General features: G+C 70.1%; 50 protein-coding genes and 9 pseudogenes. 27 read left to right on the top strand and 32 right to left on the bottom strand.

The features are described 5' to 3' along the window. Positions 1-609 precede the first annotated feature (609 nt). Together QQM39_RS06965 and QQM39_RS06960 are read left to right on the top strand one after the other, a co-directional pair. Positions 610-888, top strand: a complete 279-nt coding sequence (locus QQM39_RS06965) for a hypothetical protein (protein ID WP_301995744.1) — start codon at positions 610-612, stop codon at positions 886-888. Between the two features lie 3 nt (positions 889-891). Continuing rightward, the gene (locus QQM39_RS06960; protein ID WP_301995743.1) at positions 892-2,406 is read left to right on the top strand and encodes an FGGY-family carbohydrate kinase; all 1,515 of its coding nucleotides are present in this window, start codon (positions 892-894) and stop codon (positions 2,404-2,406) included. Positions 2,407-2,464: 58 nt separating this feature from the next. Here QQM39_RS06960 and QQM39_RS06955 read toward each other — a convergent pair whose 3' ends face one another. Continuing rightward, a complete protein-coding gene (locus QQM39_RS06955; RefSeq protein WP_301995742.1) occupies positions 2,465-3,133 on the bottom strand; it encodes a PfkB family carbohydrate kinase in 669 nt (222 codons plus the stop codon). On the opposite strand from QQM39_RS06955, the pseudogene QQM39_RS06950 reads away from it, so the two are divergent. From QQM39_RS06950 to QQM39_RS06930, 5 genes and pseudogenes are all read left to right on the top strand, one after another. Beyond that, positions 3,102-3,602: pseudogene (locus QQM39_RS06950) on the top strand (carbohydrate ABC transporter permease); the annotation flags it as partial. The gene QQM39_RS06955 and the pseudogene QQM39_RS06950 overlap by 32 nt on opposite strands. Continuing rightward, positions 3,599-4,606, top strand: coding sequence for a zinc-dependent alcohol dehydrogenase family protein (locus tag QQM39_RS06945; RefSeq protein ID WP_301995741.1), 1,008 nt, complete (start codon positions 3,599-3,601; stop codon positions 4,604-4,606). The pseudogene QQM39_RS06950 and the gene QQM39_RS06945, both read left to right, overlap by 4 nt. Before the next feature lie 147 nt (positions 4,607-4,753). Continuing rightward, entirely contained in the window at positions 4,754-5,668 is a 915-nt protein-coding gene (locus tag QQM39_RS06940; RefSeq protein WP_301995740.1) for a zinc-binding dehydrogenase, read from the top strand. Between the two features lie 80 nt (positions 5,669-5,748). Further along, a complete protein-coding gene (locus tag QQM39_RS06935; RefSeq protein WP_301995739.1) occupies positions 5,749-6,555 on the top strand; it encodes a DeoR/GlpR family DNA-binding transcription regulator in 807 nt (268 codons plus the stop codon). After that, complete coding sequence (locus QQM39_RS06930; RefSeq protein WP_301995738.1) at positions 6,552-7,289, top strand: HAD family hydrolase; 738 nt, start codon at positions 6,552-6,554, stop codon at positions 7,287-7,289. The genes QQM39_RS06935 and QQM39_RS06930 overlap by 4 nt, the downstream gene beginning before the upstream one ends. 303 nt (positions 7,290-7,592) lie before the next feature. Here QQM39_RS06930 and QQM39_RS06925 read toward each other — a convergent pair whose 3' ends face one another. Continuing rightward, positions 7,593-8,714, bottom strand: coding sequence for a magnesium and cobalt transport protein CorA (locus QQM39_RS06925; protein ID WP_302003504.1), 1,122 nt, complete (start codon positions 8,712-8,714; stop codon positions 7,593-7,595). Between the two features lie 190 nt (positions 8,715-8,904). On the opposite strand from QQM39_RS06925, the gene QQM39_RS06920 reads away from it, so the two are divergent. Beyond that, positions 8,905-10,059, top strand: a complete 1,155-nt coding sequence (locus QQM39_RS06920) for a winged helix DNA-binding domain-containing protein (RefSeq protein WP_301995737.1) — start codon at positions 8,905-8,907, stop codon at positions 10,057-10,059. Between the two features lie 16 nt (positions 10,060-10,075). Here the strand turns inward: QQM39_RS06920 and QQM39_RS06915 are convergent, their stop codons facing one another. The 4 genes from QQM39_RS06915 to QQM39_RS06900 all read right to left on the bottom strand — a co-directional run bounded on the left by QQM39_RS06915 (position 10,076) and on the right by QQM39_RS06900 (position 15,862). Beyond that, positions 10,076-10,723 (bottom strand): LysE family translocator, encoded by a 648-nt coding sequence (locus QQM39_RS06915; protein WP_301995736.1) that lies wholly within the window; start codon positions 10,721-10,723, stop codon positions 10,076-10,078. A 171-nt stretch (positions 10,724-10,894) separates the two neighbouring features. Further along, the gene (locus QQM39_RS06910; RefSeq protein WP_301995735.1) at positions 10,895-11,683 is read right to left on the bottom strand and encodes a trypsin-like serine protease; all 789 of its coding nucleotides are present in this window, start codon (positions 11,681-11,683) and stop codon (positions 10,895-10,897) included. Between the two features lie 269 nt (positions 11,684-11,952). Further along, the gene (locus QQM39_RS06905; RefSeq protein ID WP_301995734.1) at positions 11,953-14,772 is read right to left on the bottom strand and encodes a helix-turn-helix transcriptional regulator; all 2,820 of its coding nucleotides are present in this window, start codon (positions 14,770-14,772) and stop codon (positions 11,953-11,955) included. 244 nt (positions 14,773-15,016) lie between these two features. Beyond that, positions 15,017-15,862, bottom strand: a complete 846-nt coding sequence (locus tag QQM39_RS06900; RefSeq protein ID WP_301995733.1) for a helix-turn-helix transcriptional regulator — start codon at positions 15,860-15,862, stop codon at positions 15,017-15,019. Positions 15,863-15,985: 123 nt separating this feature from the next. On the opposite strand from QQM39_RS06900, the gene QQM39_RS06895 reads away from it, so the two are divergent. Both QQM39_RS06895 and QQM39_RS06890 read left to right on the top strand, forming a co-directional pair. Then, positions 15,986-17,656, top strand: a complete 1,671-nt coding sequence (locus tag QQM39_RS06895) for an AMP-binding protein (RefSeq protein ID WP_301995732.1) — start codon at positions 15,986-15,988, stop codon at positions 17,654-17,656. Next, positions 17,653-19,251: an AMP-binding protein gene (locus QQM39_RS06890; RefSeq protein ID WP_301995731.1), complete on the top strand. Its 1,599-nt coding sequence runs from the start codon at positions 17,653-17,655 to the stop codon at positions 19,249-19,251. Before QQM39_RS06895 ends, QQM39_RS06890 begins: the two co-directional genes overlap by 4 nt. 4 nt (positions 19,252-19,255) lie before the next feature. Here QQM39_RS06890 and QQM39_RS06885 read toward each other — a convergent pair whose 3' ends face one another. The 3 genes and pseudogenes from QQM39_RS06885 to QQM39_RS06875 form a co-directional block, all read right to left on the bottom strand. After that, positions 19,256-19,729, bottom strand: coding sequence for a hypothetical protein (locus tag QQM39_RS06885; protein ID WP_301995730.1), 474 nt, complete (start codon positions 19,727-19,729; stop codon positions 19,256-19,258). Positions 19,730-19,738: 9 nt separating this feature from the next. Continuing rightward, positions 19,739-19,984, bottom strand: a pseudogene (locus QQM39_RS06880) (GNAT family N-acetyltransferase); the annotation flags it as partial. Between the two features lie 191 nt (positions 19,985-20,175). Continuing rightward, entirely contained in the window at positions 20,176-20,919 is a 744-nt protein-coding gene (locus tag QQM39_RS06875) for a hypothetical protein (RefSeq protein ID WP_301995729.1), read from the bottom strand. Between the two features lie 231 nt (positions 20,920-21,150). Here QQM39_RS06875 and gcl point away from each other — a divergent pair, with 231 nt between their 5' ends. Beyond that, complete coding sequence (gene gcl, locus QQM39_RS06870; RefSeq protein ID WP_301995728.1) at positions 21,151-22,935, top strand: glyoxylate carboligase; 1,785 nt, start codon at positions 21,151-21,153, stop codon at positions 22,933-22,935. Between the two features lie 251 nt (positions 22,936-23,186). On the opposite strand, the gene QQM39_RS06865 is transcribed toward gcl, so the two are convergent. The 4 genes from QQM39_RS06865 to QQM39_RS06850 form a co-directional block, all read right to left on the bottom strand. Further along, positions 23,187-23,537, bottom strand: a complete 351-nt coding sequence (locus QQM39_RS06865; protein WP_301995727.1) for a hypothetical protein — start codon at positions 23,535-23,537, stop codon at positions 23,187-23,189. A 405-nt stretch (positions 23,538-23,942) separates the two neighbouring features. Beyond that, complete coding sequence (locus tag QQM39_RS06860; protein WP_301995726.1) at positions 23,943-25,400, bottom strand: catalase; 1,458 nt, start codon at positions 25,398-25,400, stop codon at positions 23,943-23,945. Between the two features lie 200 nt (positions 25,401-25,600). Further along, positions 25,601-26,491: a 2-hydroxy-3-oxopropionate reductase gene (locus QQM39_RS06855; RefSeq protein ID WP_301995725.1), complete on the bottom strand. Its 891-nt coding sequence runs from the start codon at positions 26,489-26,491 to the stop codon at positions 25,601-25,603. Positions 26,492-26,636: 145 nt separating this feature from the next. Next, the gene (locus QQM39_RS06850) at positions 26,637-27,494 is read right to left on the bottom strand and encodes a TIM barrel protein (protein ID WP_301995724.1); all 858 of its coding nucleotides are present in this window, start codon (positions 27,492-27,494) and stop codon (positions 26,637-26,639) included. Positions 27,495-27,630: 136 nt separating this feature from the next. Between QQM39_RS06850 and QQM39_RS06845 the strand changes: the two genes are divergently transcribed. The 7 genes from QQM39_RS06845 to QQM39_RS06815 all read left to right on the top strand — a co-directional run bounded on the left by QQM39_RS06845 (position 27,631) and on the right by QQM39_RS06815 (position 33,389). After that, positions 27,631-27,882: a hypothetical protein gene (locus QQM39_RS06845; RefSeq protein ID WP_301995723.1), complete on the top strand. Its 252-nt coding sequence runs from the start codon at positions 27,631-27,633 to the stop codon at positions 27,880-27,882. Next, positions 27,879-28,247, top strand: coding sequence for a helix-turn-helix domain-containing protein (locus QQM39_RS06840; RefSeq protein ID WP_301995722.1), 369 nt, complete (start codon positions 27,879-27,881; stop codon positions 28,245-28,247). The genes QQM39_RS06845 and QQM39_RS06840 overlap by 4 nt, the downstream gene beginning before the upstream one ends. 123 nt (positions 28,248-28,370) lie before the next feature. After that, entirely contained in the window at positions 28,371-28,910 is a 540-nt protein-coding gene (gene uraD, locus QQM39_RS06835) for a 2-oxo-4-hydroxy-4-carboxy-5-ureidoimidazoline decarboxylase (RefSeq protein ID WP_301995721.1), read from the top strand. 2 nt (positions 28,911-28,912) lie between these two features. Further along, positions 28,913-29,305, top strand: coding sequence for a hydroxyisourate hydrolase (gene uraH, locus QQM39_RS06830; RefSeq protein ID WP_301995720.1), 393 nt, complete (start codon positions 28,913-28,915; stop codon positions 29,303-29,305). 5 nt (positions 29,306-29,310) lie between these two features. Then, entirely contained in the window at positions 29,311-30,234 is a 924-nt protein-coding gene (gene pucL / locus QQM39_RS06825) for a factor-independent urate hydroxylase (protein ID WP_301995719.1), read from the top strand. Between the two features lie 133 nt (positions 30,235-30,367). Beyond that, positions 30,368-31,747 carry an 8-oxoguanine deaminase gene (locus QQM39_RS06820; protein ID WP_301995718.1) on the top strand — a complete coding sequence of 460 codons (1,380 nt, stop codon included), beginning with the start codon at positions 30,368-30,370 and terminating at the stop codon, positions 31,745-31,747. Between the two features lie 292 nt (positions 31,748-32,039). After that, the gene (locus tag QQM39_RS06815; RefSeq protein WP_302003503.1) at positions 32,040-33,389 is read left to right on the top strand and encodes a nucleobase:cation symporter-2 family protein; all 1,350 of its coding nucleotides are present in this window, start codon (positions 32,040-32,042) and stop codon (positions 33,387-33,389) included. On the opposite strand, the gene QQM39_RS06810 is transcribed toward QQM39_RS06815, so the two are convergent. Next, complete coding sequence (locus QQM39_RS06810) at positions 33,352-33,957, bottom strand: 3'-5' exoribonuclease (protein ID WP_301995717.1); 606 nt, start codon at positions 33,955-33,957, stop codon at positions 33,352-33,354. The two genes, QQM39_RS06815 and QQM39_RS06810, sit on opposite strands and share 38 nt — an antisense overlap. A gap of 114 nt (positions 33,958-34,071) precedes the next feature. Here QQM39_RS06810 and QQM39_RS06805 point away from each other — a divergent pair, with 114 nt between their 5' ends. Further along, complete coding sequence (locus tag QQM39_RS06805) at positions 34,072-35,703, top strand: serine/threonine-protein kinase (RefSeq protein WP_301995716.1); 1,632 nt, start codon at positions 34,072-34,074, stop codon at positions 35,701-35,703. Between the two features lie 51 nt (positions 35,704-35,754). On the opposite strand, the pseudogene QQM39_RS06800 reads toward QQM39_RS06805, so the two are convergent. Then, positions 35,755-36,153: pseudogene (locus tag QQM39_RS06800) on the bottom strand (MFS transporter); the annotation flags it as partial. Positions 36,154-36,161: 8 nt separating this feature from the next. Here QQM39_RS06800 and QQM39_RS06795 point away from each other — a divergent pair. Then, positions 36,162-36,390: pseudogene (locus QQM39_RS06795) on the top strand (winged helix-turn-helix transcriptional regulator); the annotation flags it as partial. 1 nt (position 36,391) lies between these two features. Here the strand turns inward: QQM39_RS06795 and QQM39_RS06790 are convergent. The 4 genes from QQM39_RS06790 to QQM39_RS06775 are packed head-to-tail and all read right to left on the bottom strand — an operon-like array spanning position 36,392 to position 38,484. Further along, positions 36,392-36,814: a thioesterase family protein gene (locus tag QQM39_RS06790; RefSeq protein WP_301995715.1), complete on the bottom strand. Its 423-nt coding sequence runs from the start codon at positions 36,812-36,814 to the stop codon at positions 36,392-36,394. Between the two features lie 54 nt (positions 36,815-36,868). Next, positions 36,869-37,504 (bottom strand): hypothetical protein, encoded by a 636-nt coding sequence (locus tag QQM39_RS06785; protein WP_301995714.1) that lies wholly within the window; start codon positions 37,502-37,504, stop codon positions 36,869-36,871. Between the two features lie 41 nt (positions 37,505-37,545). After that, a complete protein-coding gene (locus QQM39_RS06780; RefSeq protein WP_367668910.1) occupies positions 37,546-37,977 on the bottom strand; it encodes a histidine phosphatase family protein in 432 nt (143 codons plus the stop codon). Between the two features lie 3 nt (positions 37,978-37,980). Beyond that, positions 37,981-38,484, bottom strand: coding sequence for a hypothetical protein (locus QQM39_RS06775; protein WP_301995713.1), 504 nt, complete (start codon positions 38,482-38,484; stop codon positions 37,981-37,983). A 489-nt stretch (positions 38,485-38,973) separates the two neighbouring features. Here QQM39_RS06775 and QQM39_RS06770 point away from each other — a divergent pair, with 489 nt between their 5' ends. Further along, entirely contained in the window at positions 38,974-39,603 is a 630-nt protein-coding gene (locus QQM39_RS06770; RefSeq protein WP_301995712.1) for a class I SAM-dependent methyltransferase, read from the top strand. Between the two features lie 33 nt (positions 39,604-39,636). On the opposite strand, the gene QQM39_RS06765 is transcribed toward QQM39_RS06770, so the two are convergent. From QQM39_RS06765 to QQM39_RS06755, 3 genes are read right to left on the bottom strand one after another with little or no spacing between them, the layout of a single operon-like run. Beyond that, positions 39,637-41,175 carry a hypothetical protein gene (locus QQM39_RS06765; protein ID WP_301995711.1) on the bottom strand — a complete coding sequence of 513 codons (1,539 nt, stop codon included), beginning with the start codon at positions 41,173-41,175 and terminating at the stop codon, positions 39,637-39,639. After that, positions 41,172-41,510: a helix-turn-helix transcriptional regulator gene (locus QQM39_RS06760; RefSeq protein WP_301995710.1), complete on the bottom strand. Its 339-nt coding sequence runs from the start codon at positions 41,508-41,510 to the stop codon at positions 41,172-41,174. Before QQM39_RS06760 ends, QQM39_RS06765 begins: the two co-directional genes overlap by 4 nt. Continuing rightward, the gene (locus QQM39_RS06755) at positions 41,507-42,631 is read right to left on the bottom strand and encodes a site-specific integrase (RefSeq protein ID WP_301995709.1); all 1,125 of its coding nucleotides are present in this window, start codon (positions 42,629-42,631) and stop codon (positions 41,507-41,509) included. Before QQM39_RS06755 ends, QQM39_RS06760 begins: the two co-directional genes overlap by 4 nt. A gap of 423 nt (positions 42,632-43,054) precedes the next feature. Between QQM39_RS06755 and QQM39_RS46095 the strand changes: the two are divergent. Further along, positions 43,055-43,685, top strand: a pseudogene (locus QQM39_RS46095) (Tn3 family transposase); the annotation flags it as partial. A gap of 122 nt (positions 43,686-43,807) precedes the next feature. On the opposite strand, the pseudogene QQM39_RS46090 reads toward QQM39_RS46095, so the two are convergent. After that, positions 43,808-44,345 (bottom strand): annotated as a pseudogene (locus tag QQM39_RS46090) (DUF2087 domain-containing protein). Between the two features lie 212 nt (positions 44,346-44,557). Continuing rightward, positions 44,558-45,988: an amidase gene (locus QQM39_RS06735; protein ID WP_301995706.1), complete on the bottom strand. Its 1,431-nt coding sequence runs from the start codon at positions 45,986-45,988 to the stop codon at positions 44,558-44,560. A gap of 126 nt (positions 45,989-46,114) precedes the next feature. Between QQM39_RS06735 and QQM39_RS06730 the strand changes: the two genes are divergently transcribed. Continuing rightward, complete coding sequence (locus tag QQM39_RS06730) at positions 46,115-46,720, top strand: TetR/AcrR family transcriptional regulator (protein ID WP_301995705.1); 606 nt, start codon at positions 46,115-46,117, stop codon at positions 46,718-46,720. Between the two features lie 93 nt (positions 46,721-46,813). On the opposite strand, the gene QQM39_RS06725 is transcribed toward QQM39_RS06730, so the two are convergent. After that, positions 46,814-46,942, bottom strand: a complete 129-nt coding sequence (locus QQM39_RS06725) for a hypothetical protein (protein ID WP_301995704.1) — start codon at positions 46,940-46,942, stop codon at positions 46,814-46,816. 5 nt (positions 46,943-46,947) lie between these two features. Here QQM39_RS06725 and QQM39_RS06720 point away from each other — a divergent pair, with 5 nt between their 5' ends. The 3 genes and pseudogenes from QQM39_RS06720 (at position 46,948) to QQM39_RS06710 (ending at position 49,192) form a co-directional block, all read left to right on the top strand. Then, complete coding sequence (locus QQM39_RS06720) at positions 46,948-47,532, top strand: DinB family protein (protein ID WP_301995703.1); 585 nt, start codon at positions 46,948-46,950, stop codon at positions 47,530-47,532. A 45-nt stretch (positions 47,533-47,577) separates the two neighbouring features. Further along, positions 47,578-48,393, top strand: a pseudogene (locus QQM39_RS06715) (IS5 family transposase). 262 nt (positions 48,394-48,655) lie between these two features. Beyond that, on the top strand, positions 48,656-49,192 hold the full coding sequence (locus QQM39_RS06710) for a GNAT family N-acetyltransferase (RefSeq protein WP_301995702.1): 537 nt from the start codon (positions 48,656-48,658) through the stop codon (positions 49,190-49,192). A gap of 22 nt (positions 49,193-49,214) precedes the next feature. Here QQM39_RS06710 and QQM39_RS06705 read toward each other — a convergent pair whose 3' ends face one another. The 3 genes and pseudogenes from QQM39_RS06705 to QQM39_RS06695 all read right to left on the bottom strand — a co-directional run. After that, positions 49,215-49,358, bottom strand: a complete 144-nt coding sequence (locus QQM39_RS06705; protein ID WP_301995701.1) for a hypothetical protein — start codon at positions 49,356-49,358, stop codon at positions 49,215-49,217. Between the two features lie 399 nt (positions 49,359-49,757). Beyond that, entirely contained in the window at positions 49,758-50,768 is a 1,011-nt protein-coding gene (locus QQM39_RS06700) for a DUF6192 family protein (protein ID WP_301995700.1), read from the bottom strand. A gap of 561 nt (positions 50,769-51,329) precedes the next feature. Continuing rightward, positions 51,330-52,211: pseudogene (locus QQM39_RS06695) on the bottom strand (site-specific integrase); the annotation flags it as partial. Positions 52,212-52,322: 111 nt separating this feature from the next. Between QQM39_RS06695 and QQM39_RS06690 the strand changes: the two are divergent. After that, positions 52,323-52,580, top strand: a pseudogene (locus QQM39_RS06690) (hypothetical protein); the annotation flags it as partial. A 45-nt stretch (positions 52,581-52,625) separates the two neighbouring features. On the opposite strand, the gene QQM39_RS06685 reads toward QQM39_RS06690, so the two are convergent. From QQM39_RS06685 to QQM39_RS06670, 4 genes are all read right to left on the bottom strand, one after another. Then, positions 52,626-53,036, bottom strand: a complete 411-nt coding sequence (locus QQM39_RS06685) for a hypothetical protein (protein ID WP_301995699.1) — start codon at positions 53,034-53,036, stop codon at positions 52,626-52,628. Positions 53,037-53,085: 49 nt separating this feature from the next. Next, positions 53,086-53,541, bottom strand: a complete 456-nt coding sequence (locus QQM39_RS06680; RefSeq protein ID WP_301995698.1) for a hypothetical protein — start codon at positions 53,539-53,541, stop codon at positions 53,086-53,088. Next, positions 53,528-54,178: a tyrosine-type recombinase/integrase gene (locus QQM39_RS06675; RefSeq protein ID WP_301995697.1), complete on the bottom strand. Its 651-nt coding sequence runs from the start codon at positions 54,176-54,178 to the stop codon at positions 53,528-53,530. Before QQM39_RS06675 ends, QQM39_RS06680 begins: the two co-directional genes overlap by 14 nt. 773 nt (positions 54,179-54,951) lie before the next feature. Beyond that, on the bottom strand, positions 54,952-56,163 hold the full coding sequence (locus QQM39_RS06670) for a pyridoxal phosphate-dependent aminotransferase (RefSeq protein WP_301995696.1): 1,212 nt from the start codon (positions 56,161-56,163) through the stop codon (positions 54,952-54,954). Between the last annotated feature and the right edge of the window lie 4 nt (positions 56,164-56,167).

Genomic DNA, 56,167 nt, shown 5'->3' with positions numbered 1-56,167 from the left:
CTGTTCCTTCCCTCGGGAGGCCCCCGCCCCCCGCGCATGCCATCCCGGCAATTTCGGCGCTACTTGAACAACCCACGCCGGCCGTAGCCGCTTCGCATGTCCTGCCGGACTCTCAAGGTGCCTGAAGCACGGTCAATCTAGACCATCGGGGCCCAGTGTGTAGAGGGGATGTGTGTAATTCGTGTTCAAGCTTTGAGGCTGCCTCCACCGATCGGTGACCACCTACGGTCCCTTGACGCCACCGCACGCTCCAGCAGCCCGCCCGGCCCCCGGTACGTGGTGCCGTTCGTGTCCGTGTGGTAACCCCAGCCCCCGGTGACCGCCAGGTCCCAGCCGCGCTGTTCTCGCATCTGAGCGGCGAAGGTGCGGCGGTCCTTGACGGAACAACCACAGGCGAGGCGCATGGCCGCCGCGTCACGCCCCTGCGGCGGGTCGCGGCCGGTGCCGGCCCAGGCAGTGCAACGTTCTGTGTGTTCGGGACGTTCGCATGTCCTGCCGGACTTACACCGCCGGACCGCCCCTGCCGGTGGGCCCACGTCTTCGGGGTATCTGTCGCTGAACGGCCGACGGTCCGGGCCCGCCGTCCTGTTACGTGGGACGATCGGCTTCGTGAGCGGTGTGGCGTCGGCACGCGAGGAGACCGCATGGCGGGTTCTCCTCGTCGGTGATCGTTTCATCCCTGCCGGGTACTGCGTCGATGCCCTGGCGCAGGTGAGCGGCCCGCGCTTCTGGCCGGTCCGCAGCCTCGACCGGTCGGGAAACAAGGCGGAACAGCACGCGGCGTGGCCGTACGGGAGTCCGGCCGTAACGCCACGGTCGTCGCCGAACCCGCCGCGACCGGCCGGTGCGACCACGGTGGTCAACGCCCGGGACCTGGCGTGGGTGTGAGCGGTGGCGCGTGACCTGGTGCTCGGTGTCGACGCCGGACACACCGTGACCAAGGCCGTTCTGTTCGACGCCGCCGGCCGGCCGGTGGCGCAGGGCAGCGGCACGCTGCCGCTGTCCACCCCTCGCCCGTACTGGGTCGAGCGGGGCATGGACGACGTGTGGCGGATGGCGCACCAGGCCATCGCCGCCTGTCTTGCCGCGGCCGGTCCGGACGCGGGGCGGGCTGTCGCCGCGGTGGGGGTGGCCGGACACGGCGACGGCCTGTATGCCGTCGACGAGCGCGGCCGGCCGGTGCGCGCCGCGATCGTGGCGATGGACACGCGCGCCGAACCCGTGCCGGAGGAGTGGCGGGGCACTGCGGTCTGGTCCCGTGCCCTGGATTTGTCGGGCACGGTGCCCTTCGCGGGCTCCCCGGCCGCCCTGCTGGCCTGGCTCGCCCGCCATGAACCAGGGGTGCTTCAGCGGGCGCGTTGGCTGTTGTCCTGCAAGGACTGGCTGCGCCTGCGGCTGACGGGCGTGGCGGCCACCGATCCCACGGACGCCAGTGCCTCGTTCACCGACATGCGGCGGGGCGGCTACGCGCCGGAACTGCTCGACCTGTACGGCCTCGGCGCCTTCGTCGGCCTGCTGCCGCCCGTCCTGGCGTGCGACGCGGTGAGCGGAACCGTCACCCGCGAGGCCGCCGCGCTCACCGGGCTCACCGCGGGCACCCCCGTCGTGACGGGCGCCCATGACGTCGACGCCGCCGCGCTCGGGATCGGCGGCACGACACCGGGTGAACTGTGCCTGATCGCCGGGTCGTTCAGCATCAACCAGGTGGTCGGCAAGCGCCCCGTCGTCGATCCGCGCTGGCAGGTCCGGCACTTCGTCCGCCCGGGACAGTGGATGACCATGTCCACCTCACCCGCCTCGGTGGCGAACCTGGAGTGGTTCCTGCGGGTGACAGGTGCGCCGTCCGACCAGCGGGACGGCGTCCACGAGGTGATCGGCCGCGAGGTCGAGGCACACCTCGACGGTCCCTCGGAGGTGCTCTTCCACCCGTTCGTCTACGGCTCCCCGCACCCGCATCCCACGTCCGCACGTTCCTCGGACTGCGCGGCTGGCACGGCCGCGGCCATCTGCTGCCGGGCCCTGATGGAGGGCGTCGTCCTCAATCACCGCTGGCACGTCGACGCGCTCTGCTCGAAGCTGCCGATCACCGGGTCGGCCCGGCTCACCGGCGGCGCCGCGCGCAGCGAGGTGTGGAGCCAGATGTCCGCCGACGCCCTGCGGCGGCCGGTCGTGGTGACCGACGTGCAGGAGAGTGCTGCCCGGGGAGCGGCCCTGCTCGCCGCCACCGCCGGCGGACTGCTCGACGACGTGACGGACCCGCGCGCCGGCGCCGCCGTGCTCAGACGCCATGAACCCGACCCCGAGCGGGTCGCCGTACTCGACGAGGCGTACGCGGTGTACCAGGAGGCGGTAGACGCTCTCGGACCGGTCTGGGCCCGCCTGGACGCGCCCGAGGTTCCGGAGTGAGTGCCGGGCGAGCCCGCGACATGAGGGATCGACGGGCATCCAGGCACGGCCACTGCCGCTACACGGGGGTCGGCACGCCGTCGCGGCGGTACGGCGGCTGGGCGCCGGCGCGGGTGCAGGTGTCGGCCGCGATCTGCACGGCGTACGACAGCAGCCGGGCGAGTTCGCCGGCGCCGATGGTGTCGATGCCCTCGCGGTCGAGTCGGCCGGTGTGGTGCAGATGGGCGAGCGCCCCGGCGGTGAAGGCGTCGCCCGCTCCCACCGTGTCGACGCCCCTGACCGCCGGGGCCGGCACATGGACGCGGGCGTCGCGGCCGACGGCCCAGGCGCCCTGGGAGCCGAACGTGATCAGGACGAGCCCCGCCCCGGACGCGAGCCAGTGGTCGGCCACCGCTTCGTACGGCTCGCCCGGCTGGAGCCAGGCCAGGTCCTCGTCGCTCGCCTTCACCACGTCGGCGAGCGCCACCCACTCGGCGAACCGCCGGAGATAGGCGGCGCGGTCGGTGACCAGGCCAGGCCGCACGTTCGGGTCGAGGGACACCAGCCGCCGGCCCGCCTCCCGGCGAATCAGTCCGTCGAGGGTGGAGGCCAGGGGTTCGAGCAGCAGACCCAGCGACCCGAGGTGCAGCGCCGTCCCCGCGGGCAGCGCGCCGCCGCGCGGGAGCGCAGCGAGGTGCTCCGGGCGCAGGCCGCGGTTCTTCCTGTCCACGAAGTTCCTCCCGGCCATCGCGGCCCTGCTGCCGGTCTATTTGATCGTCAAGGACGCCGGGATGCTCGACAACGTGTGGACGCTGGTCATCCTCTACACCGCCATGAACCTGCCGATCGCGGTGTGGATGATGCGCTCCTTCCTCGCCGAGGTACCCAAGGAGATCCTGGAGGCCGCCGAGGTCGACGGGGCCAACCTGCTCACCGTGCTGTGGCGGGTCGTCGCGCCCGTGGCCATGCCGGGACTCGCCGCCACCTCGCTGATCTGCTTCATCTTCAGCTGGAACGAGTTCATGTTCGCCGTGAACCTCACCGCCACCCAGGCGTCCACCGCGCCGGTGTTCCTGGTCGGCTTCATCACCAACGAGGGCCTGTTCCTCGCCCGCCTGTGCGCGGCGGCCACCCTGGTCTCCCTGCCGGTCCTCATCGCCGGTTTCGCCGCCCAGGACAAGCTCGTCCGCGGCCTCTCCCTCGGAGCCGTCAAGTGAGAGCAGCCGTCATCACCCAGCCCGGGGACGTCGAGATCACCACCGTCGACGACCCCGCCCCGGGCCCGCGCGAGGTCGTCGTCGAGGCCGCGGCCACCGGGCTGTGCGGCACCGATCTGCACATCCTCCAGGGGGAGTTCGCCCCGAAGCTGCCCATCATCCCCGGCCACGAATTCGCCGGACAGGTCGTCGCGGTCGGCTCCGCCGTCACCGAACTCGCCGTCGGAACACGGGTCGCCGTCGACCCGTCGCTGTTCTGCTTCGAGTGCCACTACTGCCGTACCGGCCGCAACAACCTCTGCGAGCGGTGGGCCGCGATCGGCGTCACCCACCCGGGTGCCGCCGCCGAGTTCGTGGCCGCACCGGTCGCCAACTGCGCGGTCCTGCCCGAGAACGTACGCACCGAGGACGCGGCCCTGATCGAGCCGCTGTCGTGCGCGGTGCGCGGCTACGACATCCTGCGCAGCCGCCTCGCCTCCCGCGTGCTCATCTACGGCGCGGGGACCACGGGCCTGATGATGCTCCAGCTCGCCAAGGCCACCGGCGCCGCGAGCGTCGACGTCGTCGACATCAACGCCGAACGCCTGGCCACGGCACGGCAGTTGGGCTGCTCCGCCGGAGCCGCGTCCGCCGACGAGCTCGACCGGCCGGCCTACGGCTGGGATCTGGTCGTCGACGCCACCGGCAACGCCAAGGCCATCCAGGACGCCCTCGGGCGGGTCGGCAAGGGCGGTACGTACCTGCAGTTCGGGGTCGCCGACTACGCGGCCCGGGCCACGATCGAGCCGTACAAGATCTACAACCAGGAGATCACGATCACGGGCTCCATGGCCGTCCTGCACAGCTTCGAACGGGCCGCGAGCCTCTTCGCCACCGGCGTCATCGACCCGGACGTCTTCATCAGCGACCGCCTCCCCCTGGCGTCGTTCCCGGACGGGATCACCCGCTTCCAGGCAGGCCTCGGCCGCAAGATCCAGATCCAGCCCGGCCTCGCCTCCGCGTGAACGCCCGAACCGAACGGAATCCCCCCCCATGACCGAACAGATTCGCCGGGTTCTCGTCCGCTCCCTCGACGACATCACGATCGAGCAGGTGTCCGCCCCCGTCCCCGGAGACGACGAACTCCTCGTCCGCACCACGGTCGTCGGCGTGTGCGGCTCCGACACCCATGCTGCGGCCGGCCACCACCCTTCATCGACCTGCCCTACCGCCCCGGTCACGAGGCGGTCGGCGTCGTCGCCGCGACGGGGAAGGGCGTCGAGGACTTCGCGCCGGGCGACCGGGTGATCATCGAGCCCAACCTGTACTGCGGCCAGTGCCCCCAGTGCCGCTCCGGCCGCTACAACATCTGCCAGGAACTGAAGGTCTTCGGCTGCCAGACGCCCGGCGCCATGACCGACCTGTTCACCATCCCGGCCGACCGCGTCCACCGCGTCCCCGACGGCATGAGCGACATCGAGGCCGCCCTCGTCGAACCCCTGGCCACCCCGGTGCACGCCGTGGCCAAGGCCGGTGACCTCACCGGCCGCACGGTCGCCGTCCTCGGCGCCGGCCCCATCGGCCTGCTCGTCCTCGCCGCCGCCCGGCACGCCGGCGCCGCCCGGATCGCCGTCACCGACCTGCTGGACGGCAAGCGGGAGAGGGCGCTGCGCCTCGGCGCCGATGTGGCCCTGCCCGCCGACGCCCCCGACCTGGTCGAGCAGGCCCACGCCACGCTCGGCGGTCCGGTCGACGTCGTCTTCGACTGTGTGGCCCGGGAGCGGTCCATGGCGCAGGCCACCGACCTGGTGGCCAAGGGCGGTCGGATCATCGTGGTGGGCGTGGGCGCCGCGGGCCCGACCCCGATCCGGCTGGACCTGGTCCAGGACCGGGAGATCCGCATCGAGGGCACCCTGATGTACACCCGTGAGGACTACCGCGCCGCCATGTCCCTGATCGCCTCGGGCGCCGTCGACACCGCCGAGATCGTCACCGCCACCTATCCGCTGGCGGACGCTGCCAAGGCTTTCGCCGCGTCCGTCGACCCCGAGCAGGTCAAGGTGCTGGTCACGGTGGACGGACCGTAGGTCCGGAGCGGGACGGGCCCCGGACCCCACCGGCCCGTGTGGGAAACTGCGAGACCGGAGCCATCGGGAAGGAGGGCGCTGTGACCGCCCGTGCGCGACTGTCGCAGGCTGCCGTCGAGGATCGTCGCCAGGCCGTGCTGCGGTATGTCGCCGAACATGGCGAGACCCGCATCAACGACCTCGCCCGGCACTTCGACGTCAGCCTGATGACGATGCACCGGGACCTGGACGACCTCGCGGGGCGCCATCTGCTGCGCAAGGAGCGCGGGCGGGCCGTCGCCTTCCCGGCTCTCACCATGGAGACGGCCACCCGCTTCCGGGAGAACAGTGCCCTCGCGGCCAAGCACGCACTGTGCGCGGCCGTCGCCGCCCGGATCAGGCCGGGCAGCACGGTGCTCATGGACGACTCCACCACGCTGTTCCCCCTGGTCCCCGCGCTGACCCGGCTGGACCAACTGCACGTGGTGACCAACTCCGTCGGCCTCGCGCAACGCCTCGGCTCCGCGCCCGGCGTGAACGTCACCCTGCTCGGCGGCCACTACCGAGGCGACTTCAACTCCTGCACCGGCCCCACCGTCACCCGCGCCTTGTCCCGGATCCGGGCCGACCTCGCCCTGATGTCCGCCACCGCCGTCCTGGACGGCCGCCTCTTCCACCCCCTGAACGACTACGTCGAGGTGAAGCTGGCCATGCTCGCCTCCGCCGAACAGTCCCTGCTCCTGGCGGACCACTCGAAGTTCGGCAAGACCGCCACGCATGCCTACGGCACCGTGGCCGACTACCACTGCGTCATCACCGACACCGGCACCCCCGACTCGGAACTCGCGGCCATACGCGCCCTCGGAGTCCGAGTCGAGACGGTCGAACCCGAAGAGCCCTCCCCGTGATTCACACCCTGTTCGAAACACCCAGCGTCTACCGCCCCGGCGACGCCGACATGGCCGCGCCCGTGCCCCCGGTCCAGGCCGTCCTCTTCGACTTCAGCAACACCGTCTTCCAAATGATCGACCTGGAGACGTGGTTGCGCCGGGTCGGCGCCGCCTCCGGTCGCCTCACCGCGCTGGACGAGCCCGGCGCGGTGGCCGAGATCTCCGACCAGTTGCGCGCCGCCTTCCGGCTGCCCTCCGTCGTCGCTCTCCAGGAAGGCCGGGACCTCTCCGCCGAACAGCACCGCCGCGCCATGCGGGGATGGTGGGAGCAGGTGGACTTCCTGCGCGGCGCGGAGGAGGCGGCCTACCGGGAACTCACCGCCCCGGACGCCTGGACCCCCTATCCCGACACCGAACCGGTCCTGCGCGCCCTGCGCGAACGCGGACTGCGCATCGCCATCGTCAGCGACTTCGCCTGGGACCTGCGCCGCCACCTCGCCCACCAGGGGCTGGACGCCTTGATCGACACCTGCGTGATCTCCTACGAGCAGGGCCGCGAGAAGCCCGACCCGCAGTTGTTCCTCAAAGCCTGTGCCGACCTCGGCGCCGACCCCGGCGCCACTCTCATGGTCGGCGACAACCCGGTCCGCGACGGCGGCGCAGCAGCCTGCGGCCTGCGCACCTACATCCTGCCGGCGGAACACCGCACCGGTGAGCGCGGCCTGGCGGACGTGCTGCGGCTCGTGACCTGACAGTCGTGGGCTGCGGAGACGGCGCGGAACCGATTCAGCACACATGAGGCCGGGACCTGCCGGGGCGTCAGGAGGCCACCCAGCGATCTCGGTAGGTGGCCTTCGATATTCAGGTCCGACCTCAACCCGGCAGTCACCGCCGACGCCGGATCAGGATGCTCTGGGCCCACCTGCGCGACAACCAAGCCCTCACCCCGTCGAGTTCACCAGCGGGGTCAGACGGTGGACTCGGTCGGCACGTAGATCTCGCCGGGGTCGAGGGCACGCCCACTTCATGCCCGAGGTCGGCGGGAAGGGACCTACTCAGAGCCAGTCCCGCCGCTTGAAGATGACGTACAAACTGGTGCATACGATCCCCATCAGGGCGATCGCGAAGGGGTATCCGAGCACCCAGTGCAACTCCGGCATGTGCTTGAAGTTCATCCCGTAGATCGTCCCGACCAGCGTCGGCGCGAACAGGATCGCCGCCCAAGAAGAGATCTTCTTGATCTCCTCGTTCTGCTCGAACCCCGCCTCCGCCAACGCCCGCATCTCCGCGTTCTGTTGCTGCGTGACCAGCGTCGTGTTCACCGTGAGGATCTCGGTGAGGGCCTGGCGGAAGCCGTCGACGCGTTCGCTGGTGTGGGTCACGTGGTCGGCGACGTCGCGGAGGTAGCGCTGTAGTTCCTCGTCCGTGCCGTATTTGGAGAAACCGGCCATCAGGCCGTGCAGCATGCCGACCAGAGGGCGGGTGGCGCGCTGGAACTCGACCATTTCCCGGGAGAGTTCGTAGATACGGCGGGAGACCTCGGGGTCGCCGCGGAAGACCTCGGTCTCGATCTCGTCGATGTCGTTCTGGACGCCCACCACGACCGGTTCGTAGCCGTCGACCACCGCGTCCAGTATCGCGTAGAGCACCGCTTCCGGGCCGAGTTTGAGCAGCTCCGGAGACTCCTCCATACGTTGGCGCACCGCCGACAGGTCGGGGGCCGCGCCGTGGCGGACCGTGATCACGAAGTCGGGGCCGACGAACACGTGCAGTTCGCCGAAGTCGACCTCCTCGGGCGCGTCCAGGTAGCGGGCGGCGCGCAGGACCACGAAGAGCGTGTCGCCGTAGCGCTCCAGCTTGGGCCGCTGGTGCGCCTCCATCGCGTCCTCGACCGCGAGCGGGTGCAGGTCGAACTCCGCGGCCAGGGAGAGGAGTTCGGCCTCAGTGGGGCGGGCCAGGCCGATCCAGGCCATGCCGGACGGCTGGTCGCGCAGCTCGCGGTAGGTCTCGGCGAGGGTGGCGGGGGAGGAGACCCGGACGCCGTCCTGGTACAGCGCCGCCTCCACGACGCTCGCCACCTCGGAGGAGTCGAGAGCCGTAGAACGCGCCGGAGGCGTCGTGGCCGGTGGCTCCGGTGGCTGTGGAGGAGTGAGGGCTCGGCGCCACACGGACTTCATGGGGTTCTTCGAGGCGGGGCGTGCGCGTCGCTCGGACACTGCGGCTGCCTCCCGATGGGGACGACGAGTGCGTGTGCGTGATCACGGAGCAGGATATACGGGGCGAATGACATGGGTGGGGCGAGCCGATCCCGGATTCGGTGAGAGTTGCGGACTGAAGGTGTCCGCAAGCCTCGCTAGCGTGCGGAGCATGACGAAGCGGACGACGAGCAAGCGGACCACGACCAAGCGCAGTACGAAACAGGCGACGACGACCGCGCCCGGCCCCGTGCTCAGCACCCGCGCCCTCAACCGTGCCACCCTCGACCGGCAGCTGCTGCTGCGCCGCTCACCGCTGTCCGCGTCGGCGGCCGTAGAGCATCTGGTCGGCCTGCAGGCCCAGGAGGTCAAGCCGCCGTACTACGCGCTCGCCGCCCGCCTCGACGGCTTCACGCCCGAGGAGCTGTCCGGGCTGCTCGCCGACCGTGCCGCCGTGCGTATCGTCACCATGCGCTCGACCATCCACCTGCACACCGCCGACGACAGTCTCACCCTGCGTCCGCTGGTGCAGCCCGCCCGGGACCGCGAGATCAACTACTTCCGCAAGGGCCTCGTCGGCGTCGACCTGGACCGGCTCGCCGTACTCGCCCGTGACCTCGTCGAGGCCGAGCCACGCACCATGAAGCAGCTGCGCGAGGCCCTCAGCGCCGAGTGGCCGGACGCCGACCCGCAGTCCCTGGCCGTCGCCGCCCGCTGCACGCTGCCCCTCGTCCAGGTCACCCCGCGTGGACTGTGGGGCCGCAGCGCCCAGGTCTGCCTCACCACCGCCGAACACTGGCTGGGCCGCCCCGCCGAGCCGGCCGCCTCCCCGGACGCCACGGTCCTGCGCTACCTGGCCGCCTTCGGTCCGGCCTCCGTGAAGGACATGCAGACCTGGTCCGGGCTGACCCGGATGCGTCCCGTCTTCGAACGGCTCCGCCCCGAGCTGGTCACCTTCCGGGACGAAGGCGGCGTCGAACTCTTCGACCTCCCCGACGCCCCGCGCCCGGACCCGGAGACGGCTGCGCCGCCCCGCTTCCTGCCCGAGTTCGACAACCTCCTCCTCTCCCACGCCGACCGCACCCGGGTGATTCCGCCCGCCAACCGTGGCCGCACCTGGCAGGCGAACACGGTCTACTGCCCCCTTCTCGTCGACGGCTTCCTCGTCGGCGTGTGGCGGATCCTCGGCGACTCCCTCGTCATCGAGGAGTTCACCGAGCTCACCAAGGCCCAGCGCGGGGAGGTGAGGCAGGAGGCGGAGCGGATGCTGCGCGTGATGCATCCGGACGCGTCGTACGACATCCGCTTCGGGACCGTCATCCCCTAGGCGATCAACCCAGTCGTCAGTCCGCCCGACCCGTCACCGCGACCGTCACCCCGAGCCCGATCATCGTGCACCCGCCCGCCCCGCCTATCAGCGACAGCCGGCGGTCGGAGCCGGCGAACCAGGAGCGGGCCGCCGACGCGGTCAGGCCCCACAGCGTGTCCGTGACCATGCCGATGGTGATGGGGACCAGGCCCAACAAGAGCATCTGCAGTGCGACATGGCCCGCCGAGTGATCCACGAACTGGGGGAGTACAGCCGCGAAGAACACCACGCCCTTCGGGTTGGTGACACCTACGAGGGCGCCGTCGAGGACCGTCCGCAGATCACCGCGTGAGGCTTCCGTCGGCTGGGCCTGTATCGCCGCCGCCCTCAGCTTCTTGCGGTGCCGGAACGCCTGCACGCCCAGATAGACCAGGTAGGCCGCACCGGCCAGCTTCACCGTCAGATGGATCGCCACGGACCGCTCGACCAGCGAGCCGATGCCCACCGCGACGGCGACCACCAGCAGATACGAGCCGAAGACATTGCCCAGGGCGGTCGCCACGGCCGTACGGCGGCCGTGCGCCAGGGCGCGGCCGATGACGAACAGGACGCTCGGCCCCGGAATCACGATCACCAACACCGACATCGCCGCGAAGGCGAGCAAACGGTCCGTGGACACCATGCCCATCACCCCCATCCGGCCGCCATTCAAACAGGCGCCACTGACAACGGACACGCCTGCGGGATGCCGGACATGGATAGGGGGCGTTGCGGGCCGCTCGTGGAGGCCCGCAACGCCCCCTGGTCTTGTACCTGAGGTGTGCTCAGGAGACCTTCTGGGTGCCGTTCCCGGTTACGACTCGACCTGTTCGGTCACCTCGTCCGAGAAGGTGGTCAGCCGGGTGTAGACACCCGGGTAACCGGCCTGGGCGCAGCCTTCGCCCCAGGAAACTATCCCTGCCAGGACGCCCCCGATGAGCAGGGGACCGCCGCTGTCGCCCTGGCAGGTGTCAACGCCGCCGGAGGTGTATCCGGCGCAGACCATGTCGGACGCGACGAAGTCCGAACCGTAGGAGCTCGCGCAGCTGGAGTCGGAGACGGTCGGCACGGTCGCCGTCCGCAGCTGGTTGGAGGAGCTGCCGCCCGAGGAGGTGGTGCCCCAGCCGACGATGCGGGCGGTGGTGCCGGCCGCGTACACGCCGGTGTCCGAGGGGTCGACGTACGAGGCCGTCGTGTACGGCATCGAGGTCGACAGGGTCAGCACGGCCACGTCGTTGCCGTCGGTGGCGTCCGTGTAGTCCGGGTGGACCCAGATGTCGCTGACGCGGCTGACCGTGCCGTTCGTGCCGTTGCGGTAGGTGCGGCCGCCGACGACCCGGACGCTGCTGGTGGTCTCGCCGACCATGCAGTGGGCGGCGGTGACGACCTTGGTCGCGGAGACGAGCGTGCCACCGCAGAACTGGCTCTGCGAGGCGTCCGTGATCTGCATGATGAAGGGGTACGCGGTCGTCGTGGTCGTCGTACCGCCCACGATGCGCGTCGACGCGGCCTCAGCGGTGGGGGCGCTGAGCAGTGCGGTCGCGGCGGCGGCAGCGGTCGCCGCGACGACGGCGGTCTTTCTGGCACGGGTGAGCCCGAACATGAGTCTCCTCATTGGGTGTTGCCGGTGGGGGGACGCGCGGGTGTGGGGGGTTGTGCACGGGGGTCGCGGGACCGACCCCCGTGTGCCCGGCGAGCGGCACATCCACAAGGTAGGTCCCGGAAGTTCCCCTTCCCAATGAGGGAACCCCCTAAGGGAGTTGGGCAGGGAAAACCCTCGGTCGTGTCCGGCTAAACCTGCACGGACCGACAAAGACGGGTGAACTCACGTCAGGCGGCGCCCCGAACCTCACTTCGTACGGCGGCCCGACCTCACTTCGTACGCCGCCCCGCCGCCAGTCTGACGATGTCGACCCGCGATCGGATCCCCAGCTTGCGGTAAACGCGGGTAAGTGTCGCTTCGACCGTTTTGACGCTGATGAACAGGCGCGCGGCGATCTCCCGGTTGGTCGCGCCCTCCATGACGAGCGCGGCGACCTGACGCTCCATCGAGGCGAGCCCGTCCAGGCCCTCAAGGCCGTCAGACGTGGAGGCGGGGGTGGGGGCCACCTCCACGGGCCGCGCGGCGGCCGCCGCCTCGACCTGCCGCAGCCAGGGCAGCGCCCGGCAGCGGCGGAACAGCCGGGCCGGCTCGTCGTACGACGTGGGACCCGGCGTTCCGGTGCGCAGCTGCGCCAGCGCGAAGGCGGCCCGGGCCTCCTCCAGGCCGTAGCCCAGCTTGCCGAGCCGGTCCTGTGCCGACGTCAACTGGGCGAGGGCGGCGTCCTGTTCGCCCTGTGCCGCGCGGATCAGCGCCTCGGCCCGGTCGAGGACGGCCCGTACGCTCTCGCGGTCCAGCCGCAGTGCCTGCTCGCGCGTGACGTCGATGACGTCCTGCGCCTCCGCGAACTCGCCGCTGCGCACCAGGGCCTCGGCCAGGTCGCCGTGCCAGCGGCCGCGCGCCGGGTCGGTGATGCCGAGGCTCTGCTCCACCTCGCGCACCCGGCGCAGCGAACGCACCGCCGCCTCCACGTCACCGGCCACCAGCTGGGCGTGGCCGAGAGCGGCCAGGGCGCGGGAGACGTACATCTGGTCGCCGTCCTCCTCGGCGTGCTCCATGGCCTCCCGGGCCAGTGCCAGCGCCCGGTCCACCTCGCCGCCCGCGGCCTCAGCGAGCGAGGTCAGCACGGCGGAGGCCACCTCGCCGATCCCGGTGTCCCGGGCGAGGCGCAGGCTCTCGCGGGCCAGGTCGAGGGCGCGCCCGCAGTGCCCGGAGTGCAGTTCGGTCTCCGCGACTCCGCGCAGGAAGTGCACCTCGCTCTCCACCCAGCCCTGCCGGCGCACCTCGCGCAGCAGCGCGGTGACCGTCGCGCGGGCCTCGGGCAGCTGGTCGCTCATGATCAGCCAGCGGAAGCGGGAGTAACCGGCCCCGTTGTGATGGCAGGCCACCCTCGGGTCCTGGGGTTCCTCCAGCGCCCGTCGAATGGTCGCGGGGGCGTCCGCATGGCCCATGAGGGTCTCGATCTGGGCCTGGAAGGCGAGCGCCATCAGCTCGGTGTACCGGTCGCCGGCCCGCGCGGCCAGCTCTGCCACGTACGCGGCCTCCCCCCGGGCCTCGTCGAAGTCGCCCTCCACGAGCAGGGCGCGCCACGTCAGCTGGTAGTGGACCAGGGCGAGCAGCTTCGGGTCCTCACCCGCGTCGGCCAGGGCCTGCGGGAAGATCGCGTCGACCTCCGCCATGGCATGGCCGGCCGTCTCGATCACCGCGATCCAGGCCCGCACCCGGTCCGCGGGCACGGTCGCCCGGGTGAGCACCTCCCGGGCGATGTCCCGGGCGAGATCCAGCTCGCCGGCGGTGATCGCGTCCTCGGCGGCCTCCAGCCGCAGTACCTCCGGGCTCCGCGGACCGTCCGCCGGGGTGTGCCGGGCGGCGAGCAGGGAGAGCTGCGCGGCCACCGACGGCGCTCCCCGGTCCCGGGCCAGGGCGGCGGCCTCGGCGAGGCGGGCCGCGACCTCCGGGTCGGTGCCGGTGGTCGCGAGCGCCAGATGCCGGGCGCGCTCGATCGGGTCGGACGCCGCCGTGGACAGCGCGGCGTGCGCGGCGCGGCGCTCCTGCGCGGGCGCCTCCGCGTAGAGCGCGGCGGAGATCATCGGGTGCGCGAACCGTACGGCGGGACCCTCGGGCTCGGTCGCCAGCAGCCCGAGTTCGGCGGCCTGGGCGGTCTCGGCCTCGGCGTTGTCCCGGCCGGCCGCGTGCAGCAGGGCCAGCGTGGGGCGGGCGCCCGCGCTCGCGACGAGGAGGGTGCGGCGGGCCTCCTCCGACAGCATCTCCAGGCGGTTCAGCACCAGGGCGCGCAGCGAGGTGGGCACCGGCAGGGGCTCGCCGGGGCGGGGCGGGGTGGGGTTCTCGGCGAGGGCGCGGCCCAGTTCGAGGGCGAACAGGGCGTTGCCGCCGCTGGTGCGGTGGATGTCCCGGACCGTGGAGCGGGGCAGGCCGGTGTAGCCGCGGTGGTCGAGCAGGGCGGACATCTGGGCGCTGGAGAGGGGCCCCAGCCGTACCGCGAGGGTGTCCGGCGGGGACGCGCGTAGATGGCGGTCGTACTCCTGGCCGTCGGTCCGTACCGCGCACAGCATCCGCACCGGGGTGTCGCCGAGGCGGCGGGCGGCGAAGCCGAGGAGTTCGGCGCTGGCCGGGTCGAGCCACTGGAGGTCGTCGGCGACGACGAGGACGGGGCCGGTGTCGGCGAGGGCGCGCAGGGTGGACAGTACGGCCAGCCGCAGGGCGAGGCCGTCGCGCTGGAGGGTGGATTCGCCGCGGCCGGTGAGCGCCGACTCCAGGGCGATGCGCTGGGCGGTGGGGAGCCGCTCGGACACCTCGTCCAGGACCAGGCCGAGGAGGTCGGCCAGGGCGAGGAAGGGGAGATGGGATTCGGACTCCGTGGGCGAGCAGCGCAACACGGTGCGTGCCGCCCCGCCGTATTCCCCGGCCAATGCCCGCAGGACCGTCGACTTCCCAATTCCGGCAGGCCCGTGAAGCAGCACGCTGCCGCCCCGCCCGAGCTGCTCACGCGCCGTGCTGAACAGCTCCTCCCTGCCGATGACCTGGTCGGGGCGGCATCTCGCAGGCTCCTTGAAGTCCCGTCGCACGGTCACCGCTCCCCTCCGTGTGTCGTGTTCGGGCCAATATTAGGCAACGGATCTTTGAAATCCGGACCGAAGACATGGTGAGGCAAATAACAGCCGAGGAGCATGGGGAAATTCAAAGCTCGGCGGAATGAATGAGAGGTGTCCAGACCGGCGCCGCCGAGGGTGCGACCTGCGGTCCCGCAGTCCTACGGCCCCCCGGTCCCGCAGTCCTACGGCCCCTCGGTCCCGCAGTCCTACGGCCCCCCGGGGCCTACGGCAGCAACCCCGCCCGCCGTGCCGCCACCACCGCCTCACCGCGGGTGTGCGTGCCCAGCTTCCGCATCGCCGACCGCAGGTAGCCCTTGACCGTCTCCGCCCGCAGCCCCAGCCGCTCGGCGGCGACCGCGTTCGTCGAGCCGGCGGCCACGCACGCCAGTACATCCAGTTCGCGGGGGGACAGCTGGACGCCGGTCAGCGTGGGCCCCTCCGTCAGCAGGCCGCAGGCCTTGAGGAGTTCCGCGCGCAGGGCGGGGTCGCCGATGCGCGGGGCCAGGGCCCGCAGCGCCGCGTGGGCCTCGCGGACCTGCTCCCACGCGGAGCCCCGCCCGGACGGCGCCGCCTCCGGCCGCGCCGGCTCCGGCCGGGCCGCCTCCAGCAACCCCCGCACCTCGTCCCGCACCACCAGCGACTGCTCCACGTCCCGCGCCGCCTCCACGGCCGCCGTCAGCGTGCGGTCGCCCAAGGGCTGGGCCGTGCGCAGGGCGCCGTACAGGACACCGCGCACCCGGCGCCGTACGACCACCGGGACCGCCAGTACCGAATGCAGTCCTTCCGCGGCGACGGCGGCGTCGTACTCGTGGCTGATCTGCCGTGAGGCGGAGTAGTCCGTGACCGCGCAGGGGCGGGCGAGGGCCACCGCCTTGCCGCCCAGGCCGTTGCCGGCGGTCACCGCGATTCTGCTCAGGGCCTCGGTGGCCGTGCCGTTCAGTTCGCTGATGCGCATGCGCGGGCGCCCGGACTCCACCAGGCCGCCGAAGGCGACCGGGAGCCCGGTCGAGCGGCGCAGGCGCGCCAGCGCGCCCCTTATCTCCACAGATGCGGCCGCGTCCACTGCCACGTACTCGCCCTTTCAGTGCGGCTTCCCTGAGCGCACACCCCCGTTCGGGGGTAGTGAGACCCACATCACGGATTACACGATGACAGAGAGCCGCCCGGCAAGGTCCGGTAACCAGGAGGACAGATGACGACGGGGACGGAGCTGTTCCGCACTGCGCGGGACTTCCTGCTCGACCACCGCGAGGACTACGCCACCGCCTACGAGGGCTTCGCCTGGCCCCGGCCCGAGCGGTTCAACTGGGCGCTCGACTGGTTCGACGTGATCGCGGACGGAAACGACCGCACCGCGCTGCACATCGTCGAGGAGGACGGCAGCGAGCTCCGGCGGTCCTTCGCCGAGATGGCCGAACGGTCCGCTCGCGTCGCGGGCTGGCTGCGGGCGCGCGGCGTCCGTGCCGAGGACCGCGTCCTCGTCATGCTCGGCAACCAGGCCGAGCTGTGGGAGACCGCGCTCGCCGCGATGAAGCTGCGTGCCGTCGTCGTCCCGGCCACCCCGCTGCTCGGCTCCGCCGACCTGCGCGACCGGGTGGAGCGCGGACGCGTGCGCCATGTGCTGGTGCGGGCCGAGGACACCGGCAAGTTCGACGAGGTGCCCGGCCGCTACACGCGCATCACCGTCGGCGGGGCGCGCGAGGGGTGGCAGACGTACGAGGACGCGTACGCCGCCTCCGCCGAGTTCGTCCCCGACGGGTCGACCGCCTCCGACGACCCGCTGATGCTCTACTTCACCTCCGGCACCACCGCCCGCCCCAAGCTGGTCGAGCACACCCACACCTCGTACCCGATCGGGCACCTGGCCACCATGTACTGGATCGGCCTCAAGCCCGGCGACGTGCACCTGAACATCTCCTCGCCCGGCTGGGCCAAGCACGCCTGGTCCAACCTCTTCGCCCCGTGGAGCGCGGAGGCGACCGTCTTCATCCACAACTACACGCGCTTCGACGCGGCCCGCCTGATGGCGGAGATGGACCGCGCCGGGGTCACCACCTTCTGCGCCCCGCCGACCGTCTGGCGCATGCTCATCCAGGCCGACCTGAGCGCCCTGCGCACCCCGCCCCGCGAGGCCGTCGCCGCCGGAGAGCCGCTCAACCCCGAGGTCATCGAGCGGGTGCGCGAGGTCTGGGGCGTGACCATCCGCGACGGCTTCGGCCAGACCGAGACCGCCGTCCAGGTCTCCAACAGCCCCGGCCAGCCCCTGAAGACCGGCTCCATGGGCCGCCCCAGCCCCGGCTTCCGCGTCGAACTCCTCGACCCCGTCTCCGGCGCGCCCGGCGCCGACGAGGGCGAGATCGCCCTCGACCTCTCCGCCCGCCCCGTCGGCGTGATGACCGGCTACCACGGCGACGCCGACCGCACGGCGGAGGCGATGGCCGGCGGCTACTACCGGACCGGGGACATCGGTTCACGGGACGCCGACGGATACATCACCTACGTCGGGCGCGCGGACGACGTCTTCAAGGCGTCCGACTACAAGATCTCCCCGTTCGAGCTGGAGAGCGCCCTGCTGGAGCACGAGGCGGTGGCCGAGGCGGCCGTCGTGCCCGCGCCGGACGAGGTGCGGCTCGCGGTGCCCAAGGCGTACGTCGTCCTGGCCGACGGCTGGGAGCCGGGGCCCGACACGGCCAAGGTGCTCTTCGAGCACTCACGGGAGGTCCTGGCGCCGTACAAGCGCCTGCGCCGCCTGGAGTTCGCACCGCTGCCCAAGACCGTCTCCGGCAAGATCCGCCGGATCGAGCTGCGCGAGGCCACGGCCGCGGGCTCGGACGCCGAGTACCGCGAGGAGGACTTCCGGTGACCGCACAGCTGTCGTACACGCACGGGACGAGCGAGACGGTCCTGCTCGGGGACACGATCGGGGCCAACCTGGACCGGGCGGTGGCCGCCTGGCCGGACCGGGAGGCGCTGGTCGACGTCCCGTCCGGGCGGCGCTGGACCTACGCTCAATTCGCCGCCGACGTCGACGAGTTGGCGTACGCGCTGCTCGCGAGCGGGGTCGCCAAGGGCGACCGGGTGGGCATCTGGGCGATCAACTGCCCCGAGTGGGTCCTCGTCCAGTACGCCACGGCCCGCATCGGCGCGATCATGGTGAACATCAACCCGGCCTACCGCACCCACGAGGTCGAGTACGTCCTCAAGCAGGCCGGCATCTCCCTGCTCTTCGCCTCCCTCAGCCACAAGACGAGCGACTACCGGGCGATGGTCGAGCAAGTGCGGGGCAGGTGCCCGCAGTTGCGGGAGACCGTGTTCATCGGTGACCCGAGCTGGGAGGCGCTGATCGCGCGGGGAACGCCGGTGGCGTTCGAGGAGCTGTCCTGCGACGACCCGATCAACATCCAGTACACGTCGGGTACGACGGGCTTCCCGAAGGGGGCCACCCTCTCCCATCACAACATCCTCAACAACGGTTATTTCGTGGGGGAGTTGATCGCCTACAGCGAGCAGGACCGGGTGTGCATCCCCGTGCCCTTCTACCACTGCTTCGGCATGGTCATGGGCAATCTGGCCGCCACCTCCCACGGCGCCTGCATGGTGATCCCGGCCCCGTCCTTCGACCCGAAGGCCACGCTGGAGGCCGTCCAGCAGGAGCGCTGCACCTCCCTGTACGGCGTACCGACCATGTTCATCGCGGAGCTGAACCACCCCGACTTCGCCTCGTACGACCTCTCCTCCCTGCGCACCGGGATCATGGCGGGCTCGCCCTGCCCGGTGGAGGTGATGAAGCGGGTGGTCACCGAGATGCACATGGCCGAGGTGTCGATCTGCTACGGCATGACGGAGACCTCGCCCGTCTCGACCCAGACCCGGCGCGACGACGACCTGGAACACCGCACCGGCACGGTCGGCCGGGTGCTGCCGCACATCGAGGTGAAGATCGTCGACCCGGCGACCGGCGTGACCCAGCCGCGGGGCACGGCGGGGGAGCTGTGCACCCGCGGCTACAGCGTGATGCTCGGCTACTGGAACGAACCCGAGAAGAGCACCGAGGCCGTCGACCCCGGCCGCTGGATGCACACCGGTGACCTCGCGACGATGCGGGAGGACGGCTACGTCGAGATCGTCGGCCGCATCAAGGACATGATCATCCGGGGCGGCGAGAACATCTACCCGCGCGAGATCGAGGAGTTCCTGTACGCCCATCCGAAGATCGCGGACGTCCAGGTCGTCGGGGTGCCGCACGAGCGGTACGGCGAGGAGGTGCTGGCCTGCGTCATCCCGCGCGACTCGGCCGATCCGCCGACGCCGGAGGAGCTGCGGGCCTTCTGCGACGGGCGGCTGGCGCACTACAAGATCCCGAGCCGGTTGCGGATCCTCGACTCCTTCCCGATGACGGTGTCCGGGAAGGTGCGGAAGGTGGAGCTGCGGGAGAAGTACGCGGACAGCGGGGACTGATCGCTCAGTCCGCGACGAAAGGGGTGTAGCCGATGGGCAGCTCGCTCACCTGAAGGTCGGAGAAGAGCAGCGTGAGCCGGTGGGCGTTGGTCTCGATGAGCACTTCGTGGAAGTCGAGCCCGAGGGACCGCGACCACCGGCGGGTCCTCTCCGAGGCGGGCAGGAGCTTCGCGCCGGGGTACAGACAGTGCCACTTCACGCCCCAGACGTATCCGTCGAGGCCGCCGGCGGACACGTCGTCGATCAGGCGGTCGTCGAGGGACGTCCGCCAGACCTCCGCCGGCACCGACGTCTCGCACCGGGCCTCGACGCAGTACCGGAAGAGGTACCGCAGACAGGCGGGCTCGACACCAGTGCGGGGATCCGCGGTCGCGTAGATCACGACCTCGTAGTCGCGCATGTAGGCGGTGTAGCCGTGGTGCACGACGGCTTGGTCGAAGACGTCGTCCAGCAGCTGTTCGAGTGCAGCGGTGTCCATGCTGTCGTTCTACCGGCTGTCCAGGCCGCGGCGCATGCAGACCCGTGGCCATCGGTCGAGGCCGAGTTCCGCCTCGTGGGCGCGGATCTTCCACAGCCCAGGGGTGAGCTCGGCCTCCTCCAGGACGCGGAAGCCGAGGCGTGCGTAGTACGGCGCGTTCCACGGGACCTCGGTGAAGGCGGTCAGGGTGAGAGCGGTCAGGCCCTCCTCGGGTGCGCGGTCGGTGGCGTACGCGAGGAGGGTGCGGCCCACTCCGAGGGATGTGCCGCGATGGGCTGTCGATCTTCTGCGGGGTCGTTGTGGCTGGTCGCGCAGTTCCCCGCGCCCCTTCGGGGCGCGACCCGACCTCGGCAGGTGGACGAGGCCCGTTCAGGGCCGAAGCGGGGGTTCTGGGGGCGGCAGCCCTCAGGGACGGGACGGGTAGGGGCGGCGGGGGCGAGGACAGGTCACCGGGCGCCCGTCGCGTCCAGTTCGTCGGCGAGCCCGTTGACCGGCTGGGGCGTGCCCGTGAGGTCGAGGACGAACAGGGGGACGCCGAGGGTCTCGGCGCGGGCGCGGGCCTCGGGGGCGTATCCGGCGAGGGAGAAGTAGACGCAGGCCACCGACTCCGTCATGGCCGTCAGCCACAGGCACTCCACGTCCCGCAGCGAGGCCGGACGTACGGTCGGGTCGACCTGGGCGAGCAGGCCGTGGGCGGCGATACCGATGCCGGCCGGGGGCCGCTGGTCGGCGCGGCGGAGGTCCCGGTAGCCGAGCCAGCGCAGATAGACGGCGGCCGCCGTGACCGCGTCGCGCGCGGTGCGGATCGTGATGGGCTGGAAGACGCGGCGCGCAGCGGGCGCCTTCCGCTGCGCCGAGCCTGCCGAGCCCGCCGGGTCCGCCTGTTGCGCCGACGAGCCCATGTCCGCTTGTTGCCCATGGCCCGGCTCCGCCCGCGCCACCGGAACACGCAGCACCGTCCCGCAGGGGCAGCCCAGCTCCGGGCGCGGCCACTCGTTCTCCCGGCCGCATGCCGTACAGCGCACGCCGATCCATTCGTCGTCCCAGACGCGATGGGTGACGGCCGTGGCGGCTGCGTGCGGGTCGAGCGCCGGCGCGACGGGCGCCCCGCACGCACACGGATAGGCGGTGGCCTCGTAGAGATGCTCGCGCCGGCAGGCCGGGCAGCGCACCGACACGCTCTCGGACATGGCCCACTCCAGGACGGCTTCGCATCGGGACAGCGGTCCCATCGTCCTCCAGGCAGGGCCCGGTTGTCCGCCCCTTGACGGTCTTCACCGGCCCACCTACATTGCTTCCAGATAGTAGAAAACATTTTCCGCGATACGGAATAGTGGCTCGCGGGAATGTCATCGTCACGGAATTGCTCACCGCGGGGCGCGACGGGAGTGCGAATCCGACAGCCGAAGCAGGAGTACTCAATGGCTCGTATGACCGCTGCCCGAGCGGCAGTCGAGATCCTCAAGCGCGAGGGCGTCAGCAACGCGTTCGGCGTGCCGGGCGCGGCGATCAACCCCTTCTACGCGGCGCTCAAGGCCTCCGGGGGCATCCAGCACACCCTCGCCCGCCATGTGGAGGGCGCCTCGCACATGGCCGAGGGCTACACCCGCACGCACCCGGGCAACATCGGCGTCTGCATCGGCACGTCCGGCCCCGCCGGCACCGACATGATCACCGGCCTGTACTCGGCGATCGGTGACTCCATCCCGATCCTGTGCATCACCGGCCAGGCGCCGACCGCGGTGATCCACAAAGAGGACTTCCAGGCCGTCGACATCGCCTCGATCGCCAAGCCGGTCACGAAGATGGCGGTGACCGTCCTGGAGGCCGCGCAGGTCCCCGGCGTCTTCCAGCAGGCGTTCCACCTGATGCGCTCCGGCCGCCCCGGCCCGGTCCTGATCGACCTGCCGATCGACGTCCAGCTCACGGAGATCGAGTTCGACCCGGAGACGTACGAGCCCCTCCCGGTCTACAAGCCGGCCGCGAGCCGCGCCCAGATCGAGAAGGCGATCGGGATGCTGAACGCCTCCGAGCGGCCGCTGATCGTCGCCGGCGGCGGTGTCATCAACGCCGACGCCGCCGAACTCCTCGTCGAGTTCGCCGAGCTGACCGGCACCCCGGTCGTCCCGACCCTGATGGGCTGGGGCCTGCTGCCCGACGACCACGAGCTGAACGCCGGCATGGTCGGCCTGCAGACCTCACACCGCTACGGCAACGCGACCTTCCTGGAGTCCGACTTCGTCCTCGGCATCGGCAACCGCTGGGCCAACCGCCACACCGGCAAGCTGGACGTCTACACGGCCGGGCGGAAATTCGTCCACGTCGACGTCGAGCCCACCCAGATCGGCAAGATCTTCGCACCCGACTACGGCATCGCGTCCGACGCCAAGGCCGCCCTGGAGCTGTTCGTCCAGGTGGCGAGGGAGTTGAAGGCGGCGGGCAAGCTGCCCGACCGCTCGGCGTGGGCGGCCTCCGCGCAGGAGCGCAAGGCGACCCTCCAGCGCCGTACGCACTTCGACGACATCCCGATCAAGCCGCAGCGTGTCTACGAGGAGATGAACAAGGCCTTCGGCCCGGAGACCCGGTACGTCTCCACCATCGGCCTCTCGCAGATCGCCGGCGCCCAGATGCTGCACGTCTTCAAGCCCCGGCACTGGATCAACTGCGGCCAGGCGGGCCCGCTCGGCTGGACCATCCCGGCCGCGCTGGGCGTGGCGAAGGCCGACCCGGAGGCACAGGTCGTCGCCCTGTCCGGCGACTACGACTTCCAGTTCATGATCGAGGAGCTGGCCGTCGGGGCGCAGCACAAGATCCCGTACGTCCACGTCCTCGTCAACAACTCCTACCTGGGCCTGATCCGCCAGGCGCAGCGGGCGTTCGACATCGACTTCCAGGTCAACCTGGAGTTCGAGAACATCAACTCGCCCGAGCTGGGCGTCTACGGCGTCGACCACGTCAAGGTCGCCGAGGGCCTCGGCTGCAAGGCGATCCGTGTGACCGACCCGAGCGAACTGGGCGCCGCCTTCGAGCAGGCCAAGAAGCTCGCGCAGGAGTACCAGGTCCCGGTGGTGGTCGAGGCGATCCTGGAGCGGGTCACGAACATCTCCATGTCGACGACCAACGACATCAGCAACGTGGTGGAGTTCGAGGAACTCGCGACGGAGCCGGAGCACGCGCCCACGTCGATCAGGACGCTGAAGGTCTGACGCGTCTCACCGCACTGAGGGGCGGTCCAACCGAAGGGTTGGGCCGCCCCTTTCGTGCTCCCCCGTCGCGGAGCCTGCCGCCCCCGTGCCGGCGGGGCCCCGCGTGAAAAGAATGTGCCCTCGGCAGGGGTCGGTTGAAGCCCCCCGGCACGTGTTCAGAGGTTGATTTGAGGGTTGCGTAGTCGGCGTACGATCGGTGACGTATTCCGGTAGGGCTCAGGCCCAAGGCCGACCGGGTAGGGGTCGGAGCCTCAGAGCCGGCGCTGTGCCGCCTCGACACTGTCCCCGCCGCTGGTGTTGAACGCGATGGCGGCCTGGGGCGCATGGCGTCGGATCAGGTTCACGATCTGCTCGAAGAGCGGGAGCAACTGCTCCGTCTTGCGGATGCCACCGCCGACGACCACCACGTCCCACGGACGCTCGGCCAGTGACGCGACGAGGGTGGGCTCGGCCGACTCGTCGAACACCACCAGCGCCATGGCCGCGTCGATGCCGTGCTCGCCGAACCGGGCCAACTCCCTGTCCAGCGCCCCGCGAAGGGCTTGCGCGTCGACCCCGGGGATCGCCTGTGGGTCGTAACCGACAACCAGTACGGAAGGCATACGGCCAACCTATCGGACCCTGTCCGGTCACCCGGACCCGGAGAAGGACGCCGAAGAGCGCCGGGTACGGGACCGTCCGTACCCGGCGCTCTTCAGCCGGTGAGGTATGCGGTTGTGGCCGTCCGGCGGTGCGAGGCTGGGCGCGACAGGACGTTCGCGCCGCCGGACGGAGTCTGCAGGGCTCGGGACCGCGGCGGCAGCGACGGAACCGGGGGCTCCTTCCCTCAGGTCGAGAAGGAGGCCCGGACCTTCACCACCGCACTGGCTCGCACGCCGCCGCGGTCCTCATGTTGCCCGCGCCCCCTCTCCGGTCGACCACCCCTCATCCGGGTCGATCGGCGGCATGGCGTGGGCGGTGCGTCCGGCTCATGACCTTCCGTCAGGAGGCGGACGCAGTCTCGGGGTTCAGTCCTCGCGCAGGGCGCGGACCGCCTCCTCCACGCGCTTGCCGTACTCCGGGTCGGCGGCGTGGAAGTGGGCCAGGTTCTTCTCGATCACGTCGTCGCGGGAGACCTGGGAGAGGCCACCGGCGATGTTGGCGACCAGGCGGGACTTCTCCTCGGCGGACATCAGGCGGTACAGCTCGCCCGCCTGGAAGAAGTCGTCGTCCTTGGTGTGGAGCGGGGCCTCGTGGGTGCCCGTGTGGCCGGTCACCGCGAGCGGGGCCGACAACGGGCGGCCGGTCTCGACCGGGCCGTCGTAGGAGTTCGGCTCGTAGTTCTTGGCGTACCGGCCCTGGGAGTTGCCGGCCATGAGGCCGTCGCGGCCGTAGTTCTGCGCGGTCGTCGCCTTCGGGGCGTTCACCGCGAGCTGGGTGTGGTTGACGCCCAGGCGGTAGCGGTGGGCGTCCGCGTAGGCGAACAGGCGGCCCTGGAGCATCTTGTCGGGGGAGGGGCCGATGCCCGGCACGAAGTTGTTCGGGGAGAACGCGGCCTGCTCGACCTCGGCGAAGACGTTGTCCGGGTTGCGGTCCAGGACCAGCCGGCCCACGCGCCGCAGCGGGTAGTCCTTGTGTGGCCAGACCTTGGTGAGGTCGAACGGGTTGAAGCGGTAGTCGGCCGCCTCGGCCGTCGGCATGAGCTGGACGTAGAGGGTCCACGACGGGTGCACGCCCCGCTCGATGGCCTGGAGCAGGTCCGTCTGGTGCGAGTTGGGGTCCTTGCCCGCGAGCTCGGCGCCCTGTTCGGCGCTCAGGCAGCGGATGCCCTGGTTCGTCTTGAAGTGGTACTTGACGAAGAAGGCCTCGCCCTCGGCGTTCGTCCACTGGTAGGTGTGCGAGCCGTAGCCGTTCATGTGGCGGTACGACGCCGGGATGCCGCGGTCGCCCATCAGCCAGGTCACCTGGTGCGTGGCCTCGGGGGCGTGCGCCCAGAAGTCCCAGACGTTGTCCGGCTCCTGGCAGCCGGTGAACGGGTCGCGCTTCTGCGAGTGGATGAAGTCCGGGAACTTGATCGGGTCCTTGATGAAGAACACCGGGGTGTTGTTCCCGACGAGGTCGTAATTGCCCTCCGCCGTATAGAACTTGACCGCGAAGCCGCGCGGGTCGCGGACCGCGTCCGCACCGCCGAGGCTGTCGGCCACGGTCGAGAAGCGCAGGAACACCTCGGTCCGCTTGCCCACCGCGCTCAGGAAGTCGGCGTGGGTGAAGCCGGTGACGTCGTCGGTCACCTCGAAGTGGCCGTACGCGCCGGAGCCCCGGGCGTGCACCACGCGCTCCGGAATGCGCTCGCGGTTGAAGCGCGCCAGCTTCTCCAGGAGGTGCTGGTCCTGGAGCAGGAGCGGGCCGCCGACGCCGGCGGAGGCGGAGTTCTGGTTGTCGGCGACCGGGGCGCCGGCCTCGGTCGTGAGCACGCGCTTCGACATCGTGGACCTTCCGTGCGGTGGCACTTCCGTGCTGGTGGCAGCGGAAAACTCTTTCCGCTTGGTGGAGCCTAGAAGTGAGGGAATCTGAACGTCAACAGTTTGTTGAAGTTGTTTGCGGCGGTGGATTCCGGGCGGCCTCCCCGCCTGGGCGCGACAGGACAGATGTCAGCGAAGACGCCGCCCGGAAGTCTCGGGGTGGGTCAGGCCTGGGCGCCGGAGAGGCGCTCCACGGCCCGCAGCAGGGCCGAGTGGTCCAGGCCGCCGTCGCCCTGCGCGCGCAGGGAGGCGACCAGCTGGGCGACCACGGCACCGACGGGCAGGGCGGCGCCGACGTTGCGTGCGGCGTCCGTGACGATGCCCATGTCCTTGTGGTGCAGGTCGATACGGAAGCCGGGCTTGAAGTCCCGGTTCAGGAAGTTGTCCTTCTTCCGCGTCAGCACGGTCGAGCCGGCCAGGCCGCCGCCCAGGACGTCCAGCGCCGCCGTCAGGTCCACGCCGGACCTCTCCAGGAAGACCACGGCCTCGGCGCACGCCTGGATGTTCACGGCGACGATCAGCTGGTTGGCCGCCTTCACGGTCTGACCCGAGCCGTGCGGGCCGCACAGCACGATGGTCTTCCCGAGGGCCTCGAGAATCGGCTTGGCGGTGTCGAAGTCGGCCTGCTCACCGCCGACCATGATCGACAGTACGGCCTCGATGGCACCGGCCTCACCGCCGGACACGGGGGCGTCCAGGACCCTGATTCCCTTGCCCTTGGCGGCCTTCGCCAGGTCGACCGAGGTCTGCGGGGTGATCGAGGACATGTCGATCAGCAGCGCGCCGGACTTCGCGTTCTCCAGGATGCCGTCGGGGCCGTAGGAGATGGCCTCGACCTGCGGGGAGGCAGGCACCATCGTGATGACCACGTCGGCGTCGCGCACGGCCTCGGCGATGGAGGACGCGGCGGTGCCGCCGGCCGCGGCCAGGCGGTCCAGCTTGTCCTGCTCCAGCGTGAAGCCGGTGACCTGGTAACCCGCCTTGATCAGGTTCTCGGACATGGGGGAGCCCATGATGCCGAGGCCTATCCAGGCGATCTTGGGGAGGTTGCTCATGATGGGGGTACCTCTCTGAACTGCTGTGGTACGTCTACGAATTGGCGCCGGCCTGCATCGATCAGCCCGTCCGGCGTTTGAGGACGAGGCCCGTTCAGGGCCGAAGCGGGGGTCTGGGGGAGGCAGCCCCCAGGGGACGGTGCCGTCAGCGGGCGGCGCGCTGCTCCACCGGCAGCCAGTCGAAGGCCTCCGCGCTCGGGCGGTCGCCCGGCTTGTACTCCAGGCCGACCCAGCCCTCGTAGCCCGCCTTCCTCAGCTGGTCGAGCAGCTCCTCCAGCGGCAGCGTCCCCGTGCCGGGCGCGCCGCGGCCCGGGTTGTCGGCGATCTGCACGTGGCCGGTCTTCGCGGCGTACTGCTCGATCACCGAGGGCAGGTCCTCGCCGTTCATGGACAGGTGGTAAAGGTCCATGAGGAACTTCGCGTTGCCCAGTCCTGTCGCCTCGTTGACCTTGTCGACGATGCCGACGGCGGCCGGTGCGGACACCAGCGGGTACAGCGGCGACTCCGGCTTGTTCAGCGCCTCGATGAGAAGGATCGCGCCGATCCGGTCGGCCGCCCGGGCCGCGAGGACCAGGTTCTCCAGCGCGAGCGCGTCCTGCTCGGCCGGGTCCACGCCTTCGACGCGGTTGCCGTACAGGGCGTTGAGCGCGCGGCAGCCCAGCGACTGGGCGAAGTCGGCGGCCACGTCGATGTTGGCGCGGAACCTCTCCGACTCCTCGCCCGGGACCGACAGGGCGCCCCGGTCGGGGCCGGGCAGCTGACCGGCGTAGAAGTTCAGCCCGGTGAGCTGGACGCCCGCGTCCTCGATCGCCTTCTTCAGGGCGCCGAGCTCGGACTGCTCGGGGGTGGGGGAGTCGACCCAGGGCCACCACAGCTCGACCGCGGTGAAGCCGGCCGCGGCGGCGGCCGCGGGGCGCTCCAGGAGCGGGAGTTCCGTGAAGAGGATCGACAGGTTGACGTTGAAGCGCTGCTCTGCGGCTGTGTCCCATTCAAAACCTGGCATGTCGCCGACGCTCCCTTCCGTTGTCGAGATTCCATATTGCGGAAGTTAGTTTCTGCCTACTGGAAGATTGCCGCCGTGTGGCGAAGCTTGTCAAGAGGGGTCGGCGGAAAGCGTCACCTGGCGTTAGGTTGAGCGCGTGCGATTGAGAGTGGAGTTCACGACCGAGCCCTTCGACCTCGACGAGGCGCCCGCGCACGCGCTGGTGGCCCGCGAGGTCATCGAGGCGGCCGAGCTCGACGCGGTGGACGTCGGTCCGTTCGGCAACACGGCCGAGGGGGGCGCCGACGCCGTGCTCACCGCCTTGGACGCCCTGCTGCGCAAGTCGCTGGAGGCCGGTGCCACCCGGATCTCGCTTCAGCTCAACGTGGTCGGGGAGGGCGAGGAGTGACCGGTACCGGGGACGAGCCCTTCATCGCGGCCGTGAAGCCGCTGGTCGACGCCATGGGCGGCGAGATTCTCCCGCCGGACGAGGCCGGCCCCGAGGACGTCGTGCTCTCCTGGGAAGGGGTCGACGTCGTCGCCGTACGCCTGCCTCAGCTGGCCGACTCCCTGGATCACATCCTGGCGGCCATGGAGCGCAGGAAGGGTAAGCCGCTGGCGGACCTGGACCGCAAGGCCAAGCAGGAGGTCGTACGGATACTCGAGGCGCGCGGCGCCTTCTCCGTGCGGCACGGTGTGGAGACGGTGGCGAGCGCGCTCGGGGTGAGCCGCTTCACGGTCTACAACTACCTCAACCGTGAGAAGGGCGCCTGAGGCGTCCCGTCCGGTTTCGTTACCGCGAATTTTCAACAAAGTGTTGACGTCTCGTCGTCGTAGGGCGTTAGCTATCGGCACGCCCGTTCAGTACGAAGGCCCTTCGCGGCCACGGAGGCTCCCGTGACGTCGAATTCCACGCCCTCGGGCCTGGCCCGGTTCAACGCCCTGGAGGAGCACGCGGCCCACGCCGCCCTCCATGAGGCGTGCGCCGCCACGGCGTGGGCGAAGCGGCTGCTCGCCGCCCGTCCCTACGCCACCGCCGACGACCTCTACGCCGCCAGTGACGCCGCCATGGCCGAGCTGACCGCCGAGGACCTGGCCGAGGCGATGGCCGGCCACCCGCCGATCGGCCGCCCCAAGCCGGGCGATCCGACCTCGGCCCGGGAACAGCGCGGCATGGCCGGCGCCTCCGAGGAGCTCAAGGCGGAGATGCTCGAACTCAACCTGGCCTACCAGGACAAGTTCGGCCATGTCTTCCTGATCTGCGCCACCGGCCGGACCGGCGAGCAGATGCGCGACGCGGTCAAGGAACGGATCGGGAACTCGCCGGAGCAGGAGCGGGAGATCGTCCGCGCCGAGCTGGGCAAGATCAACCGTATCCGGCTCGCCCGCCTCGTCGACGAAGACCGATCTTCGAGGAAGACCGAAGAGGACGCCTGACCATGAGCACCAGCACCACCGCCTCCGTGTCCACGCACATCCTGGACACCAGCATCGGCCGCCCCGCCGAGGACGTCGCCGTCCAGCTCTCCGCCCGCTCGGGCAGGGATGCGGACTGGCAGGCACTCGGCGGCTCCGCGACCGACGCGGACGGGCGGTGCAAGGACCTCCCGGCGCTGCCGGAGGGGACCACACACGTACGGCTCGACTTCGCGGTGGAGCCGTATTTCGAGAAGAAGCAAGCCGATGCGCAGCAGGACGCCCCCGCGAATCGGGACAGCGGTGCCGTGTTCTTCCCCGAGGTGGCGATCACCTTCGCCGTGCAGCCCGGGGAGCACTACCACGTGCCGCTGCTGCTCAACCCGTTCGGCTACTCCGTTTACCGAGGGAGCTAGCAGACATGCCCACGATCCTGGGACAGAACCAGTACGGCAAGGCCGAGAACCGAGTCGTAAAGATCACGCGGGACGGCGCCACCCACCACATCAAGGACCTGAACGTATCCGTCGCGCTCTCCGGCGACATGGACGAGGTCCACTACTCCGGCTCGAACGCCAACGTCCTGCCGACCGACACCACCAAGAACACGGTGTACGCGTTCGCCAAGGAGTACGGCATCGAGTCCGCCGAGCAGTTCGGCATCCACCTCGCCCGTCACTTCGTCACCTCGCAGGAGCCGATCCACCAGGCCCGGATCCGCATCGAGGAGTACGCCTGGGAGCGGATCGAGGCCTCCGACGCCAACTCGCAGTTCATCGGCTCCGACGAGGTCAAGCACTCCTTCGTCCGCCAGGGCCAGGAGACACGGCTCACGCAGATCACCTACGACGGTGAGAAGTGGGAGGTCGTCTCCGGCCTCAAGGACCTCGTCGTGATGAACTCGACGAACTCCGAGTTCTGGGGCTACGTCAAGGACAAGTACACGACGCTGAAGGAGGCCTACGACCGCATCCTGGCCACCCAGGTCTCCGGTCGCTGGCGGTTCAACTGGACCGACGACGAGCAGCGGATGCCCAACTGGGAGAAGTCCTACGAGCAGACCAAGAAGCACATGCTCCAGGCCTTCGCCGAGACCTACTCGCTGTCGCTGCAGCAGACCCTCTACCAAATGGGCTCGCGCATCATCAACAACCGCAGCGAGATAGACGAGGTCCGCTTCTCCCTCCCGAACAAGCACCACTTCCTGGTGGACCTGGAGCCGTTCGGGCTGAAGAACGACAACGAGGTGTACTTCGCCGCCGACCGCCCCTACGGCCTGATCGAGGCCACCATCCTGCGGGACGGCTGCGAGGCGAAGATCCCCATGGACCTCACCAACCTCTGATCCATCCTCTGATCCATCCCCTTTCGGCACCCGTGGCCGGGGAACCCGCCTTCCCGGTCACGGCACTCAAAACTCCCAGGGTCCTGCCGTGCCCTCTCCATTCAGCACAACACCCGTGAAAAAGGGGCGAACCATGGCAGCAGCCCAGCGCATCGTCATCGAGAACTGTTCGATCGCGACGGTGGACGCGCATGACACCGAGCACGCCACGGGCCACATCGTCATCGCGGACAACCGCATCGAGTCGCTCGGCGCGGGCAAGGCCCCCGAGGGCCTGGAGAACGTCGTACGCCGCATCGACGCCACCGGGCACCTGGTCACCCCCGGCCTGGTCAACACCCACCACCACTTCTACCAGTGGATCACCCGGGGCCTGGCCACGGACCACAACCTGTTCAACTGGCTCGTCGCCCTCTACCCGACCTGGGCGCGCATCGACGAGCAGATGGTGCGCTCGGCCGCCCAGGGCTCGCTGGCGATGATGGCCCGCGGCGGCGTCACCACCGCCATGGACCACCACTACGTCTACCCCCAGGGCTCCGGCGACCTGTCCGGCGCCATCATCGGCGCCGCCCGCGACATGGGCGTCCGCTTCACCCTCGCCCGCGGCTCCATGGACCGCAGCGAGAAGGACGGCGGCCTGCCGCCGGACTTCGCCGTCGAGACCCTCGAAGGCGCGCTGGCCGGCACCGAGGAGACCGTCAAGCGGCACCACGACGCCTCCTTCGACGCGATGACCCAGGTCGCCGTCGCCCCCTGCTCCCCCTTCTCCATCTCCACCGAACTCCTCAAGCAGGGCGGCGAGCTGGCCCGCCGCCTCGGCGTGCGCATGCACACCCACGGCTCGGAGACCGTGGAGGAGGAGAAGTTCTGCCACGAGCTGTTCGGCATGGGCCCGACCGACTACTTCGAGTCCACCGGCTGGCTCGGCGAGGACGTGTGGATGGCGCACTGCGTCCACATGAACGACTCCGACATCGCCGCCTTCGCCCGTACGAAGACGGGTGTCGCCCACTGCCCGTCCTCCAACGCCCGCCTCGCGGCCGGCATCGCCCGCGTCCCCGACATGCTCGCCGCAGGCGTCCCGGTCGGCCTCGGCGTCGACGGCACCGCCTCCAACGAGTCCGGCGAGCTGCACACCGAACTGCGCAACGCGCTGCTCATCAACCGCCTCGGCGCCCACCGCGAGGCCGCCCTGAACGCCCGGCAGGCGCTGCGCCTCGGGACGTACGGCGGCGCCCAGGTCCTCGGCCGCGCGCGCGAGATCGGCTCACTGGAGCCCGGCAAGCTGGCCGACCTCGTGCTGTGGAAGCTGGACACCCTCGCCCACGCCTCCATCGCCGACCCGGTGACCGCGCTGGTCTTCGGCGCGGCGGCCCCGGTCACGGCATCGTTCGTGAACGGCCGGCAGATCGTCGAGGACGGGCGGCTGCTCACGGCCGACGAGGACGCCATCGCCCGTTCGACGCGGGAAGAGGCCCAGCGCCTGGCGAGGATCGCGGCGCAGGCCTGATCCAGGCCTGACCAGTTGAAGATCTCCGGTCGGGAGGGACGGCTCCCGACCGGTGGCCGTGGACCCGAGCGGGGTCCATGGCGGCCGTCTCCGGGGCGCGCGTGAACGCGTGCGCCCCGGAACGGTCTCCGTTTCCCCCAGAACGGGCCCGTCCCCGGTCCCGCACGACCACTCGCACCACCTCCATGACACCCACGTCAGAGCCGACGTGTTACCCAACCGGAGGAGAGCCGCAGTGTCCGCCCAGCCCGTTTCGCCCCACCCCGTCGACGAGAAACTCCCCGCCCTGAAAATGGCGACCACCGGTCTGCAACACGTGGCCGCCATGTACGCGGGAGTCGTCGCCCCACCCCTGATCGTCGGCGCGGCCATAGGCCTCTCCGCCACCGACCTGACCTTCCTCACCGGCGCCTGCCTGTTCACCGCGGGCCTCGCCACCTTCCTCCAGACACTCGGCATCTGGAAGATCGGCGCCCGGCTGCCGTTCGTCAACGGCGTCACCTTCGCCGGCGTCGCGCCCATGACCGCGGTCGTCGCCTCCACCGAGGACAAGTCCGACGCCCTGCCGATCATCTTCGGCGCGGTCATCGTCGCCGGAGTCCTCGGCTTCCTGGCGGCCCCCTTCTTCAGCAAGGCGGTCCGCTTCTTCCCACCGGTGGTCACGGGTACGGTCATCACCCTGATCGGCATATCCCTCCTCCCGGTCGCCTTCGGCTGGGCACAAGGGCCCGACCCCGCGGCGCACGACTACGGTTCGGCGACGAACCTGGGCCTCGCGGCCGGAACCCTGCTGATCGTCCTGCTCCTGCGCCGCTTCACCAGGGGCTTCGTCAAGCAGATCGCCGTACTCCTCGGCCTGGTCGTCGGCACGCTGATCGCGATCCCGTTCGGTGCCACGGACTTCGGCCCCGTCGCGGACGCCGACGTCATCGGCTTCCCGACCCCGTTCCACTTCGGCGTCCCGCAGTTCCAGCTCGCCGCGATCATCTCGCTGTGCGTGGTCATGGTGGTCTCGATGACCGAATCGACGGCCGACATGCTGGCGCTGGGCGAGATCGTCGAGCGCCCGGCGGACGAGAAGACCATCGCGGCCGGCCTGCGCGCCGACACCCTCGGCTCGGCGATCAGCCCGCTCTTCAACGGCTTCATGTGCAGCGCCTTCGCGCAGAACATCGGCCTGGTGGCCATGACGAAGATCCGCAGCCGGTACGTCGTCGCGGTCGGCGGCGGCTTCCTCGTCCTGATGGGCCTGTGCCCGATGGCGGCGTCGCTCATCGCGGTCGTACCGCGCCCGGTGCTCGGCGGCGCGGGTGTCGTCCTCTTCGGCTCGGTCGCCGCGAGCGGCATCCAGACCCTGGTCCGGGCCGGCCTCGACAAGGACAACAACGTACTGATCGTCGCCGTCTCGCTGGCCGTCGGCATCGTCCCCATCACGGCGCCGGAGTTCTATCACGCCTTCCCGGAGACGGTGCGGATCGTCCTCGACTCCGGCATCTCGACCGGCTGTGTGGCGGCGGTCCTGCTGAACCTGGTCTTCAACCACCTCGGCAGTGGCGGCCGGGACGCCCAGGACGTGACCCACCCGATGGAGGCGGGGGAGGAGATCACCGGGACGGCGACCCGGGCCCCCGCCACGCCATGAGGTTGGCGAACAGCTCGGCCTGCTCGATGGCGTCGTCCAGCGCATGGTGCGTGTGGCGGCGCCTCGACAGCAGCTCGCGCGGCATGGTGCCCTTGGCGACGGCCCGCAGGGGCAGCCCGGCCTTGGTGGCGTACAGCGTCTTCATGTCCAGGCAGCCGGAGTGGCCGAAGGGGCTCGCTCCGGTGAAGCGGATCAAGTACCAGTACAGGAACGTCCAGTCGTACGACGCCGGGTAGCCGCACATCACCGGCTGCGCGTCGCCGCGGACCTCGCGCACCCAGCGCGTGAACTGTGCGAGTGCCAGGGCGGGGTCGAGGCCCTCCTTGCCGAGGCGCTCGCGGTCGAGTCCGCTCACGGCCAGCGCCTCGGGGACGAACTCCTCGCTGATCGGGCGGAGTTCGCGGTAGAAGGTGTGCTGCTCCGGGTCGGCCGCCGTGAATCCGTCCGCGTCCTGCACTCCCGCGACCGCCGCGCCGAGGCTCAGCATCGAGTACGGCCCCGGGATCGGGCCGTCGGCCTCGATGTCGACGGAGATGTAGAGGCTGGGTCTGATGCGTCGTGCCGCCATGGAGCGGGAGCATCCCAGGCTTCCGGGACTTCCCGCATCCGAATTCCGCTTAGGCTTCTGCCTCGGTCAACTCAGGGTTGACCAGGGGTTCAGGGGATGAGGGGAAGCGGGCCGATGAACAACGCCACCGAGGTGTTCCAGCCACTGCAGGCGGACGATCCGCCCGTCGTGGCCGGCTACCGCCTCGCCGCCCGGCTCGGCGCGGGTGGCATGGGCCGGGTCTACCTGTCGCACACGCAGGGCGGCCGACCGGTGGCGACCAAGGTGGTACGGCCGGAGCTGGCCGACGACCCGGATTTCCGGCGCCGGTTCCGCCGCGAGGTGGAGGCGGCCCGGCGAGTGCGCGGCGCGTACACCGCCGAACTGATCGACGCCGACGCGGACGGCGTACCGCCCTGGCTGGCCACGCTGTACGTGCCCGGGCCGTCCCTGGCGGAGGCCGTGGCCCGGCGCGGACCGCTGCCGGTGCCCGCCGTGCTGTGGCTGGTGGCGGGGGTGGCCGAGGCACTGCAGGCCATCCATGGTGCGGGCATCGTGCACCGGGACCTGAAGCCGTCGAACGTGCTGCTGGCCGCCGACGGGCCGCGCGTGATCGACTTCGGCATCTCGCTCGCCGCCGACCTCACCTCGTACACCGCCACGGGCTCCGCTGTCGGCACGCCCCAGTTCATGGCACCGGAGCAGGCGACCGCGGGTGAGGTCACGGCGGCGACGGACATCTTCGCGCTGGGCCAGACGGCGGCGTTCGCGGCGCTGGGCGAGCCGCTGTACGGGAACGGCCCCGCGCCGACCGTGCTGTACCGGATCGTGCACGAAGAACCCGACCTGACCCGGCTGCCCGAGCCGCTCCGCCCGCTGATCGCCCGGTGCCTGGCCGCCGCTCCCGGGGAGCGGGCCACCCCGGCGGAGATCGTCGAGTGGTGCCGGCAGCGGCTGGGTGCCAAAGCCGACGCGGGCGCGGGGCCGACCGTCTGGCGGGACGTTATGGGGCCGGAGGCGACGGTTCCGGCTCCGGTCCCCGAACCCACCCGGGTACAGGCGGTGCCGTTGGTCGTCACGCGACCGCAGCCGACGGTGCCGGACGCGCGGCGGACGGGGAGACGGCGTACCGCGCTGATCACGACCGCCGGCGTGACGGCGGGGGCGCTCGTGCTGACGGGCTTCGCGTGGATGATCGCGGACGCGGGGGGCAGGTTCCGCGACTGGGTCGCGGGCGCGCCGACGACGCCCGGTGCGGAGGAGTCCCCGCGGTCGTCGGTGTCGTCATCGGCATCCGCGCCGACGTCCGGGGCCGGTACCGGTACCGGGAGTTCGGGAACCGGTGGCGGGGCACGGGAGTCGCGGCCCTCCCCGACCCTGTCCAAGTCGCCGCAAGCCACCCCGTACCCTCTCGTCTGGTTGGACGGGAAGAGCTCGGTGAGCTTCAAGGACCCGGAAGACCTGCGCAAGGATCGCAAGGGCGATATCCGCCTCGTGTGCGGGCAGACTTGCGCGCTGGAGAGCGACACCAGCGAGTTCGCCTTGCTGTACACGAAGCCCGGGGCCACCCTCGACTCGTGTCGCCTCGCCCTCTCCGACCCCGAAGGCCGGCGCCTCCCGCTGGCCGCGACGGCGAACGGCAGCGAGATCTGCATCAAGCACTCCTCAGGGGACATCGCGCTACTCGTGATCCAGACGAAATCGACTGCGTATCTCCCAGCCGCCTTCGTGACCGCGAACATGACGATCTGGCGGGATGCGGCCTGAGAGACGTCGGAATGGGCGGCGAACCGAGCATCCGCCGCCCCTCCCAGGCCACTACCGGCCCTGCTCAGTCCCGAACGCCGGCTGGTGGCCCCCGGCCGTGGCCGTCACCAGCTCCGTGCCCCGGCCGAGCAGACCGTCGGTGTGGCTCGCCGCCAGGACGGACAGCACCGCCGGGCCCAGCGAACCACCCACCACCTGCGTGGCGTTGAACAGCCCGGACGCCGGCCCCGCGTCCTCGAGCCGTCGACGGGTGCACGGCTCAGCAGCGCCATGCCCGCGACGATGAGCACCAGCCCGGCCCGGCAGCACCCGGTACGCGCAGAACCGGCCGACGGTACGGGCCGACAGACCCAGCATCCGCACCCCGATCGCGATCGGCGCCGGCAGGAACGCCGTGTCGGTGAGCAACTCGCCGTAGCCGAGGACGCGTTGGACGTACAGCGCGCCGATGCGCCACGAACCGCCGGACGCTGACCCTCACCCTGCGCAACCTGAAGCGCGACGGCCTCGTCACCCGCACCGTCCATCCGACGATGCCGCCGAAGGTGGAGTACGAACCGACCCTGGTGGCACGGGAGTTGCACGAGAACCCTGCAACGCCTGACCGACTGGGCCGAGCGGAACAGGGTCTGCATCGCCGAGTCGCGAGCGGCCTACGGCGAGGAGCACGCACCGGAGTCGGTGTGAGCTACAGGCCGAACATCGCGGGGTCCGAGGCCAGTTCCTTGAAGTGCTCCTGCGGATGGGCGACCAGTCTGCGCTCCTTGAGGTCCAGCAGCCCGCCGACCGCCGTGACCTCCGCTGCCACCGTGCCGTCCGCCTTGCGGATCGTCTGCTCGATGCGGAACGTCTTGCCATCGCCCCAGTCGAAGGAACACGTCACCTCGACCTCGTCGCCCGCGAGCAGTTCCCGCAGGTAGCGGATGGTCGTCTCCAGGGCCACCGGGCCGACGCCCCTGCCGAGCAGGCCGGCCTGGCTGATCCCGGCGGCCTGCAGCAGGGACCAGCGGGCGTGTTCCGCGTAGTTGAGGTACACGGCCTGGTTGAGGTGTCCCTGTACATCCGTCTCGTACCCACGGACGGTCACCGGAACGGAAAACGGCTCGGTCACGACTTCCCTTTCGCGTGCCACGCTGCCTGGACATCCGATCCTGACACGTGCCTCCTACATCCGTCGCGGGGAAGCCAGCAGATAGCGCGCTCTTGTACGAGGCTCGGTGTGCTCGCCGACCTGCCAGCCGGCCTTCTCCAAGGTCGCCCCGCAGGCGTGCAGCGCGTCGAGGTCCGGCTCGTGCACGGCGACCGCCTCCGGCTGCGGCGTCGCCCGCACCCGGTATCCCGAGGCGTCCGGCTCCAGCCCGGCCGGACGATGCCCGCCCGCCTCCAGGGCGAGCGCGGCGGCTCGCACCAGATGCGTGCGCTCCCAGTCGCACGGCCGGTCAACGGCCCCGTCCCGGTTGGTCATCCGGCGCAGCTCCAGCAGCCCCTGCCAGGCGCTGTGCACCTCCCGCAGCCGGGCGGGGCCCGCCTTCGGCGCGTCCTGCTCACCGCCGATGCGCGCGGCGAAGACACCGCCGGCCGCAGGAGCCTCCTCCGGTTCCTCGGGCGCTGCCGCCTCCACCTGCCGTATGCGATGCCCCGCCGGCGTCAGAAAGTGATCGTGCGGCGGCCGCGGGTGCCGGAAGGCGAGCCCTCGCTTCACCAGCGCGGCGAGCTGCGCCTCCGTACCCCTCAGTCGCCCGGTCACGGGATCGGCGGCGTCGATGACACGCCGCTGCGCGGCGGTCGGCGGTCGGGTCACGGCGTGTTCCTTCCTGCGCGGGGACTCACCCGCTTCGCAGGCTACGCCGGGGGTCTGACATTCCACCTGGCGAGCACCCGGTCCGCACGCTCCCCGACCTGTTCCGGGCTCTCCCCGGGGTGGGCCGGCGGCCCGGGCGCGACCCCGTCCGTGAACAGAAACCACCCGGGCCGCTCCCGCTGGATCTCCACGGTGGTCACACCTCGTACCCGCCGCAGTCCCTCCCCCAGAAGGGGCACCCACCCGCGGATCGACGTCGACGCGGGCACCCCAACCCCCCAGCTCCGCCGTCTCCCACGCCCGCTGCGACGGGCTGACGAACGCGCCCCGATCCGATGCGACCGCACCCACGGCACCGGCCGCCGCGCCTCTTCCCATCCGTGCTCGGTGAGCGGCACCTCTGTCCATCCGGTGTGCCGCCCGGATCGCGACCAGTCGCTCTCGCCGTGCCGGACGAGAAGGAGATCACCCATGCGTCACAGGCCAAGAGCCCAGCGCTCCAACTCCGCGAAGTCATCCTCCCGCAGCCCCTTGCGCGCGTCGACCGGCAGCAGCAGCGCGGCCGCGTCGTGATGGGCCGCGACATGCCGTACGTCGAGATCGGTGACCATGTCGTCGACCCAGACGAAGGGCCGCCCCGCCGCCCACGCCAGCACGTGCCGCGTCTTCCCGTACAGCCCCTCGGGATCCCGCGCGAAGAGCTCGGGCCACTCGATGACGGGCAGATCACCGGGCAGCCCGACCACCGGCGCGATCATCTCGTTGGCCTGGTGCTGCCACGTCGTGGCCCACGCCAACTCGTACGGCAGCGCCGGCAACCGCGCCCCGTGCCCCGGATGCAACCGCACCCGCAGCCCGCGGCGCAGCCGCCGGGACCCCGGCTGCTGCCGGGCCGACCAGTTGGCCGGATGCAGTCGCCGGGTCACGTAGCCGCGATGACGCAGGAACGGGGCGCGGAAGGGGTTGAGGGGGCCGTCCACTTTACCGACCGCAGGAGCTCGGATACCGGCTCTGGACTGCGACGATTCATGGACTACATGTCCGTGACGCCGAGTTGGGGTCGATGATGGAGCTGCCTATTCAACCCGGACATGATGGGGTCGCTGCCGGATGTGCGTGTCCCCCATGCCTCGGTGGAGGACTGGCAGGCGCTCCTCGATCTTGTCGAGGCGAGGGGTTGGCGGTGCCAGTACTCCGAAGGTGAGACGGTGCCGCCGGTCCCTCGGGCGCAGACCGGGGGTTGATACTGGTGGGCTCTCCTATTCAACTGTCGCCGGTTCTCCGAGGAACCCAGCCATCTGGTGACCGACTGTGGCCGCCAGTGGCGTATCGCTCCAGGTCCCACCGGCCTCGTTGCGGAGCCGGGTGGTGGTCTTGTCGTGATAGCCGAGAGCGTCCGCGGCGAGGGCGCGGGATGCGGGACGGGGCGGGAGAACAGCTGCGAACGGCGGGGTGTTAACTTCCTTCCCGTGGTGGAGCACCAGGACGAGACCAGGGCGGCCTACGACGGGGTCGTCGAGCTGTACGCGTCGTTGTTCGCTGATCGGCTGGAGACGCAGCCGTTCTCGCGGAACATGATCGGCATCTTTGCCGAGCTGGTGCGTGGGACGGGGAACCTGCGGGCAGCCGATGTCGGCTGCGGGCCCGGACATCTGACGGCGATGCTGCATGACCTGGGGCTGGACGCCTTCGGGCTCGACCTCTCCCCAGCCATGGTCGACCACGCCCGGCGGGCCCATCCGGCGCTGCAGTTCGACGAGGCGCGGATGGAGGCCCTGCCAGTCGAGGACGGCGCGCTCGGCGGCGTGCTGGCCCACTACTCGATGATCCACACCCCTCCTGGGGAACTGCCCGCGCTGCTCGCCGAGCAGGCGCGTGTCCTGGCACCAGGGGGCCTGCTCTTGGCCTCGTTCTTCGCGACCGACGGGGCCGAGCCGGTCCGCTTCGACCACAAGGTGACGCCCGCCTATAGCTGGCCTGCGGACCAGTTCGCCGAGCTGCTGGATCGGGCCGGGCTCGTCACGTTCGCCCGGCTGCTCCACGACCCGGCCTCTGAGCGGGGCATCCTCGACGCCCACTTGCTGGCCCGCCTCCGCTAGAGCATGGCCTTCGGTACTGATGGGCTCTCGTATTCAACTGTTGCCGGTTCCCTGAGGAACCCAGCCCACTGGTGACCTTGTGTGATCTCCCGAGGCGTATCGGCTCCAGGTGCCTCCGGCTTGGGCGGCCAGCTTGGCGGTGGTGACCTGGTGGTAGCCGAGGGCGTCGGCGACGACGGGTGCAGGCATCTCCAGGACGTGCTGGCGGATCGCGGAGACCCGGCTGGCGATGGTGGGGATGCCGAGGTCGTTGACCAGAGCCGAGAGAGCGTCGGGGTGCATCGGCTGTCCGGCCCGGCGCCCGGGGAACAGCCAGCGCGAGTCGCGGTTTGTCGCAGTGTTCATGTTGTCCCGGTTGGGGATCCAGCTGAGCAGGAGATCGGCGACCGGCCCGGGGACCGGGGAAGGTGGTTCGCCGAGCCGTAGGAGGACTTGGTCGCCGTCGTGGACCACGTCGTCGACGGTGAGGCGGACGACGCGGCTGAGCGGTTGTGCGTAGAGCAGGACGATGGCGGCCGCGACCCGGGGCCGGAGCGGCAGGTCGTGATCGGTCAGGAGGCGTCCGAGCAGGTCAATGCGTTCGTGTTGCGGGAGCGGTGTCGCTTGGCGGATCACTGCGGCGGGAAGACGGAAGCGCCTGGTGAGCTTGCTGGCCATGCACCACAGCAGGAAGGGCCGAATGGTGTTGCGGCCGTGCTCGGTGTGCTCGACGTGCCAGGCATCGATGTCGGTCTGACGGCAGGTGGGCAGGGTGAGACCGTGCTCGGCGAGCCATCCAAGGAACGCTGTGGCGTGCTTGACCTGGTCGCCGGCATAGCGGCGGCTTGCCGGGGTGAGCGGCTTCTTCTCCGCCCGGGTGCGGAGCTTCGGCAGGATTTCCCAGGTGGCGAATCGGCGGACGAGTTGGGCGTGGTCCGGGTCGGTGATGTCGGCGAGATGGCCGACGAGCCACCGCTCGAAGGAGCAGATCTGCTTGTCGACGGCGGGGAGCACGCCGCAGGCCATCAGGAGTTCCCGCAGGTGGGAGGCTGCCCGCCAGGGCTGGAGAGGGTGGAATGCCTCGTGGGTCAGCTCGATCTCCCCGAGGCCGAGGCGCCGCATCAGGTGTTCGGGCGAGTCGGTCCGTCCCTTGCGGGTGTAGAGCCAGGTCAGACCGGACAGCGGGTTGTCCATGGCGAGCAGGGAGTCGGCGAGCGGGACGAGTTCGGGGCGGATCCGGCCGGTGCCGTCGTCCAGGAGCTCGGTGAGGCGGTCGGCGAAGGTGCAGCGAGTGCACAGGTGCCGGGCGTGGAGTTTGCCCTCGTGTCCGCAGCGGACGCACTGGTAGGAGACGGTGAAGCCCGCGCAGTCCGGGCATATGGACGCGTCGTCGTCGGCCCGCAGGCCGGGGAGTGCGCGGTCGGCGCCGCAGCCGGGGCAGTGTCCACGAACCCGTAGGGCCTTGTCGTGACAGGTGCGGCAGACGTATCCGTCCGGCCACCGTGCGGCAAAGCAGCCGTGGCGTGTGCAGCGGGAGCATGTCTTTTTGTGCCAGCGCTCGTATTGCTCGGCGGTGGTGTAGGCGGGGCTCATGCGTCGGGCAGGATGCGGGCCGGGCGGGGACGCAGCTTCGCGACGTTGTCAGCGGGCGGCGCGGGCAGGTCGCCGGTGGCGGTCTTGCGGACGCCGGCGTTCTCGGCGGTGGTGGCCACCAGGTCGGCCGGAGTGCAGGCCAGGATGTCGCAGAGCGCGGCCATGACCTGCAACGACAGCCGTTCCGGCGTGCCGGAGACCAGGCGGTGGATCTGGGAGGCGGACAGGTCGATGCCGCGCTCGCGCAGCAGCGGTACCAGTTCGGTGGCCGTGAAGACCTGGTGCTGGGCCATCAGCTCACGCAGCCGCCATGTGTAGCCGACCTTGCGTTTCATGCCTGCCTCCCGGTCTGGGTCTCAAGAGCGGCGGCGATCGTGGCGTCGAGGTGCCGGCGCAGGGTGCGGGTGCGGAAGTCCGAGGACACGCAGGTGTAGATCGAGGTGGTGCTGGCGTGCTCGTGGCCGACCTGTTCCTGGACGAAGCGCGGGTCCCAGCCGTCCTCGATCAGATGGGTGACGTATGACCTTCGCAGCGAGTGGAAGTCCAGGCCGTCGTCCAGGTCCAGGGCCTTGCGGTAGGCGATGAAACGGGAGTTCAGCCGCTGGCAGCCGATCCGGGCACCGCGTTCGGAGGGCCAGAGCGCCGGGTTGTTGTCGGTGCCGAACAGGGGACGGACCTCGGTGGACCACTCGTCCAGGACGTCCGCGCTCCAGCCGAACACGGTCAGCACGCTGCGGCGCTTGGGCGGCGAGCCCTTCTTGGCCTTTCCGAAACGGACCAGCAAGCGGCCGTACTCGCCGTGCTCGGCGCCGTGCGGGTTGCGGCCGAAGTCGGCGGCGTCCAGCATCCGCGTCTCGTTGCGCCGCAGCCCGTAGGCGTACGCGGTCTTGAACAAGGTGGCGTCGCGGAACGCGGGCAGCCAGCCCTTGCGGCCGAAGGCCCGGATCCGGGCGACCTCGTCGTCGCAGTGCGCGAAGAACGCGTGCAGTTCGGCCTTGGTGAACGCGCGCTTCTTCGGGTCCGACTCGTTGTCCTGGACGTGCACCGCGGTGTTCCACTCGTGCACCACCTGGACCGGGTGGGTTCCGAACCGCTCCTCGCAGGTCGCGGTCCACTCGTAGAGCGGATCGGTGACGAAGTGGCAGAACGCCCGTACGGCCTCGGAGTACGAGCGGATGGTGGAGCGCTTCAGGTCACGCAGTGAGCGCAGGTCACCGAGCCATTCGTCGACCATCGCCGGCGTCCAGTGCCAGGGGTAGGTGTTCACGTAGGCGGCGAACGCCTTGACCGTGTTCTCCCTGCCCTCCACCGTCGTCCGGGCCAGGTTCCGTGCCAGCTGCTGGTTCGCGAACCCCGTCAGCATTGCCGTGAAGACCTGTTCCTCCGGCCGCAGCAGCGCGACCCCGTCGACCAGAAGCAGCCTCGCCGCCCCCGGTATCGACCCGTTGAACCCCACTGATCTTGCCACCCTCCGCCACTCGCATCAGATGCGAGAAAACCGCATCCTATGCGAGTCGCCGGAAGGGGCGCAGGCCAGCCCCCTGGACCGGTGCTGTCCACGCGTTGCCAGCCGCTATCGTGAGCACCAGCGCAGTAGCCCAATTCCCTGGTCAGGCCGGGTGATTGATGCCTTGGACGGCGACGATGCGCATACCGTCGCGAGTTCGCATCAGATGCAATTGGCGGCGCTTGGAACATCGGAACGAAAACCGGCGCTAAGCCCCTGGAGCGCCGACAGCGCTTTGACCTGGGGTTCGGCTGCGGCAGAGCCTTCGGCAGTCGTGTTGATCACTGACTGTCCGGAGGTCCGGGGTGCCGGTCGAGTTTCTGACGGATGAGCAAGCCGCGAAGTACGCGGCGTACGACGGGGCGCCGTCCTGGGGAGGCGTGGGAGCAGACCAAGCCGACCGTGCTCGCCTCGCTCAACCTGCCCGCCGAGGCAGGTGAGCACCTGGCGGCGCGGGCCGCGCTGCTGGACGGCACCTACCGAGAGGTCGCCGCCCGGGTGCCGGCGAACTCCCAGATCGTGTTCGACGACGACGGACGGCTGCACTCGCCGCCCTGGAACCGGAGCCCGAGCCCGCTTCCCTGCGCCAGCTGAGGGAGGCGGTGGAGGCGATGCTGCCCCGCGTCGACCTGCCGGAGGCCCTGCTGGAAGTGTTCTCGTGGGCCGGCGCCGACCAGGCGTTCACCTCCATCACCGGCGGCGAGGCCCGGCTCAAAGACCTGCACGTGACGATCACCGCGCTCCTGGTCGCACACAGCTGCAACGTCGGCTACACCCCGGTCCTCGGGGCCACGGAGGCGCTGAAATACGGGCGCCTGTCCCACGTCGATCAGACCTATCCGCGGCTGGCGACATACCGGGCTGCGAACGCCACGCTGATCGACTACCAGGCTTCCATCCCGCTCGCGCAGGCATGGGGCGGCGGCCTGGTCGCCTCGGTGGACGGCATGCGGTTCGTCGTGCCGTGCCGTCGGTGTACGCCAGGCCGAACCCGAAGTACTTCGTCCGGGCCGAGCCACGAAACCACGGCGACGGCAGAACACGCTGGCGGGCGTGCCTGTGTGCCAGGCCCGCGCGGTGATCCGCGGGTGTGCGGGCATCGCCGGCCAGTACGCGCACCACCCGTCAGACGCGCTCGTAGGTGGTGCCGGACTCGTTTCTGCGCAACAGACCCTCGTCCACGAGGGCACGGCGCAGGCTCACCCAGTCGTCGAACCATTCCCCGCAGATCGCGTTGACCTTGGACTCGGAGTAAGTCACGCCGGGCTCGAACGAGTCCTTCACAACGGCCAGAACGCGGCTGCGTACCTCCGCCTTGCCCGGAATGGACGTGAGCCGGCCACGGCGGAAGTAGGAGCCCGCCCCGTCTCCGCTGCCCCCGACCGGAGACGCTGACCTCGGCCTGGACTGCGTGCCGGAACGTGTCGTCGAGCAGCGTGTACGTGCGCTTTTCGCTGTCGAAGGCGGCGATCCGGCCGTCCGTCAGCTTCTGCAGCGCCGCGGCAGCGGCCGGTGGGCGGAGCCTGGCCAGTTCGGCGACCTCCGCCACGGAGGTCGCGCCGAGGGCGAGGGCCGCGTAGGCGGCGCGCCGGTCGGTCTGGGCGAGGAGACCGACCAGGTCGCGGCAGGAGGGCGAATGGTCCTCGGTGGGGGCCGTGTTCATGGTGTCCATTCCGGTTGTCGTTCCGGGCTCCGATCGTCGTTGGAGCCTCGGGCGTCTCTACACGTACCGCGATCTCGGGCTGCCGCTGAAAGCGGTTTATGGCGAACGGGTTCCTTTTCAGCCAGGCCGTTGGCACGGGGCCGGCATGCTGTGGGTGAGGGGATACGGAGGGATGCGGGGGCCGCCGAGGGCGCCCTCCCTGGCACAAGGGCTCAATCAGCCCGGCCTCCCACGCGCGGGTCGACCGGTGTGAGAACTCCGAGCCGGTCCTCGATCGCCTGGGCCGCGTCCAGGCACAGGTCCTCCCGGAACGCGCGCCCGACGATCTGCACTCCCAAGGGGAGCCCGTCGACCACGCCGGTCGGTACAGCCACACCGGGCACACCCACGAAGCTGGTCACGCTGCACAGGCGCATCCCCGACCCGACCCGGTCCCGGCCTGCCCTGTCCCGCGACTCCAGCCCCGGCTCGACCGGTGGCTCGGTGAACGACGGGCCGAGCAACAGCGGGTATGCGTCAAGGAATTCGGCCCACGAGCGGCGAATGGTCATCCAGGTGCCCATCAGCTTCATGAACTCGTCCGCGCTTGCGGGCGGGGTCTGTTCCATCGCCATCGCGATATAGCGGTCCCCGCCATTGCCGAGCAGTTCGCGCACCACCGGCCAGGTCGGGGCGAACTCGGTCACGGTGATCCGGCCGTACGCCTCGAGAGCCTCGTCCATCCGCGGTACGTCCCGTACCTCGCGCACGTCGTATCCGGCGTCGCGGAGTGCGTCGGCCGCGGTCTCGATGGCTCCGCGCACCGCGGGGTGGACACCGTGCCCGCCGGGGTCCGCCACGACCGCGACCTTCACCGGCCCGGGGAGCGCTTCGCCGTACGCGGGCACCGGTACGGCCCGTGGGTCTCGCGGATCGGTCCCGGCCAGCACCTCGTAAGCCAGCCGTAAATCGCCCACGCTCCGGGCCAGCGGGCCGTCGGTGACCAGTATCTGGGAGGCCGGGCCCGGGTCGTCCGGGCCGAGAACGCGGTGGTCCGCTGGAAACCGGCCCGTGGACGGCTTCAGCCCGGCCACGCCGCAGAACTGGGCCGGGATGCGCACCGATCCCCCGGAGTCGTTGCCGAGCCCGAGCGCCGCCATGCCCGTGGCCACGGCCACCGCGTCACCCCCGCTGGAGCCGCCCGGGGTCCGGCTGCTGTCCCACGGATTGATCGTGTCGCCGAACAGTTCGCTGCGCGTGTGCATCCCCGCCAGGATCAGGGTGGGAATGTTGCTGTGCCCGATGGGGATGGCTCCGGCTGCGCGCAGCCGTGCCACCGGGAGTGCGTCGGCCGACGCCACCAGATCGCGGAAGCGCTCCGTGCCGAACGTAGTCGGCACGCCTTCGACGGCGGTGCTCTCCTTCACCGTGAAGGGCACCCCCGCGAGGGGCCCCAGCGCTTCACCGGCGGCCCGCCGACGGTCTGTTTGTGTCGCGGCCTCGCGTGCGCGCTCCGCCAGGAGCTGCGTGACCGCGTTCACCTGTGGGTTGACCTCGGCGATGCGATCCAGGTGACTGTCGACGAGTTCGACAGCTGAGACTTCTGCGCTGCGCACAGCCTCCGCCTGCGCCGCGGCCGGCATCTTCCACAGGGCGTCCTGCATGGCCTTTCCTTCCTCATCCACGTAGCAATACGCTTGTATCGGAACTGTAGCCTGGAACCGATACGAGCGCATCGCATAAAGTGCGCTGCGAAGCGGAGCGCTGTGAAACAGGGAGGCGACCGGGCCATGCCCAGGCAGGTGGATCACGGGAGCCGACGCCGCCTCATCGCCGAGGCCGTCTGCCACCTCGCCGAGGAACACGGACTGGAGGGCGTGACCATTCGCGACGTCGCCGCCCGCGCGCAGGTGTCGCTGGGCGCCGTTCAGCGGTGCTTCCGCACCAAGGAAGAGATGCTCGTGTTCGCTCTCGGGCACATCAGCGAGCGGATCAGCGAGCGCGTACAGGCCCGCCTCCTCAGGAGCCCAGCCCAGTCGGCCGGCACCGCCCTGGGCCACGCGGCCACCGAGATCTCACTGCTCCGGGAAGAGCACCGCGCCGAGGCCAGGGTCTGGCTCGCTTTCGTCGCGCAGGCGGCTGTCAGCGAGGCGCTCGCCAGGACGCTGAAGGCGAACTACGCAGCCCTGCAGGAGGCGTTCACCCGCCTCATCTCGGAAGCCGACGTCGTGCCCCTCGATCCACAACGCGAGGCCCGCACCCTCCTCGCCCTTGCGGACGGCCTCACCACGCACGTCCTCATCGGCCACCTCACCCCGCACGAGGCACACGACGTCCTCCACGCACACCTGACCAGCCTCTGGGAGCAACCCGGTCCGGCCTCCTCGCTTCCATGAAGACCGGACCAAGTGAGCCGAAGAAGCGGCAGGCGAATCAGGCCGCTTCACCCATCAGCTCCGGCAAGAGATTGCCAGGACGTAGAGGTTGTCTCACGTGGCAAGTTGCGCGAGCTTCTTGTAGCAGGTCAGGGCGGCGGCCATGGCCAGGCCTCGGCTCTGCCAGTCGTTGCGGACCACGTACGGGATCTTGAGACCGCGAGCAGCCCATGACAGGCTCATGCTGCATGATCGATGAATTCGCGAAAGGAAACCTGCACGGGAGACTGCGGCGGGACCGCAAGGCGCTGCTCTGGAAACTCGACGGCTTGTCCGAATACGACGCCCGCCGGCCTTTGACAGCGACCGGGACCAACCTCCTCGGTCTGGTCAAACACGTGGCCACCGTCGAGGCCAGGTACTTCGGCGAGGTCTTCGACCGCCCTTTCCCGGAACCGCTGCCCCGGTGGCAGGACTCCAACGGCAGCGATCTGTGGGCGACCGAGGACGAGACCCGCGATCAGATCATCGGGTTCTACCGGCGCACGTGGGAACACTCGGACGCGACGATCAACGAGCTTCCCCTCGACGCCCCCGGCCACGTGCCGTGGTGGCCGGAGCCTTATCCCAACACGAACCTGTTCGCCATCATGGTCCATGTCCTCGGCGAGTCCATCCGGCATGCCGGGCACGCCGATATCCTGCGCGAGGGCCTCGACGGCCGGACCGGGGTGCGCGCCGAAAACGAGAAGCAGATCGACGAGGAAGCCCGTGCAGCCTACTGCGCGAAGATCGAGCAGGCCGCCAGGTCGGCCGCACCAATCAAGGCTTAGAGGTTGTCTCACGTGACTTGATGTTCGTGCGGCATGATGCCGGTCGTGGGTGCTGGTCTATCGAAGCGTCTGGTTCCTGATGAACTCTGGGAGCGGGCCGCCCCGTTGCTGCCGTCGTTCGCTGCTCGTCCGCAAGGTGGTGGGACCGCCCCGTGTGACGAGCGGGCCGTGTTCACGGCAGTGGTGTACGCGCTGACCAGCGGCTGTGCCTGGCGGCATCTGCCGCCGACGTTCGGCACGTCGCCCGCCACCGCGCATCGCCGCTTCACGGTATGGACCGAGGCCGGCCTGTGGCGTCGGCTGCACCGGGCGGTGCTGGACGAACTCGGGGCCCGGGGCGAGGTGGACTGGACCTCGGCGATCGTCGACGCGGCCTCCGTTCGCGCCAAAAGGGGGGATCGCTGACCGGGCCGAACCCGGTCGATCGCGGCAAGAAGGGCAGCAAGCTGCACGTGCTGTCCGATCCCCAGGGCATCCCGCTCGCCGTCGCCGTGTCCGGCGCGAACATGCGCGACAGCCTCGCCCTCAAGGCCGCTCATCCGCGGCATACCCGCCGTCCGGTCCCGCCGGGGGCCACGGCGGCGCCGACCCGTCAAACTCCGCGCGGACAAGGCTACTTCTCCGCCGAACGCCTGGCCTGGCTGCGCGAGCGCGGGCTCGTCGCGCGCATCGCGCGGCCCGGCATCGAGTCCGCCGAACGCCTCGGTCGGCACCGCTGGAAGATCGAACGGTCGATCGCCTGGCTCTTCGGCTACCGCCGCCACCGTCCGATACGAACGAAAGGGCTCGCACTTCCTCGCCTTCCTCGGCCTGGCCGCCGCCCTGACCTGCTACAAGAAGCTCGCGAAACCTGCCACGTGAGACAGCCTCGTAGTCTCAGCTGGTTCTTCAATGGGAGGATCGGTCCAGACATTGCGGTTTGCGCCGGTGCTGGCCGAGGAGATGACGCTGTCCTTGAGGACGATCAGTCCCGTGCGGCTTCTCGGGAGTCGGGCTGGCCGCTCCGGCGGGAGGCCCGGCGGGTGATGCGCCTGGTCATGATGGTGATGGCGGCCCAGGTGATCAGTGAGTGGGTGTTCTTGAACCCGGAGCCCTGTCTGACTCCAGTTGACAAGATCAACCCATGAGTCAGCACTCGGTGTCCTTGGACAAGATCGCGTTTGATGACTGGCAGGCGATTCACTCGTGGGCCTGTCTCCCAGAGGCTTGTCGTTTCCAGCCTTGGGGACCAAACACTGAGGACCAGACACGTGATTTCGTGAAGGCCGCAGTCGAGGCTTGGTCGAGCACACCCCAGCAGCGGTTCGCCCATGTAGCGCGCTTCGGGGACGACGTTGTCGGTGTGGGCGAGCTGCATGTCCGCAGTCACACGCAGCGCCAGGGCGAGATCTCCTACATTGTGCATCCTCGGGTATGGGGGCAGGGCATTGGCACAGGAATCGGGCGCCAGCTTCTCTCACGCGGCTTCGTTCAGTTGGGGCTTCATCGAATCTTCGCCACCTGTGACCCGCGGAATCTCGGCTCCGCCCGAGTGCTGGCCAAGCTCGGTATGACGTACGAGGGGCGCCTTCGACACACGGCATGGATACGGGACGGCTGGCGGGACTCCCTGACGTTCAGCATTCTCGAAGAGGAATGGCGTGCTGAAGACTCGGAGTGATGCCGACGTAGAGACGGTCGGTTCACGAGGTGGAGCCGCGCTTCTTGGTCCAGTTGTCGGTGCGGGGGCTCTTGCGGGTGAGGCGTCGGGTCATCGTGGTGATGAGTGCCGAGTTCAGGTGTGCTTCGGAGTGCTGGGGCAGACGTGTCGGGTAGCGGGGACGCATTGCTGCGTCCCCGCCCCCTCAGAACCGTGCGTGCGTCTCTCGACGCACACGGCTCAAGCAGGCCGCGAGGGCTGACACTGCTCTCTCCGGTGATCACCAGCGTGGTGCTGCTGGTGACAGGCGGGTCGTAGCCGCGGCTGTTCCTGCCGACAGTGGAGGCGTGGCCGTCGGAAGACGAACCCGTCGCGGCGGGTCCAGGTGATCGGCGTCAGGTTCTCCGCGGCGACGACGTCGCGGACGTGCCGGATGCCGCGGCCGATCTGCGAGCGGGTCAGGCGGGTGGCAGCCATGAGCTGGTAGGTGGTGCAGGCCGGCGGGGCGTGCTTCCATCAGGGCGACGCGGACGAGGTCGCCGTAGTGCCTGGCCAGCGGCCGAGCCTCCCGGTGTCGCGGCATGGCCTACTCGCGCTTGAGCAGCTGGACCAGCTGCTCGTCCAGGGTGAACTCGCCGTTGTCGAGGGCTCCTTCGAGCCAGTCCGCCGCGGCGAGGACCCGCCCGATCTGCCGCCTCACGGTCTCGCGCTCGTCCTCCGTGAACTCCCGCCCGCGCAGCTGTGGGACCAGGCGGCCGAGCGTGGCCACGAAGCCGTGGCAGGAGCCGACCAGGTCGAGGTACTCGATGGTGTGCTCGATCGCGCGGACGGCCGGCGTGCGTTCCCGGATCCGGTCACGGGTCTCGTGGGAGTTGTCGAACTGGGCGCGGTTGACGAGCATCCGGGTGGTGTCGTCCCGCATCGTCTTCCGGGCGACGGCCGGGCGGCGCAGCAGGTCCGTGGTCATCTGCTGGGCGACGGTGTCGTCCCTGGCCAGCTCGGTGACGACCCGCACCTTCTCGGCTGGGGTGACGTGCTCGGTCACTGCGGGCCGCTTCAGCAGGTCGGTGGCGACCTGGGCGGCGACCTCGTCGTCGCGGGTCAGGTCGGCCACGGCCTGGACCTTCTCATCCACCGTGACCGGCCGGTCGACGCGCTGGCCGACGACCCGCTTCGCGCCGTCCGGCGTCCACTGCCTCGCCCCCGTGTGTGGGTTGAACGGTGCGTCCTCGATCGCCGCCCACCGCTCGTCATCGACCACGACCGACGCCAGGATGCGGTGAACCGTGAACGACACACCCTCCTTGCGCCGCTCCTTCGGCCACCGGTTGGCGGTGTAACGCCAGTCCTCCACCGTCCGGCGCTCGACGCCGATATCGTCCGCGAACATCTGCAACGACTCCGTCACCGTGAACAGGTCATCCGTGCCGTTCGGCATCGACCCGTCCACCAACCTCATCGGCTCGACCTCCAACGCCATGTCACCCAGGGCGAACTGCGCCCTCGCGACCTGCGCGATCAGTTCCTTCGCCTGGGTGACGAGCTGTTCGTAACGCTGCCGGGTGACGTTCCCGATCCGGTCGGCCACGTCGGTCATGAAGACCACCGCCCCCGCCCGGGCCCGGCCACCACGACGTGACCGGTCAAAAGGGGCGCCAGCCCCGGGTCACCATCCACCGTGACGCGGACGCGATAGACCGAGGCAGAGCGTGAACCAGGGGCGCTCGAAGCACCGAGTAGACGCTCCCAACTTCCCTGCAAAACAAGGCATGTTCAAGATGCTCGCGAGCCGTTCGGCTACGGCGTTTCCGTAACGCCGTTCCGCGACGCCCGCCGCTGACGACAGGCCCGCACCCGGCAACGATCCGAGCAGTACACCGCCGCCCTCGACCGCTCTACTCCCACCGTCCACGACCGCCCGCAGACCGGGCACTCAACTTGCTTCCCGCGCTGTATCGCGGCCACCCGTTGCCGGGCCCGCTGAAGCCTCCGCCACTGCCGTGACCTGCACCGACCCGAGCAGAACACCGCCTCCGCCGCCATCGTCTGCGCCAGCGGATCACCGCACTCCCGGCAGTACCGCCGAGCCGTCTCACCAGCCCCCACACTCAGATCATCCAGCCGTGCGCACCTCACGGCCAGGGATCAAAAACACCTACTTATGCCGTGACTTCGCCATCAGCATCAACAGGCTCGCCCCTGCCTCTCCGAGGTGGGTCAGGGAGGAGTGGCGGTTCTCGTGCAGGTCCCATCCGGTCCCCGGCCCGCGCATGGCGGTGTGCTCGTCCAGCAAAGCTCGGGCCTGCCCATACGACAGCCGGGCGAAGCCGGTGTCCGGGCACACGTCACGCGGGTTGACGACCTTGCCGGGGCCGGGCTTGCGGTGGGTGACGAACACCGGGCCGCTGGTGCGGCCCTTGAGCGGGCGGGGCAGGAGCCGGGCGGTGCCGGCGTCCCAGTAGACCGTTTCTAGTACGAAGTCCTCACGCGCCTGGCCTCGGCGGCGGGCCTTGGTCCGGGCGCCCTTGGCTTTGACCGGGCAGCGGCGCCCGGCGAAGTCCAGGTCCTCGATGTTGACGCCGAGGATCTCGTCGGACCGCCCGGCGGTTTCGTAGAGCATCCGCCAAAGGGTCTTCTCCCGCAGGTTCACCTCGCGGCGCGCGATCAGCCGGTCGATCGCCATCTTCGAGCGGGCCGGGGTCTCGGAGTCCGGCACCGTCAGCCGCTTCGCTCAGGCCGGGACGGTGGGGCCGTCGTAGCCGCGCTCACGGCACCACCCGAGCCAGGACTGCACCGACGCCCGGCGGGAGTTCCAGGTGTTCACCGCAGAGGTGCCCCACAGTAGTCCCAGGGCCTCGCCGATCTCGTCGTCCGAGACCGAGGCCAGCGGCCGGCCTTCGCCGAGTCGCTCGGCGGTCTTGCCCACCCCGATCCCGTAGTTCCGGACCTTGTTCGGGTTGCCGAGCGAGTCCAGGAACACGTCGGCCGCCGTCCGGACGGTGAGCGCATTGCCGGTTGGCAGATGTACGACGGTGGGCATCACTTCCCCCTTGCCGCAGATAACAGGGCCGCTTCACGTAGCGGCCGGAGAACGTCAACGCAGGTGACGAATCAAACGACCGCAGATATTGGGGCATTATCCGTGGAATGGCTGCGGGTCTGGCCGACTGCCGATGTTCTGGCGATCTTTCGTTTCGATGACGACGATGAGATCGACTTCGATGTTGACCTGCGGGAGATGCAGGGCCAGGGGCGACTTGATGTGTTCTGCGGCTTCTTGCGGGATATCGGGCGACACTTGGGCAAGCCGGTGTTCATGGACCCGGAGGGCGATCGTGGCCATCCGGTGCTCGGCTTCGATGTCGAGGCCGATCGAGTCGTCCTCCTGGCCGAGCCGCAGACCGGGTGATCGCGGCCGCCAGCCGCGATTCGCAGCAGGCTCTGTCGCAGAGGATCAGTCGGTAGCGCCCCCCGAGCGGAGCGAGCGGCCGAGATCGCCGACGAGTAGACGAGGGTGGCGCCGCCACCACCACATGTCGATGGGGTCGAATCCGCTGATCCGGTGGAACTGTGACAACGAGATGCCGTCGTCGAAGACAGTGGCGGCCCGGAAACGGTCGTCGAGGGCTTTGACCTGCGGGGTCCATAGGACGATCACGCGCTCAGTGAGGATCGGCCACGCCTCGTGCAGCCAGTTCCGGCTGTAGAGGTCGTTGGTGTATTCGTCCACCAGGTCGCTGTAACCATCCTCGACCTTGCCCACGAGCCAGGCCCACTTGTCGACCATCTCTTGGACGGTGAATGCCTTGCGCCAGCCGCGTTGGCGCAGGACCTCGCCTGCTGCCGGCTCATTGTGGGGCTCCATGCGCCGGATCCTGGCATACGACTCGGTCCGATGACCACGGGTCCCGTGGTCACCGGACCGAGCGGCGCTCCTTGAGCCGCTCGTCGAGGGTGCGGTTGTCGGCAGTGAGCTGGCGGACTCGCTGCTTGAGGGTGGTGTTCTCGGTGGTGATTCGCTGGATGGCCTCCTCGGTCCATTCGGTCTGCAAGTCCCGGATCTCGCCGATGAGTTCACCGATGCGAGTCCGCCGGGTGAGGATTTCCGCGTGAGCGGTTTTGAGGGCGTCCTCCGCGTTAAGTGCACGTTCGCGCCAGGTCGCCTCGCGCTCGTCATTCTGCTCAGCGAGCGTCTGGGACCGGCGTTCGCCGGCCTCGACCATGGCCGAGGCGGTGGCGGTCCTGGCCTCGGGGTTGTCATAGAGGAAGGTGCGGGAGACGTCTGCGCGGCGGGCGACGGCGGCGACGCTGATCTGAGCCTTTTCGCGCCGGAGGCAAGGAAGGCGTCCCGGCGCTTCATCGGTTCCCACCCCAGACTGTGCGCAGAGCGGCATCGAAGACCGGATCGTGGATGTCGACGTGACCGTAGACCTCGTCGACCATCGCGGCCGAGGCCCAGCCGCCCGCGTCCCGGGCGATCAGGGTGTTGCGGTCCGCGGCGTCGAGAACCGCCGAGGTAAAGGTGTGCCGGAAGGTACGGGGTTTCACCAGCCCCAGACGAGCGCGTTTCCCTGCCCGGCCGAGCATCCGGCGGGCGCCGACCGGGGCCCACGGCTGGCCGACATCGGCGCCGTGCAGCTGGACCATGAGCATGCCGTGCCGAGTGCCGCGCGGGTACTCGGTCGTCATGTACTCGAAGTAGGAGTGCACCATCGCCGGGCTGACTCGCTTGATCAGCCCGCCGGTGACCGTTCCTCGCGTGACCTGCCACGGGTGCTTGGTCTTGGCCTCGGCCTGGTTCGGGTTGCCGGGCCGGTGGCAGACGCGCAGGTGCGGGGTGCGGCACTCACCGCAGGCCGCGTTCTCCCGCAGGTGCAGGTCGACCAGGTACAACCCGCACAGTTCGCCGATCCTCAGGCCCCCGTCGGCGAGCCAGTCGACCACCAGCCGGTCCCGCGCGGCGTTCACCGTCTCCAGCAGCTTCTCCCTCGCCCCGTCCGGCAACATCTTCGGGTGCCGGCGGTGCGGCCCCCTTCGGTGCCAGGGGGTTCGTGGGCAGTGGCGACTTCGCGTGACCGAGGAACGAGCGGCGACGGTCCACCCGCGACGGCAGCCGGGGCCTGTCGAGCTTCCTGCCGAGCTCGCCGTTGATGCCGAGGGAGGCTTGGTGCAGGTAGAAGCCTTTCAGGCAGGCCGCCGCGGTCGACAGCGCGGAACGGCTGTAGGGGCGCTTGCCGACCCGCCACGGTTCCCCGAGCGGCATGCGGACCTCGGCGCCGACGATCCCCGTGTAGCGTTCCAGATAGCGGAGTTGGACCGTGTCGAAGGCCAGGCATTCGCGCTCCAGCCACCGCAGGTGGTCCACCAGGTAGTACGCGTAAGTCTTCTGCGTGCCCGAGCCCTCGTGCTCACGCAGGAACCGGTCCGCCTCCGTGTGCAGCGTGCCCTCGGGCCAGACGATCGTCCATGTCCTCCGCCCGTCCTTCCCCTCGATCCGCTGGACCCTCAAGTCCCCGACCACAACGTGCCGTACCACTTGTCCCCCGTACCGACTCCGGAACATGACAGACGTCCCGGCCCCGGTCGGTAAACGAGCCCATGACGCCCAAGCCACAGGCCCAGACGGACATCACGGGCGGCACTGCCCGCGGTCGGTAAAGTCCACGTCGAGGAGCAGCAGGGGGCGGGTGCTCATGCACGGGTTCTACCCACGGCGGGGCCCCTGCCCACGGAGACGCGGTCACATCTGCCGGTACCCGCTGAGGTCTCCCGATACCGGCTCAGTTCTGCCGATACCCGCTGAGGAACCGCCCGATCCGCCCGATCGCCGCCTCCAGGTCGTCCGCGTACGGCAGGGTCAGGATCCGGAAGTGATCAGGGGTCGGCCAGTTGAAGCCCGTCCCCTGCACCACCTGGATCTTCTCCCGCAGCAGCAGGTCCAGGACGAACTTCTCGTCGTCGTGGATCGGGTACACCTTGGGGTCGAGGCGAGGGAACGCGTACAGCGAGCCTTTCGGCTTCACACACGACACACCCGGGATCTCGTTGAGCTTCTCCCAGGCCACGTTGCGCTGTTCGTACAGCCGCCCGCCCGGCACGGTCAGCTCGCGGATGGACTGGCGGCCGCCGAGCGCGGCCTGGATGGCGTACTGCGCGGGCGCGTTGGCGCACAGGCGCATGGAGGCCAGCATGGTCAGGCCCTCCAGATAGTCCTTCGCGTGCTGCTTCGGGCCGGTGACGACGAGCCAGCCGGAGCGGAAGCCCGCCACCCGGTACGTCTTCGACAGGCCGCAGAAGGTGAGGACCACCAGGTCGGGGGCGAGGGTAGCGACCGAGTGGTGCACGGCGTCGTCGTAGAGGATCTGGTCGTAGATCTCGTCGGCGAAGACCATCAGGCCGTGGCGGCGGGCGAGGTCGAGGATGCCCTCCAGGATCTCCTTGGGGTAGACCGCGCCGGTGGGGTTGTTCGGGTTGATGATGACCACGGCGCGCGTGCGGTCCGTGATCTTCGACGCCATGTCGTCCAGGTCCGGGTACCAGTCGGCCTGCTCGTCGCAGAGGTAGTGGACCGCCTTGCCGCCGGCGAGGGTCGTGACGGCTGTCCAGAGGGGAAAGTCGGGGGCCGGGATGAGGATCTCGTCGCCGTCCTCGACCAGCGCCTGTACGGCCATGGAGACCAGCTCCGACACGCCGTTGCCGAGGAAGACGTCGTCGACGCCCACCTCCAGGCCGAGTGTCTGGTAGCGCTGGGCCACGGCCCGGCGGGCGGAGAGGATGCCGCGCGAGTCGGTGTAGCCGTGCGCCTGGGGGAGCATCCGGATCATGTCCTGGAGGATCTCCTCAGGCGCCTCGAAGCCGAAGAGCGCGGGGTTGCCGGTGTTGAGGCGCAGCACGCTGTGGCCGGCCTCCTCCAGTGCGTTCGCGTGCTCGATCACCGGGCCGCGGATCTCGTAACAGACTTCGCTCAGCTTGCTCGACTGCCGGAACTCCATGCGC

The organism is Streptomyces sp. DT2A-34, from assembly GCF_030499515.1.
Taxonomy (GTDB): domain Bacteria; phylum Actinomycetota; class Actinomycetes; order Streptomycetales; family Streptomycetaceae; genus Streptomyces.
Note: the sequence above shows the minus strand (reverse complement) of the source record. Positions and strands in the feature narration are given on the sequence as shown.

What these genes read in the sequence shown, in the direction of transcription:
- QQM39_RS06955 (WP_301995742.1), bottom strand. Translation starts at nt 3,133, where the DNA reads ATGGCCGGGAGGAACTTCGTGGACAGGAAGAACCGCGGCCTGCGCCCG.
- QQM39_RS06925 (WP_302003504.1), bottom strand. Translation starts at nt 8,714, where the DNA reads ATGAAGTCCGTGTGGCGCCGAGCCCTCACTCCTCCACAGCCACCGGAG.
- QQM39_RS06920 (WP_301995737.1), top strand. Translation starts at nt 8,905, where the DNA reads ATGACGAAGCGGACGACGAGCAAGCGGACCACGACCAAGCGCAGTACG.
- QQM39_RS06915 (WP_301995736.1), bottom strand. Translation starts at nt 10,723, where the DNA reads ATGGTGTCCACGGACCGTTTGCTCGCCTTCGCGGCGATGTCGGTGTTG.
- QQM39_RS06910 (WP_301995735.1), bottom strand. Translation starts at nt 11,683, where the DNA reads ATGTTCGGGCTCACCCGTGCCAGAAAGACCGCCGTCGTCGCGGCGACC.
- QQM39_RS06895 (WP_301995732.1), top strand. Translation starts at nt 15,986, where the DNA reads ATGACGACGGGGACGGAGCTGTTCCGCACTGCGCGGGACTTCCTGCTC.
- QQM39_RS06885 (WP_301995730.1), bottom strand. Translation starts at nt 19,729, where the DNA reads ATGGACACCGCTGCACTCGAACAGCTGCTGGACGACGTCTTCGACCAA.
- QQM39_RS06875 (WP_301995729.1), bottom strand. Translation starts at nt 20,919, where the DNA reads ATGTCCGAGAGCGTGTCGGTGCGCTGCCCGGCCTGCCGGCGCGAGCAT.
- gcl (WP_301995728.1), top strand. Translation starts at nt 21,151, where the DNA reads ATGGCTCGTATGACCGCTGCCCGAGCGGCAGTCGAGATCCTCAAGCGC.
- QQM39_RS06865 (WP_301995727.1), bottom strand. Translation starts at nt 23,537, where the DNA reads ATGCCTTCCGTACTGGTTGTCGGTTACGACCCACAGGCGATCCCCGGG.
- QQM39_RS06860 (WP_301995726.1), bottom strand. Translation starts at nt 25,400, where the DNA reads ATGTCGAAGCGCGTGCTCACGACCGAGGCCGGCGCCCCGGTCGCCGAC.
- QQM39_RS06855 (WP_301995725.1), bottom strand. Translation starts at nt 26,491, where the DNA reads ATGAGCAACCTCCCCAAGATCGCCTGGATAGGCCTCGGCATCATGGGC.
- QQM39_RS06850 (WP_301995724.1), bottom strand. Translation starts at nt 27,494, where the DNA reads ATGCCAGGTTTTGAATGGGACACAGCCGCAGAGCAGCGCTTCAACGTC.
- uraH (WP_301995720.1), top strand. Translation starts at nt 28,913, where the DNA reads ATGAGCACCAGCACCACCGCCTCCGTGTCCACGCACATCCTGGACACC.
- pucL (WP_301995719.1), top strand. Translation starts at nt 29,311, where the DNA reads ATGCCCACGATCCTGGGACAGAACCAGTACGGCAAGGCCGAGAACCGA.
- QQM39_RS06820 (WP_301995718.1), top strand. Translation starts at nt 30,368, where the DNA reads ATGGCAGCAGCCCAGCGCATCGTCATCGAGAACTGTTCGATCGCGACG.
- QQM39_RS06815 (WP_302003503.1), top strand. Translation starts at nt 32,040, where the DNA reads ATGGCGACCACCGGTCTGCAACACGTGGCCGCCATGTACGCGGGAGTC.
- QQM39_RS06810 (WP_301995717.1), bottom strand. Translation starts at nt 33,957, where the DNA reads ATGGCGGCACGACGCATCAGACCCAGCCTCTACATCTCCGTCGACATC.
- QQM39_RS06805 (WP_301995716.1), top strand. Translation starts at nt 34,072, where the DNA reads ATGAACAACGCCACCGAGGTGTTCCAGCCACTGCAGGCGGACGATCCG.
- QQM39_RS06780 (WP_367668910.1), bottom strand. Translation starts at nt 37,977, where the DNA reads ATGGGTGATCTCCTTCTCGTCCGGCACGGCGAGAGCGACTGGTCGCGA.
- QQM39_RS06765 (WP_301995711.1), bottom strand. Translation starts at nt 41,175, where the DNA reads ATGAGCCCCGCCTACACCACCGCCGAGCAATACGAGCGCTGGCACAAA.
- QQM39_RS06760 (WP_301995710.1), bottom strand. Translation starts at nt 41,510, where the DNA reads ATGAAACGCAAGGTCGGCTACACATGGCGGCTGCGTGAGCTGATGGCC.
- QQM39_RS06735 (WP_301995706.1), bottom strand. Translation starts at nt 45,988, where the DNA reads ATGCAGGACGCCCTGTGGAAGATGCCGGCCGCGGCGCAGGCGGAGGCT.
- QQM39_RS06730 (WP_301995705.1), top strand. Translation starts at nt 46,115, where the DNA reads ATGCCCAGGCAGGTGGATCACGGGAGCCGACGCCGCCTCATCGCCGAG.
- QQM39_RS06725 (WP_301995704.1), bottom strand. Translation starts at nt 46,942, where the DNA reads ATGAGCCTGTCATGGGCTGCTCGCGGTCTCAAGATCCCGTACGTGGTC.
- QQM39_RS06720 (WP_301995703.1), top strand. Translation starts at nt 46,948, where the DNA reads ATGATCGATGAATTCGCGAAAGGAAACCTGCACGGGAGACTGCGGCGG.
- QQM39_RS06710 (WP_301995702.1), top strand. Translation starts at nt 48,656, where the DNA reads ATGAGTCAGCACTCGGTGTCCTTGGACAAGATCGCGTTTGATGACTGG.
- QQM39_RS06705 (WP_301995701.1), bottom strand. Translation starts at nt 49,358, where the DNA reads ATGCGTCCCCGCTACCCGACACGTCTGCCCCAGCACTCCGAAGCACAC.
- QQM39_RS06700 (WP_301995700.1), bottom strand. Translation starts at nt 50,768, where the DNA reads ATGACCGACGTGGCCGACCGGATCGGGAACGTCACCCGGCAGCGTTAC.
- QQM39_RS06685 (WP_301995699.1), bottom strand. Translation starts at nt 53,036, where the DNA reads ATGGAGCCCCACAATGAGCCGGCAGCAGGCGAGGTCCTGCGCCAACGC.
- QQM39_RS06675 (WP_301995697.1), bottom strand. Translation starts at nt 54,178, where the DNA reads ATGTTGCCGGACGGGGCGAGGGAGAAGCTGCTGGAGACGGTGAACGCC.
- QQM39_RS06670 (WP_301995696.1), bottom strand. Translation starts at nt 56,163, where the DNA reads ATGGAGTTCCGGCAGTCGAGCAAGCTGAGCGAAGTCTGTTACGAGATC.